The organism is Amycolatopsis sp. NPDC004378, from assembly GCF_053602455.1.
The window spans coordinates 111,118-165,663 of sequence record NZ_JBSGDR010000001.1; the positions used below are offsets into that span (position 1 = coordinate 111,118).

General features: G+C 72.2%; 58 protein-coding genes, 1 tRNA gene and 1 pseudogene (1 of these 60 only partly in view). 29 read left to right on the forward strand and 31 right to left on the reverse strand.

The window, feature by feature from the left end:
* Positions 1-123: 123 nt before the first annotated feature.
* On the reverse strand, positions 124-510 hold the full coding sequence (locus ACWEN0_RS00540; protein ID WP_451967611.1) for a hypothetical protein: 387 nt from the start codon (positions 508-510) through the stop codon (positions 124-126).
* Between the two features lie 314 nt (positions 511-824).
* Here ACWEN0_RS00540 and ACWEN0_RS00545 point away from each other — a divergent pair, with 314 nt between their 5' ends.
* A complete protein-coding gene (locus ACWEN0_RS00545) occupies positions 825-2,681 on the forward strand; it encodes an AMP-dependent synthetase/ligase (protein ID WP_451967613.1) in 1,857 nt (618 codons plus the stop codon).
* A gap of 64 nt (positions 2,682-2,745) precedes the next feature.
* On the opposite strand, the gene ACWEN0_RS00550 is transcribed toward ACWEN0_RS00545, so the two are convergent.
* Positions 2,746-3,645, reverse strand: coding sequence for an SDR family NAD(P)-dependent oxidoreductase (locus ACWEN0_RS00550; RefSeq protein WP_451967615.1), 900 nt, complete (start codon positions 3,643-3,645; stop codon positions 2,746-2,748).
* 352 nt (positions 3,646-3,997) lie between these two features.
* Between ACWEN0_RS00550 and ACWEN0_RS00555 the strand changes: the two genes are divergently transcribed.
* Both ACWEN0_RS00555 and ACWEN0_RS00560 read left to right on the forward strand, forming a co-directional pair.
* Positions 3,998-5,248 carry an MFS transporter gene (locus tag ACWEN0_RS00555; protein ID WP_451967617.1) on the forward strand — a complete coding sequence of 417 codons (1,251 nt, stop codon included), beginning with the start codon at positions 3,998-4,000 and terminating at the stop codon, positions 5,246-5,248.
* A 312-nt stretch (positions 5,249-5,560) separates the two neighbouring features.
* Entirely contained in the window at positions 5,561-6,991 is a 1,431-nt protein-coding gene (locus tag ACWEN0_RS00560) for a GGDEF domain-containing protein (protein ID WP_451967619.1), read from the forward strand.
* On the opposite strand, the gene ACWEN0_RS00565 is transcribed toward ACWEN0_RS00560, so the two are convergent.
* A complete protein-coding gene (locus ACWEN0_RS00565; protein WP_451967621.1) occupies positions 6,969-7,250 on the reverse strand; it encodes a hypothetical protein in 282 nt (93 codons plus the stop codon). The genes ACWEN0_RS00560 and ACWEN0_RS00565 overlap by 23 nt on opposite strands.
* Before the next feature lie 1,182 nt (positions 7,251-8,432).
* Between ACWEN0_RS00565 and ACWEN0_RS00570 the strand changes: the two genes are divergently transcribed.
* The 3 genes from ACWEN0_RS00570 to ACWEN0_RS00580 all read left to right on the forward strand — a co-directional run bounded on the left by ACWEN0_RS00570 (position 8,433) and on the right by ACWEN0_RS00580 (position 13,333).
* Complete coding sequence (locus ACWEN0_RS00570) at positions 8,433-10,589, forward strand: phospholipase A2 (protein ID WP_451967623.1); 2,157 nt, start codon at positions 8,433-8,435, stop codon at positions 10,587-10,589.
* A gap of 386 nt (positions 10,590-10,975) precedes the next feature.
* Positions 10,976-12,616: an LCP family protein gene (locus tag ACWEN0_RS00575; RefSeq protein WP_451967625.1), complete on the forward strand. Its 1,641-nt coding sequence runs from the start codon at positions 10,976-10,978 to the stop codon at positions 12,614-12,616.
* A 246-nt stretch (positions 12,617-12,862) separates the two neighbouring features.
* Positions 12,863-13,333, forward strand: coding sequence for a helix-turn-helix domain-containing protein (locus ACWEN0_RS00580; RefSeq protein ID WP_451967627.1), 471 nt, complete (start codon positions 12,863-12,865; stop codon positions 13,331-13,333).
* A gap of 57 nt (positions 13,334-13,390) precedes the next feature.
* On the opposite strand, the gene ACWEN0_RS00585 is transcribed toward ACWEN0_RS00580, so the two are convergent.
* The gene (locus tag ACWEN0_RS00585) at positions 13,391-14,848 is read right to left on the reverse strand and encodes a flavin-containing monooxygenase (protein ID WP_451967629.1); all 1,458 of its coding nucleotides are present in this window, start codon (positions 14,846-14,848) and stop codon (positions 13,391-13,393) included.
* 71 nt (positions 14,849-14,919) lie between these two features.
* Between ACWEN0_RS00585 and ACWEN0_RS00590 the strand changes: the two genes are divergently transcribed.
* Positions 14,920-15,519 (forward strand): TetR/AcrR family transcriptional regulator, encoded by a 600-nt coding sequence (locus tag ACWEN0_RS00590; protein WP_451967631.1) that lies wholly within the window; start codon positions 14,920-14,922, stop codon positions 15,517-15,519.
* Positions 15,520-15,724: 205 nt separating this feature from the next.
* Positions 15,725-16,150 carry a hypothetical protein gene (locus tag ACWEN0_RS00595; RefSeq protein ID WP_451969788.1) on the forward strand — a complete coding sequence of 142 codons (426 nt, stop codon included), beginning with the start codon at positions 15,725-15,727 and terminating at the stop codon, positions 16,148-16,150.
* A 3-nt stretch (positions 16,151-16,153) separates the two neighbouring features.
* Here ACWEN0_RS00595 and ACWEN0_RS00600 read toward each other — a convergent pair whose 3' ends face one another.
* A complete protein-coding gene (locus tag ACWEN0_RS00600) occupies positions 16,154-16,375 on the reverse strand; it encodes a DUF3618 domain-containing protein (RefSeq protein WP_451967632.1) in 222 nt (73 codons plus the stop codon).
* 99 nt (positions 16,376-16,474) lie between these two features.
* Here ACWEN0_RS00600 and ACWEN0_RS00605 point away from each other — a divergent pair.
* Positions 16,475-16,548 (forward strand) — tRNA-Leu (locus tag ACWEN0_RS00605).
* 600 nt (positions 16,549-17,148) lie between these two features.
* Here the strand turns inward: ACWEN0_RS00605 and ACWEN0_RS00610 are convergent.
* Positions 17,149-18,096 (reverse strand): saccharopine dehydrogenase NADP-binding domain-containing protein, encoded by a 948-nt coding sequence (locus ACWEN0_RS00610; RefSeq protein ID WP_451967634.1) that lies wholly within the window; start codon positions 18,094-18,096, stop codon positions 17,149-17,151.
* A 70-nt stretch (positions 18,097-18,166) separates the two neighbouring features.
* Between ACWEN0_RS00610 and ACWEN0_RS00615 the strand changes: the two genes are divergently transcribed.
* The gene (locus ACWEN0_RS00615; RefSeq protein ID WP_451967636.1) at positions 18,167-19,084 is read left to right on the forward strand and encodes a helix-turn-helix domain-containing protein; all 918 of its coding nucleotides are present in this window, start codon (positions 18,167-18,169) and stop codon (positions 19,082-19,084) included.
* An 8-nt stretch (positions 19,085-19,092) separates the two neighbouring features.
* The gene (locus ACWEN0_RS00620; protein ID WP_451967638.1) at positions 19,093-19,842 is read left to right on the forward strand and encodes an NAD(P)-binding domain-containing protein; all 750 of its coding nucleotides are present in this window, start codon (positions 19,093-19,095) and stop codon (positions 19,840-19,842) included.
* Here the strand turns inward: ACWEN0_RS00620 and ACWEN0_RS00625 are convergent.
* On the reverse strand, positions 19,836-20,918 hold the full coding sequence (locus ACWEN0_RS00625; protein ID WP_451967640.1) for an aldo/keto reductase: 1,083 nt from the start codon (positions 20,916-20,918) through the stop codon (positions 19,836-19,838). The genes ACWEN0_RS00620 and ACWEN0_RS00625 overlap by 7 nt on opposite strands.
* A 141-nt stretch (positions 20,919-21,059) precedes the next feature.
* Here ACWEN0_RS00625 and ACWEN0_RS00630 point away from each other — a divergent pair, with 141 nt between their 5' ends.
* The 5 genes from ACWEN0_RS00630 (at position 21,060) to bcp (ending at position 24,488) form a co-directional block, all read left to right on the forward strand.
* Positions 21,060-21,950 carry an AraC family transcriptional regulator N-terminal domain-containing protein gene (locus ACWEN0_RS00630; protein ID WP_451967642.1) on the forward strand — a complete coding sequence of 297 codons (891 nt, stop codon included), beginning with the start codon at positions 21,060-21,062 and terminating at the stop codon, positions 21,948-21,950.
* A gap of 118 nt (positions 21,951-22,068) precedes the next feature.
* The gene (locus ACWEN0_RS00635) at positions 22,069-22,950 is read left to right on the forward strand and encodes a hypothetical protein (RefSeq protein ID WP_451967644.1); all 882 of its coding nucleotides are present in this window, start codon (positions 22,069-22,071) and stop codon (positions 22,948-22,950) included.
* A 133-nt stretch (positions 22,951-23,083) separates the two neighbouring features.
* Entirely contained in the window at positions 23,084-23,266 is a 183-nt protein-coding gene (locus tag ACWEN0_RS00640) for a hypothetical protein (RefSeq protein WP_451967646.1), read from the forward strand.
* A 193-nt stretch (positions 23,267-23,459) separates the two neighbouring features.
* On the forward strand, positions 23,460-23,999 hold the full coding sequence (locus ACWEN0_RS00645) for a hypothetical protein (RefSeq protein ID WP_451967647.1): 540 nt from the start codon (positions 23,460-23,462) through the stop codon (positions 23,997-23,999).
* Between the two features lie 15 nt (positions 24,000-24,014).
* Positions 24,015-24,488 carry a thioredoxin-dependent thiol peroxidase gene (gene bcp / locus ACWEN0_RS00650; RefSeq protein WP_451967648.1) on the forward strand — a complete coding sequence of 158 codons (474 nt, stop codon included), beginning with the start codon at positions 24,015-24,017 and terminating at the stop codon, positions 24,486-24,488.
* Positions 24,489-24,583: 95 nt separating this feature from the next.
* Here bcp and rdgB read toward each other — a convergent pair whose 3' ends face one another.
* Complete coding sequence (gene rdgB, locus ACWEN0_RS00655; RefSeq protein ID WP_451967649.1) at positions 24,584-25,192, reverse strand: RdgB/HAM1 family non-canonical purine NTP pyrophosphatase; 609 nt, start codon at positions 25,190-25,192, stop codon at positions 24,584-24,586.
* Complete coding sequence (gene rph / locus ACWEN0_RS00660; RefSeq protein ID WP_364721812.1) at positions 25,189-25,965, reverse strand: ribonuclease PH; 777 nt, start codon at positions 25,963-25,965, stop codon at positions 25,189-25,191. Before rph ends, rdgB begins: the two co-directional genes overlap by 4 nt.
* 108 nt (positions 25,966-26,073) lie before the next feature.
* Between rph and ACWEN0_RS00665 the strand changes: the two are divergent.
* A pseudogene (locus tag ACWEN0_RS00665) lies at positions 26,074-26,889 on the forward strand (lysylphosphatidylglycerol synthase transmembrane domain-containing protein); the annotation flags it as partial.
* 87 nt (positions 26,890-26,976) lie between these two features.
* On the opposite strand, the gene ACWEN0_RS00670 reads toward ACWEN0_RS00665, so the two are convergent.
* From ACWEN0_RS00670 to ACWEN0_RS00680, 3 genes are read right to left on the reverse strand one after another with little or no spacing between them, the layout of a single operon-like run.
* On the reverse strand, positions 26,977-27,744 hold the full coding sequence (locus ACWEN0_RS00670; RefSeq protein WP_451967650.1) for an MBL fold metallo-hydrolase: 768 nt from the start codon (positions 27,742-27,744) through the stop codon (positions 26,977-26,979).
* A gap of 29 nt (positions 27,745-27,773) precedes the next feature.
* Positions 27,774-28,580, reverse strand: coding sequence for a glutamate racemase (murI, locus tag ACWEN0_RS00675; RefSeq protein ID WP_451967651.1), 807 nt, complete (start codon positions 28,578-28,580; stop codon positions 27,774-27,776).
* Entirely contained in the window at positions 28,577-29,227 is a 651-nt protein-coding gene (locus ACWEN0_RS00680) for a rhomboid family intramembrane serine protease (RefSeq protein WP_451967652.1), read from the reverse strand. The genes murI and ACWEN0_RS00680 overlap by 4 nt, the downstream gene beginning before the upstream one ends.
* A gap of 92 nt (positions 29,228-29,319) precedes the next feature.
* Here ACWEN0_RS00680 and ACWEN0_RS00685 point away from each other — a divergent pair, with 92 nt between their 5' ends.
* Positions 29,320-30,168 (forward strand): arylamine N-acetyltransferase family protein, encoded by an 849-nt coding sequence (locus ACWEN0_RS00685; RefSeq protein ID WP_451967653.1) that lies wholly within the window; start codon positions 29,320-29,322, stop codon positions 30,166-30,168.
* On the opposite strand, the gene ACWEN0_RS00690 is transcribed toward ACWEN0_RS00685, so the two are convergent.
* From ACWEN0_RS00690 to clpS, 7 genes are all read right to left on the reverse strand, one after another.
* A complete protein-coding gene (locus tag ACWEN0_RS00690) occupies positions 30,158-30,880 on the reverse strand; it encodes an aspartate/glutamate racemase family protein (protein WP_451967656.1) in 723 nt (240 codons plus the stop codon). The genes ACWEN0_RS00685 and ACWEN0_RS00690 overlap by 11 nt on opposite strands.
* Positions 30,881-31,088: 208 nt before the next feature.
* Positions 31,089-32,039 carry a PLP-dependent cysteine synthase family protein gene (locus ACWEN0_RS00695; RefSeq protein ID WP_451967658.1) on the reverse strand — a complete coding sequence of 317 codons (951 nt, stop codon included), beginning with the start codon at positions 32,037-32,039 and terminating at the stop codon, positions 31,089-31,091.
* 3 nt (positions 32,040-32,042) lie between these two features.
* Positions 32,043-32,315 carry a MoaD/ThiS family protein gene (locus tag ACWEN0_RS00700; RefSeq protein ID WP_176175260.1) on the reverse strand — a complete coding sequence of 91 codons (273 nt, stop codon included), beginning with the start codon at positions 32,313-32,315 and terminating at the stop codon, positions 32,043-32,045.
* 66 nt (positions 32,316-32,381) lie between these two features.
* Positions 32,382-32,789: a Mov34/MPN/PAD-1 family protein gene (locus ACWEN0_RS00705; RefSeq protein WP_400894106.1), complete on the reverse strand. Its 408-nt coding sequence runs from the start codon at positions 32,787-32,789 to the stop codon at positions 32,382-32,384.
* A 64-nt stretch (positions 32,790-32,853) separates the two neighbouring features.
* On the reverse strand, positions 32,854-33,861 hold the full coding sequence (locus ACWEN0_RS00710; RefSeq protein WP_451967660.1) for a P1 family peptidase: 1,008 nt from the start codon (positions 33,859-33,861) through the stop codon (positions 32,854-32,856).
* Complete coding sequence (locus ACWEN0_RS00715) at positions 33,858-34,415, reverse strand: DUF2017 domain-containing protein (RefSeq protein WP_451967662.1); 558 nt, start codon at positions 34,413-34,415, stop codon at positions 33,858-33,860. Before ACWEN0_RS00715 ends, ACWEN0_RS00710 begins: the two co-directional genes overlap by 4 nt.
* A complete protein-coding gene (gene clpS, locus ACWEN0_RS00720; RefSeq protein WP_451967664.1) occupies positions 34,412-34,711 on the reverse strand; it encodes an ATP-dependent Clp protease adapter ClpS in 300 nt (99 codons plus the stop codon). Before clpS ends, ACWEN0_RS00715 begins: the two co-directional genes overlap by 4 nt.
* 74 nt (positions 34,712-34,785) lie before the next feature.
* Between clpS and ACWEN0_RS00725 the strand changes: the two genes are divergently transcribed.
* Genes ACWEN0_RS00725 through ACWEN0_RS00735 form a run of 3 tightly spaced genes read left to right on the forward strand, consistent with a single transcriptional unit; the run spans position 34,786 to position 37,311 of the window.
* Positions 34,786-36,087: a nicotinate phosphoribosyltransferase gene (locus tag ACWEN0_RS00725; protein WP_451967666.1), complete on the forward strand. Its 1,302-nt coding sequence runs from the start codon at positions 34,786-34,788 to the stop codon at positions 36,085-36,087.
* 13 nt (positions 36,088-36,100) lie between these two features.
* Positions 36,101-36,670, forward strand: a complete 570-nt coding sequence (locus ACWEN0_RS00730; RefSeq protein WP_451967668.1) for an isochorismatase family protein — start codon at positions 36,101-36,103, stop codon at positions 36,668-36,670.
* Positions 36,667-37,311, forward strand: coding sequence for a bifunctional 4-hydroxy-2-oxoglutarate aldolase/2-dehydro-3-deoxy-phosphogluconate aldolase (locus ACWEN0_RS00735; RefSeq protein ID WP_451967669.1), 645 nt, complete (start codon positions 36,667-36,669; stop codon positions 37,309-37,311). The genes ACWEN0_RS00730 and ACWEN0_RS00735 overlap by 4 nt, the downstream gene beginning before the upstream one ends.
* Positions 37,312-37,313: 2 nt before the next feature.
* On the opposite strand, the gene ACWEN0_RS00740 is transcribed toward ACWEN0_RS00735, so the two are convergent.
* Entirely contained in the window at positions 37,314-37,931 is a 618-nt protein-coding gene (locus tag ACWEN0_RS00740) for a choice-of-anchor P family protein (protein ID WP_451969789.1), read from the reverse strand.
* Positions 37,932-38,139: 208 nt separating this feature from the next.
* Between ACWEN0_RS00740 and ACWEN0_RS00745 the strand changes: the two genes are divergently transcribed.
* The 3 genes from ACWEN0_RS00745 (at position 38,140) to ACWEN0_RS00755 (ending at position 41,303) form a co-directional block, all read left to right on the forward strand.
* Complete coding sequence (locus ACWEN0_RS00745) at positions 38,140-38,727, forward strand: biotin transporter BioY (protein ID WP_451967671.1); 588 nt, start codon at positions 38,140-38,142, stop codon at positions 38,725-38,727.
* Between the two features lie 127 nt (positions 38,728-38,854).
* Positions 38,855-40,903: an ATP-dependent DNA helicase gene (locus ACWEN0_RS00750; protein ID WP_451967673.1), complete on the forward strand. Its 2,049-nt coding sequence runs from the start codon at positions 38,855-38,857 to the stop codon at positions 40,901-40,903.
* Between the two features lie 58 nt (positions 40,904-40,961).
* Positions 40,962-41,303, forward strand: a complete 342-nt coding sequence (locus ACWEN0_RS00755; protein WP_451967675.1) for a hypothetical protein — start codon at positions 40,962-40,964, stop codon at positions 41,301-41,303.
* 242 nt (positions 41,304-41,545) lie between these two features.
* Here ACWEN0_RS00755 and ACWEN0_RS00760 read toward each other — a convergent pair whose 3' ends face one another.
* The 4 genes from ACWEN0_RS00760 to ctaD all read right to left on the reverse strand — a co-directional run bounded on the left by ACWEN0_RS00760 (position 41,546) and on the right by ctaD (position 45,875).
* Positions 41,546-41,947: an OsmC family protein gene (locus ACWEN0_RS00760; RefSeq protein WP_451967677.1), complete on the reverse strand. Its 402-nt coding sequence runs from the start codon at positions 41,945-41,947 to the stop codon at positions 41,546-41,548.
* A 16-nt stretch (positions 41,948-41,963) separates the two neighbouring features.
* A complete protein-coding gene (locus ACWEN0_RS00765; RefSeq protein WP_451967679.1) occupies positions 41,964-42,743 on the reverse strand; it encodes a peptidyl-tRNA hydrolase in 780 nt (259 codons plus the stop codon).
* Positions 42,740-43,969, reverse strand: coding sequence for a phosphoserine phosphatase SerB (serB, locus tag ACWEN0_RS00770; RefSeq protein ID WP_451967681.1), 1,230 nt, complete (start codon positions 43,967-43,969; stop codon positions 42,740-42,742). Before serB ends, ACWEN0_RS00765 begins: the two co-directional genes overlap by 4 nt.
* Positions 43,970-44,084: 115 nt before the next feature.
* Positions 44,085-45,875 (reverse strand): aa3-type cytochrome oxidase subunit I, encoded by a 1,791-nt coding sequence (ctaD, locus tag ACWEN0_RS00775; protein WP_451967683.1) that lies wholly within the window; start codon positions 45,873-45,875, stop codon positions 44,085-44,087.
* Positions 45,876-46,010: 135 nt separating this feature from the next.
* Between ctaD and ACWEN0_RS00780 the strand changes: the two genes are divergently transcribed.
* On the forward strand, positions 46,011-46,823 hold the full coding sequence (locus ACWEN0_RS00780; protein ID WP_451967685.1) for a phosphotransferase: 813 nt from the start codon (positions 46,011-46,013) through the stop codon (positions 46,821-46,823).
* Here the strand turns inward: ACWEN0_RS00780 and ACWEN0_RS00785 are convergent.
* Positions 46,811-47,572, reverse strand: a complete 762-nt coding sequence (locus ACWEN0_RS00785) for an alpha/beta fold hydrolase (RefSeq protein WP_451967687.1) — start codon at positions 47,570-47,572, stop codon at positions 46,811-46,813. The two genes, ACWEN0_RS00780 and ACWEN0_RS00785, sit on opposite strands and share 13 nt — an antisense overlap.
* On the opposite strand from ACWEN0_RS00785, the gene ACWEN0_RS00790 reads away from it, so the two are divergent.
* Positions 47,571-48,110, forward strand: coding sequence for a GNAT family N-acetyltransferase (locus ACWEN0_RS00790; RefSeq protein ID WP_451967689.1), 540 nt, complete (start codon positions 47,571-47,573; stop codon positions 48,108-48,110). The genes ACWEN0_RS00785 and ACWEN0_RS00790 overlap by 2 nt on opposite strands.
* Positions 48,111-48,144: 34 nt before the next feature.
* Here the strand turns inward: ACWEN0_RS00790 and ACWEN0_RS00795 are convergent, their stop codons facing one another.
* The 3 genes from ACWEN0_RS00795 to ACWEN0_RS00805 form a co-directional block, all read right to left on the reverse strand.
* Positions 48,145-48,450 (reverse strand): hypothetical protein, encoded by a 306-nt coding sequence (locus ACWEN0_RS00795; RefSeq protein WP_451967691.1) that lies wholly within the window; start codon positions 48,448-48,450, stop codon positions 48,145-48,147.
* 143 nt (positions 48,451-48,593) lie between these two features.
* Entirely contained in the window at positions 48,594-49,694 is a 1,101-nt protein-coding gene (locus ACWEN0_RS00800; protein ID WP_451967693.1) for an NAD/NADP octopine/nopaline dehydrogenase family protein, read from the reverse strand.
* Between the two features lie 68 nt (positions 49,695-49,762).
* Entirely contained in the window at positions 49,763-50,887 is a 1,125-nt protein-coding gene (locus ACWEN0_RS00805; protein WP_451967695.1) for an alkaline phosphatase family protein, read from the reverse strand.
* Between the two features lie 45 nt (positions 50,888-50,932).
* On the opposite strand from ACWEN0_RS00805, the gene ACWEN0_RS00810 reads away from it, so the two are divergent.
* Entirely contained in the window at positions 50,933-51,145 is a 213-nt protein-coding gene (locus tag ACWEN0_RS00810) for an FmdB family zinc ribbon protein (RefSeq protein ID WP_451967696.1), read from the forward strand.
* Here ACWEN0_RS00810 and ACWEN0_RS00815 read toward each other — a convergent pair.
* Positions 51,142-52,260 (reverse strand): trans-sulfuration enzyme family protein, encoded by a 1,119-nt coding sequence (locus ACWEN0_RS00815; protein WP_451967697.1) that lies wholly within the window; start codon positions 52,258-52,260, stop codon positions 51,142-51,144. The two genes, ACWEN0_RS00810 and ACWEN0_RS00815, sit on opposite strands and share 4 nt — an antisense overlap.
* Positions 52,261-52,319: 59 nt before the next feature.
* Between ACWEN0_RS00815 and ACWEN0_RS00820 the strand changes: the two genes are divergently transcribed.
* Positions 52,320-52,793 carry an Lrp/AsnC family transcriptional regulator gene (locus ACWEN0_RS00820; protein WP_451967698.1) on the forward strand — a complete coding sequence of 158 codons (474 nt, stop codon included), beginning with the start codon at positions 52,320-52,322 and terminating at the stop codon, positions 52,791-52,793.
* A gap of 41 nt (positions 52,794-52,834) precedes the next feature.
* On the opposite strand, the gene ACWEN0_RS00825 is transcribed toward ACWEN0_RS00820, so the two are convergent.
* Together ACWEN0_RS00825 and ACWEN0_RS00830 are read right to left on the reverse strand one after the other, a co-directional pair.
* Positions 52,835-53,359, reverse strand: a complete 525-nt coding sequence (locus tag ACWEN0_RS00825; RefSeq protein WP_451967699.1) for an adenylate kinase — start codon at positions 53,357-53,359, stop codon at positions 52,835-52,837.
* A complete protein-coding gene (locus ACWEN0_RS00830; RefSeq protein WP_451967700.1) occupies positions 53,343-53,807 on the reverse strand; it encodes an Lrp/AsnC family transcriptional regulator in 465 nt (154 codons plus the stop codon). The genes ACWEN0_RS00825 and ACWEN0_RS00830 overlap by 17 nt, the downstream gene beginning before the upstream one ends.
* A 93-nt stretch (positions 53,808-53,900) precedes the next feature.
* Here ACWEN0_RS00830 and ACWEN0_RS00835 point away from each other — a divergent pair, with 93 nt between their 5' ends.
* Positions 53,901-54,546, forward strand: the 5' portion of a protein-coding gene (locus ACWEN0_RS00835) for an LLM class flavin-dependent oxidoreductase (RefSeq protein ID WP_451967702.1). 194 nt of this gene lie beyond the right edge of the window; the window shows 646 of its 840 coding nt (coding positions 1-646); its start codon is at positions 53,901-53,903; its stop codon lies off the right edge, out of view.

Below are 54,546 nucleotides of genomic sequence, written 5' to 3' on the forward strand. Positions count from 1 at the left end.
GGAAATACCCGGAACGCGCGATCGGCACCACGGATTCCCCGGGCGCGTCAGCGGAATTCCACCCATTCCGCGAACGCACCCGTTCCGGCACTCACCGTGGCGCCGAAACCGGTTCCGCGCGCGTCAGCCCGGGAACTCGGCGGCGAGGGTGTTCCAGAACTCGAGCTCGTAGCTCTGGAACAGCCGCGCGTACAGGTGGGCTTCGCGTTCGTCGAGCCGGTGCGCGTCGATCCCGGCCCGGATCGCGGCCGGCGCTTGTTCTTCAATTTCCGGAACATCCGCGGCGAAGAAGTCGAAGGACGCGCACGCGTCGTCGGAGAAGCCGTGCGTCCGCATGCCCGCGGCAACGTCCCTGCAGTACCGGCCGAAGGCGGCGAAGTTGGCGAAGATGCCGGCCGCGGTCGCCGACGATTCGCCGTTCAGCGCGAGCCACGCGACGTACGCCGGCGCAAAGTCACCGCGCGGTCCGGCGGCGGTCCGTTGCGCCGCCCTGACCAGAACAAGGTTCAATCGCTGAGCGTGATCCGCTTCTCCTCCGCGGCGAGCGCGGCGAACACCGCGCGCGGTGCGCGGCCCGCGGTGATCAGCGGGACGAGCCGGTTGTCCTCGTCGCGAGGCGCGAGTTCGGCCTGGATCTTGTCGAGCAGGTCACTTCCATTGAACCGGAGTTCGCGCGCCCGCGCCCGTGTGCACTGTGGACGGTCGTGGGGAGCTGACGCCGGAAGCCCGTGTGAAGGGGAGGTTTGACCTGGCCGCGATTCTCTACCCACCCGGCGCCGCAGCCAATACAGTGTGGCTTTCCGCCGCTTTCGAGGAGGCCAGCGTTGACCACCCCGTCCGTCGCCGAGCAGACCGAAGGCCTGACGATCCCGAGGCTGCTGCACCGCAACGCGGCCGAGTACCCCGACCTGCCGGCGATCACGTCGCTCGACGTCGAAGGCCGGCCGACGCTGAGCTGGCTGGAGTTCCGCACCGCGATCGCCGAGGTGTCCCGCGGCCTGGCCGGGCTGGGGCTCACCAAGGGTGACCGGATGCTGATCATGGCGCCCGGCTGCCCGGACCACATCATCGCCGACCTCGCCGCGACGCACCTGTCCGCGATCCCCTGCACCGCCTACGCCACGCTCAGCCCGGACCAGATCCGGTTCGTCGCGCGGCACAGCGCGGCCCCGGTCGTCGTGCTCGGCGGCGAAACCGAGCTGGCGCGCTGGCGGCCGGTGCTCGACGACCTCCCGGCGCTGCGCCACGTCGTCGTGATGGACGAGGCCGCGATCCCGGACGGCGACGACCGCTTCCTTTCGCTGGCCGCACTGCGGGCACGCGGCGAGGAAGCGCTTGCCGCGGACCCCGAGGCGTTCGAACGGTCGTGGCAGGAGATCAAGCCGGACGACCCGCTGTCCATGATCTACACCTCCGGCACGACCGGCGACCCCAAGGGCGTCGTGCTCTCGCACCGCAACGCGATCCACCAGGCGTACGCGGTCACCGAGCTGCACCACCCGCCCATGCACGCGACGAACATCGCGTACCTGCCGCTCGCGCACATCGCCGAGCGGGAGCTGTCGATCTACCTGCCGATCGTCTGGGCCGGGCACGTGCACACGCTCGCCGACCCGACGGCGGTGGCCGGGGCGCTCGGCCAGGTGCACCCGCAGAGCTTCTTCGGCGTCCCGCGCGTGTGGGAGAAGATGGTCGCCGGGCTGAAGAACATGCTCGGCAGCGTCCCCGAGGACCGGCGGACCGCGCTGCTGCAGGCGAACGAACTGCTGCAGCAGGGGTACAAGCTGCGCAGCGCCGGGCAGGAGGTGCCGGCCGAGCTCGCGGAGAAGATCCGGCAGACCGACGAAGCCGCGCTCGCCCCGGTGCGCGCGCTGCTCGGCCTGGACAAGCTGCTCGTGGCGTCCAGCGGTGCCGCCGCGCTGCCGGTGGAGATCATCTACTTCCTCGCCGGGCTCGGCGTCGAGATCTGCGAGGTCTGGGGCCTGTCGGAGACGACCGGCGCGGCGACGTCGAACTCCGGCACGGACTTCCGGGCCGGCTCGGTGGGCAAGCCCCTCGAAGGCGTCGAGGTCAAGGTCGCCGAAGACGGCGAACTGCTGGTGCGCGGCCCGATCGTCTTCCTCGGCTACCTGCAGGAAGACGGCACGATCAAGGACGCCACGGACGCCGAGGGCTGGTACGCCACCGGCGACATCGGCACGATCGACGAAGACGGCTTCGTCACGATCACCGACCGCAAGAAGGAGCTGATCATCACCTCGAGCGGCAAGAACATCGCGCCGACGAGGATCGAGGGTCTCCTCAAGGAACACCCGCTGATCGGCCAGGCGGTCGCGATCGGCGACGACCGGCCGTACGTGACGGCGCTGATCGTCCTCGACGACGAGATCGCGCCCGGCTGGGCCGCGGCGAACGGCGTCGAAGCCACGCCGGAAGAGCTGGCGTCGCACCCGGCGGTCCGCGCCGAGCTGGAGCGCGCGGTCGAGTCCGCCAACAGCCGGCTGGCCCGGATCGAGCAGATCAAGCGCTACCACGTGCTGCCGAAGGCGTGGACGCCCGAGTCCGGCGAGCTGACCCCGACGCTCAAGCTCAAGCGCCGGATCATCAACGACCGCTACTCGACGGACATCGAGGCGCTCTACGCGGCGGTCCGCGACCCGGAGCCGGCCGCCGGCTCCTGAGCCTGCCGCGGCTGTCGTGAGTGGTCAGGGCGGTTGGAACCGCGCCTGACCACTCACGACCGGGTCAGGCGGTGCGCGGCGAGGTCGACTCCGTCCACTTGCGCAGCCGCGGCGGGACGCGCTTTTCCAGGCCGTAGTTCTCCAGGTGGGCGGAGAAGACCTCGTCGAACGCCTTCTGCACGGTCTCGGTGTCCCACACCGGGCGCTCGAGGATCGGCTGCTTGAGGAACGGCTGGCCCATGACGTGCAGCTGGGGGCCGTTGCACCGGATCATCTGGCCGGTGATGCCGTGCGAGCCCGCGCCGAGCAGGAAGAGCACGACCGGCGCGATCCGCGACGGCGTCCGGTCCGGCGGGCAGGCGCGCAGCGAGCGTTCGGACTTCCACACCATCCGGGTGTGCGCCAGCGGGCAGACGGCGTTGACGCGGATCCCGGCCTCCTCGAGGTCGAGGGCCCAGGAGTAGGTCAGCGACGCGACCGCGCCCTTGCTCGCCGCGTACACGCCCAGCTTGCGCTGCCCGAGCGAGGCGCCGGAGGAGATGTTGACGATCGAGCCGCCGGTGCCGGCGTCGACCATCGCCTTGATCGCGGCCAGCCCGGTGTTCACCACGCCCATGACGTTGACCTGGACCAGCTCGCGCGCCTGCTCGGCGTCGTCCTCCCAGGGCAGCGCCTCGTAGTTCAGGCCGGCGTTGTTCACCAGCCCGTCGATCCCGCCGAACTCCTTGACGCAGAGGTCGACGATCTCCTGCGCCTCGCCGGCCTCGGCCACGCTGTGCCCGCTGGCCACGGCGCGGCCGCCGTGCGCGCGGATGGTCTCGGCCGTCCGCTCGGCCAGTTCCGCGTCGATGTCGTTGACCACCACCGACCCGCCCGCGCGCGCGACGTGCACCGCGAACGCCTCGCCCAGGCCCCGGCCGGCACCGGTGACCACGACCGCCTTGCCCTGCAACAACCCGTCCATGTCATCTCCCCGCTCTGCGGCACGCCTGGCGGCGGCGCGGTCCGTCCACCCCGGCCGGCTCTGTGTCCAGTCTTGGCCCATCCGGCCCAACGGGGCATCGCCCCGACGACGAGCGGCCGCCGTCCTGCGCCGAGCGAATCCGGTTCGATCAGCCCGGAGGTACCCGCGAGCCGGTCACGGCCAATCACCACCACCCGTCGGTGGAGTAACCCGATCGGCTCCGAAGGGAGCAGTGGCCCGCGTTCCGGGGACGTCGGCGCGTAATCGGCGGCATACTGTTAGTGCTTCCGGCGGGTCCGCGGTGACTCCCCCGGATGGGGTCGTCACTGGCGAGGCACAATGCGGGCGATCCATGTTCACTCGATCGGGGGATGGTGGTTACGAGGTGACGACGCGCGCGACACCCCGGCTCCGGGCCGTCCTGGCCAACCGCGAGTTCCGCGCGCTGTGGTTCGCCGAAACGCAGTCGATGCTCGGCGACCAGCTGACCATCGTCGCGCTGGCCATCCTGATCTTCGACCGGACCGGGTCGCCGCTGCTCTCGGCCGTCGTCTACTCGCTGACGTTCCTGCCCGCGCTGGCCGGCGGGCTCGGGCTGTCCCAGCTCGCGGACCGCTTCCCCCGCCGCGCGGTGCTCGTGACCGGCTCGCTCGCGCAGGCCGTGCTGATCGGGCTGATGGCCGTCCCCGGGATGCCGATGGGCTGGCTGTTCGTCCTCTTCGTCTTCGCCCGGCTGGCGAACGCGCCGTGCAACGCGGCGCAGAACGCGCTGGGCCGCGAGATCTTCACCGACGACGACGTCTACCTGCAGAGCCAGGACCTGCGCGGGATCACGAACAACACCGCGATGCTGGCCGGCCTCGCCGCCGGCGGCCTGCTGGTGACCGGCATCGGCACGTCGTGGGCGCTGGCGATCGACGCGCTGACGTTCCTGGTCGCGGCCGGCGCCGTGCGGTGGATGGTGCTGCGCCGACCGGCCGCCGGGGACGGCGGCGCCCCCTGGTTCGGCGCCGTCCGGCAGGTTTTCGGCGACGAACGGCTGCGCGTCCTGCTCTACCTGTCGTGGCTGGTCGGCCTCGCGGTGATCCCGGAGGGGCTGGCGGCGCCGCTCGCCGCGCAGCTGGGCGCGGGCGACCAGGCGGTCGGCTGGCTGCTGGCCGCCGACCCGCTGGGCTTCGTCGCCGGGACGTTCCTGCTTTCGCGGTTCGTCTCGACGGAGCACCGCCGCCGCCTGCTGGGCGTGCTCGCGGCGTTGCCGCTGGCCGCGCTGGCGGCGTTCGCGCTCCGGCCGAACCTGGCGGTCGCGCTCGTCCTGCTCGCGCTGGCCGGGGCGACGGGCGCCTACGTCATCACGGTGTCGGCCACGTTCATCACGTGGGTGCCCAACGACATCCGGGGCAGCGCCGGCGGGCTCTACCGGACGGGGCTGCGGGTGGCCCAGGGCGTGGGCGTGGGGATCGGCGGTCTGGTCGCGCAGGGAATCGGGTCCGCGCACGCGACCATCGGGCTCGCGGGGGCGGTGGGACTGCTGCTGGCGGTGCCGGTCGCGGTGTCCTGGCGCCGGGTCGGCGGCGGCGCGGATCCGGAACCGCGGCGGTCATGAGCGGGTGCGGGGATCACCAGTCACGGTTGGCCATCGGGTGCCACCTCTCTGTCGGACCAAGATCACGAATGGCATTCGCGGGCGTCGCGGGCGACAATTCGCGGGTGGTTCAGAAGTCGCGGTTGCTCATGGGGCACCTCCATGCGGGGAGCGTCTCGCAGAACCTTTTGTGCCGCGTTCCCGGCAGTTACTCCGGGGACTCGGCGAGTCCGTTGCTGTGGGATGGTACCCGGCCGCGGAATGCGTGAACACTCCGCCAGGTACCGATGAGATTACTCAAGGGCGAGACTAGGCTGGAAAGGAGGTGACCAATTGCATCCAGGACCGGACGGCGACCCGGGCGCGGCGGACGGGCCCGAGCCGACGCGGGGCGAAACCGCGAAGGAACCGGGCGTGACCGCGGACGGGCCCGCGACCACTACCAGTGGTCCGCTCGCGACTGCCCGGATCCGCCACGCCTACCGGCCGCGCAACTGGGCGCTGTGGCGCCGCCGACCGGCCCAGGTCGCCTTCATGCTGACGGCCGAAGCCGTCGCGATCGCGATTCTCGTCGTCGCTTTCGCGCGTTCGCCGATTCCGTCGCGAAACGACTGGATCAATTTCGCCATTCTCGCCGCCGGGGCCACCGTTCACATTCAGCTGACGCAGCGCCAGGAAGAACGGCGGCGCGACCGGACGAAAACGGTCCTGATCGACCTCACGGCCGTCTGGACGTTTTCCGCCGCGATGATCCTGCCGGTCCCGCTGATACTTTTCGTCATCGCCGTGATCCGGTTGCAGCACTGGTTCATCGCGCGCCGGCCGGCCCACAACTTCATCTTTTCCTCGATCACGCACGGCCTCGCCGGCACGCTCGCGCACCTGACGTACGTGGCGCTCGGCCCGCACGTGCTGGGCCCACCGGACTGGGGCGGTTTCCTCACCGAGTTCGGCACGATCGTCGTCACCGGGGCCATCTACGAAGCCATCCAGATCGCGTACGTGGGCGGGGTCCTGATGCTGGGATCCCCCGCCGGGCGCACGGTTCGTAACGTGCTCGGCAGCGCGGCCGACAACATGCTCGAAGCGATCACCATCGGCCTCGGTGCGGTGACCGCGATCCTGCTCGCCGCCGTGCCGCCGATGGTGGCCGTGATGGCCGTGGTCACCGTGGTGTTCAATCGCCTCGCGGAACTCGACCAGCTCCAGAACGACGTCCGGACGGACCCGAAAACCGGGATTCTCAACATGCGCGGCTGGTCGGAGTCGGCCGAGCGCGCACTCGATCGCACCGCCCGATCGGGTGATCAACTGGCGCTGCTGATGGTCGATCTCGACCACTTCAAGTGGATTAACGACACCTATGGTCATCCGGCGGGCGACGACGTGCTCCGGACGGTTGCGCAAACCCTCGACGAAGTGACGAGACCGAGCGACTTGGTCGGCCGTTTCGGTGGTGAGGAATTCCTCATTCTGCTCCCGGACATCGACGAAGAGGCCACCTGGGACGCCGCCGAGCGGATACGTGTTGCCATTGCCAAGTTGCATATCGTGACAACGGACAAACGCGGCGACCCGGCCACGATCGCCGACCGCACGACGTCGATCGGCGTCGCGAGGCACCCCCGCCACGGCGACACGCTGGAGCGCCTGCTGCAGTCGGCGGACGCGGCGGTCTACCTGGCGAAGGAGAACGGCCGGGACCAGGTCTGCTTCGCCCCGGACACCCCGGGTCCGCCGCTCACGCCCCCAGCCGCACCGTGAGCGCGAGCTTCACGACCACCTCGGCCGACGTCCCCCGCGCGGCGGAGTCCAGCCGCAGCCGTTCACCGCGATAACCGGCCGACTCCAGCCGCAGCACGGCGGCCCCCGGCGCCGGCCGCGGATGGCACCAGTGCCGCACGACCCCGGTGCCGGCCGCGTCCTTGGCCAGGAGGAGGTACTCGTGCCCGAGGTCGTCGGTGACCCGCCCGAGGCCGTTCCACCACAGGGCCCGCAGGGTGAGGCCCAGGCCGTCCCGCACCAGATCGACGGGCGGATCGGCCCGGATGTCGACCCGGAACCCTCGAGCGCCGGCGCGGACTGAGCGGACCTCGAGGAAGCCACCGCCCGAGCCGCAAGCACTGCGACCACCCGCAGCGGTTGGCCGCGCGCCACGATCGGCGCCGACCGAACCGGCGCATGCCCGATGCGCACCAGCCCACCCGCAGCACGTGGCCGGCCGGCCGGCCAAGCCGCCGTCACCCCACCCGCCGCGGGCCGAAGGTCGACCTGCAAGGCCGCCATCCCCAGCCCCTCCGCAGCACAACCCGCCGTCACCCTGCCCGCCACAGGCCGAAGGTCGACCAGCCAAGCCACCACCCCCAGCCAACCCGCGGCACAGCGGTGGCTGACCAGCCCCGCCGCCATCCCCAGACCACCCGCAACACGTGGCCGGTCGACCAGCCAAGCCACCACCCCCAGCCAACCCACAGCAAGGTCCGCCCGCCCACGGGAGCAGGACCTCGCGCCCACCGTCACCGACCTCGGCGCGCGGCAGCAACGCCGCCACCGTCAGCTCCGCCGCCCGTCGCCCGTCCTCGGCGTCCACCGCGGCCGGTTCGCCGCGCAGCTCCGCGGCCAGGATCCGCGCCCCGGTCACCTCGGCCCACCCCAGCGCCGCCGAGCGCAGGCCCGGCTCGGCCAGCAACCGCGCCAGCGGGACGCCTCCCCGCCCGGTCCCGCTGAACCTCGCCGCCCGGACCAGCCGTGCCGCCTCCGGGCAGCGCACCTCCAAGCCGAACAATCCCGTCATCGCCCGGTCCAACGCCCGCAGTTGCGCGGCCAGCACCACCCGCCGCACCGGCCCGGGATGACGTCCCGCCAGCTCGCCGGGCCGGCACTCGCGCAACGCGCGGGCGAGCAGGCGCAGTTCGGGGGAACGGGGTGTACGCAGCGTCGCCCCGGGGGCGAGCCGGCGCAGGGCGCGCACCGTGCTCTCCACGGGTACGGCGGGCCGCGTGCCGCCGGGATCGGTCGAGCCCACTGCGCGCCCTCCTGGTCCGCCGCGCCCCCGCGCCCAGTGTCGCGGGCGCCGGACGGCCGCGGAACGTAAGAAGGGGCAGACCCGGGCGCCACCCGATCGGGCAGCTTAGGGGAAAGCCGCGGTGAACCGCGGGGGTTGTCCCCATGTCGGCCCCGCGACGGGACTGGCACTCTGGGACCCATGCCCGCCCCGACCGCGCCGCCTCGTGTCCGCCGACCCTGGTCGACGTCCGGCTGGCTGCTGCTGGTCGTGCTGGTGGTGTTCGCGTTCGGGCTGATCTCCTCGCGGCCGCCCGCCCCGCCGGACCAGGGCCCGCCCACCGGCGACGTCCTGGCCGCGCAGAACGCCATCGAGGCGCTCGTCCACCCCGGCCCCCGGCCCGACGCGCTCGCGTTGCTGCCCAAGGACTTCACCGCCCTCAGCGGCGTCACCCCGGGCGTCCTCACCGCGCGCGACGGCACCGTCCGCGCCGTGCACGTCGACGGCGGCTGCTCGACCCCGTGGGGCGACGACAACACGAAGTGGGACTACGCCGTGCCGTGCAAGTCCCACGACCTCGGCTACGACCTGCTGCGCTACGCCGACCGCAAGGGCCACCCGCTCGGCCCGGAAGTCCGCGAGGCCCTCGACAACCAGCTGTCCCACGACATGCACCACGCGTGCGACCTCAACCCGATGGGCTCGGCGGGCACGTGCCGGGTCGTCGCGTCGCTGTACTCGGCCGGCCTGGTCCTCAACTCGTGGCACCAGCGCTGGGGCCCGCCGGTCGGCGACCCGATCGGCCCGATGGTCGCCGGCGTGCTCGTGATCGGCCTGCTGCTGGTCGTCCGGCTGCGCGGCTGGCTGAAGGCCCGCCGCGAGCCCCGCCTGCCCGTGCCCGCCGACGTCCCGCCGTCGGTCACGCGGTGGGCCCTGCTCGGCGCCGGCGGCGTCGTCCTCCTGCTCGTCGGCGAGTCGGTCACGGCCCTCGCGCACTGGGCCGGGGCGGCCGAGACGGCGCTGTGGCCGCTGACGTGGCTCGCGCAGCTGGCTCCGCTGATCTTCTTCGCCGGCGGCCACGCCAACGCGGCCGGCTGGCGCACGGAACAGGCCGAGGGCGGCGGCTACCGCCATTACCTCGCCGAACGCGCCAGCCCGCTGCTGCGCCCGGCGCTGATCTTCGCCGTCGTCGCGCTGCTGACGCCGCTGGCGCTCGAACTCCTCGGCATCCCGGCGGGCACGACCGCGACCGTCATGCGGATCGCGCTGCACCCGTTGTGGCTGCTCGGGGTCTACCTGCTGACGATCGTCTGCGCGCCCCCGCTGCTGGCCCTGCACCGCCGGGCGCCGGTGAGCGCGGCCGCGGGACTGCTCGCGCTGGTCGTCGGCGGTGAGCTCGCCGCCGACGCGACCGGCTCGCCGTTGCCCCGCTTCGCCGCGACGTTCGCCCTCGCGCTCCTCGCCCAGCAGCTCGCCTTCGCGCACGCGGACGGTGTCCGCCTGTCACGACGTCTGCTCGCCGCAGCCGCCGCGACCGGGGTGGCGGGCCTCGTCGTGGCGAGCGTCCTGCGGGACGGGCCACCCGTCCTGCTCGGCAGCCCGGGCGCCCCGGCGGCGTTCTCGGCCCCGCCGTGGGGCGTGCTCCTGCTCGGCCTGGTGCAGCTGGGGGTGCTCGGGCTCCTGGCCGGCCCGCTGACGCGCCTGGCCGACCGGCCGGGCGTCGCCGCCGCGTGCCGGTTCGTGGTGCGCGCGCCGATGAGCCTCTACCTGGCGTTCCTGGCCGGGATGCTGCTGCTCGTGGCCGTCGTCCACCTGCCCGGCCGGATCGCGGACGGCCTGAGCTGGCTGGCCCGGCCGCGCACGCTGGTCGCCGTCGGGCTGCTCGCGGTGCCCGCCACCCTCGTGTTCTGGTGGTTCGAGCGGCACAGCCACGGCGCGCGGCGGCCGCGGGCGGCCGAGCTCCCCGGCCGCCGGGCGGTGCTGCTGACCAGGGCCGCGGCCGGGTTCGGCATCGGTTACGCGACGCTCGGCGTGTTCGGCTTCGCGCTGACCCGCTTCGGCGTGGTGGCCGCCGACGCCGACCTGCTGGGCCTGCGGCTCGACCCGATCCAGAGCCTGGTGCACCTGCTGCTCGGGGTGTTCCTGCTGCACACGATCCGCCTCGGCGCGGGCGCGGCGACCGGCACCTGGCTGGCCACGGCGCTGGCCTGCGTGCCTTCCCTGCTGTTCGCCGCCGACGGCGGAGGCACATCCGAACTCCTCGGCGTCACCCTCCACGCGGCGACCGCCGGGTTCGCACTGCTCGCGACCGCCGGCACCCTGCTGCCGGCCCGCCGCCCCGCCAACGCGACGTCCTGACCAGGCGCGACCGGCTCGCCCGCTCGCCCACGGCAGCCGCACGCCCCAACTCCCCGCCGCCCCGCCAACGCGACGCCCTGACCAGGCGCGACCAGCCCACCCGCTCGCCCACAGCAGCGGCACGCCCCAACTCCCCACCACCCCGCCAACGCGACGCCCTGACCACGCACGACCAGCCCACCCGCTCGCCCACAGCAGCGGCACGCCCCAACTCCCCGCCGCCCCGCCAACGCGGCGTCCTGACCAGGCGCGACCGGCTCGGGTGCGGGAAAATGGGTGGTGCGTGCCACAGTCGCGGGGGGATGTGTAACGCTACGGCAACCAGGTGAGGGCACCATGCGTCCCAACCCCAGGACCACCGATCGAAGCAGTGAGGAGCAGCCCGCGTGGATCACCCGCCTCGGAATGGGCAAGGCGGCCGCCGTCCTGTCCGGCCCGGGACGGACGAGCCAGGCCGGCGCACCCCACCGCCGCGCCGCCCGGCGCCCCGCCGTGAACCGGTGGACGCGCGCCGCGTGGCGCCGCCGCGCGGGCCGGCCCCGCGGGCCCGCCGCAACTCCTTCCGCGGCGCGAAGATCGCGCTGGCCGTCGTGTCGCTGCTGGTGATGGGCCTGACCGGGTACGCGTGGGCCGCCATGCAGGGCCTGGTCAACGGCCTGAACTACGCGAACGTGATCAGCGACGGCGGCGGGGGCGACAAGCCCGCCGACGGCGCCCGCGACATCCTGCTCGTCGGCCTCGACAGCCGCACCGACGCGCAGGGCAACCCGCTGCCGCGCGAGGTGCTCGACGAGCTGCGCGCCGGCGAGTCCGACGGCGAGCTCAACACGGACTCGCTGATCTTCGTGCACATCCCGAACGACGGCAGCAAGGCCGTCGCGATGTCGCTGCCGCGCGACTCCTACGTCGACATCCCCGGCTTCGGCAGGCACAAGATCAACTCGGCGTACGCGCGGGCGATGCTGCAGGCCCGCAAGGACCTGCAGAAACAGGGTGTCACCGACCCCAAGGACCTCGACGTCCAGGCCAACCAGGCCGGGGCCAAGGAGCTGATCCAGACGGTCGAGAAGCTCACCGGGTCGACCATCGACAACTACGCCGCGGTCAACCTGCTCGGCTTCAGCGACATCACCAAGGCCATCGGCGGCGTCGACGTCTGCCTGAAGAACAACGTCAAGGACGAGTACTCCGGGGCGAACTTCACCAAGGGCCAGCACACGATCTCCGGCGTCGAGGCGCTCGAGTTCGTCCGGCAGCGCCACGGCCTGCCCAACGGCGACCTCGACCGGGTCGTCCGGCAGCAGGTGTTCATGGCGGGCATGGCCCGCAAGGTGCTCTCGGCCGGCACGCTCACCAACCCGTCGAAGCTGAACGACCTGATCGACGCCATCAAGAAGTCGGTCGTGCTCAACCAGAACTGGGACATCCTCGGGTTCGCCCAGCAGATGAAGGGCCTGACCGGCGGCCAGCTCGAGTTCCGCACCATCCCGGTGAAGAACGTCGAGTACAAGACGCCCGAGGACGGCACCGCCATCCAGGTCGACCCCGCCGAGATCAAGCAGTTCGTGCAGAGCCTCGCCGGACCGCAGCAGGGCCAGCCTTCGCAGCCGTCCGCCCCGCAGGCCGACCCGGCGAACAAGGCGACCACGGTCGATGTCCGCAACGCCTCGGGCAAGACGGGCCTGGCCGCGAGCGTCGCCAAGACCCTCGAAGGCAAGGGCTTCACCTCCGGCGACACGGCGAACGCGACCGCGCGCAAGACCACGGTGATCTGGGTGCCCAAGGGCGCCAAGGACAAGGGCCAGGCCGTCGCTGACGCGCTCGGCGGCTCGCCCACGGTCCAGGAGGACAAGAGCGTGGCGGCCGGGCACGTGATGGTCTTCCTCGGCTCCGACTACGAGGGCACGGCTTCCGACGCGGGCGCCGGCTCCGGCGCGGCCGCGGGCCCGACTTCACAGGCCCCCGCACCGCCGCCCGCCGACGAAGACAAGCCGATCACCGCCGAAGGCGTTCCCTGCGTCAACTGACGTCCTACCAGCCCGTTCACCGGGAACGTCGGCGTTTCCAATGAAGCTGCAAAATGCAACTTGCACTCTCAGCTACCTGCCGTTAACCCGATCGGCCTAACTCGCGCAATCGGTATCAAAGACATGCCCGGAATCGCGTAAGGCCGGGGCTCCCGCGCACTTACATATCCGTGAGGGTGCACCTGCACGGGAAAACTTGTCACCACCGTGCGGGTGCCGCGGGAGAGCACGGCAGGGGACATTGATGTGCTGATCGACGCTGAGGAGTACCAGCGGATACTCGGGGACGAGCTCCGCAAGCTCCGGCGCAGCCGAGGGTGGACGCGCAAGGAGCTGAACCAGCACCTGCAGAGCGAGATTTCGCTGCAGACGCTGGCCACCTACGAATTGGGCACGAGACAGTGCTCCGTCGTGCGCCTGGTCGAACTGTGCGTCGCGATGGACGAGCTCCCCCAGGACCTGCTGGCCAAGGTGCACCGCCGCGTGTTCGTCGACGAGCCCGGCCGGGTCCGCGTCGACCTGCGCAAGCTCGTCGCCGACGCCCCCGCCGACCTGCTCCCGCTGCGCCGCTGGGCCGACGACCGGCTGCGCCAGGCCGGCGAGCACGGCGCCGCCGAGGTCGCCCTGGACCTGCCGGCCCTGGAGCGCATGGCCGAGCTGTGCGACCTGCCGACCGTCGACCTCATCGCCCACCTGCGCCGGTACGCCTCCCGCTGATCCCCCGCGGTCGTGAGTGTTCAGGACGGTTCCCACCGCCCTGAACACTCACGAGCGTCAGCCGACCAGGAAGTCCTCGCGGCGCACCTTGCGCGTGTCGAGCCAGTAGCGCCAGGTGAAGCCGGGCCAGATCGTCCGGTTGACGCCCTTGGCGTCCAGGTACCAGCTCTTGCAGCCCCCGCGCGTCCAGATGCCCTTCGCCAGCTTGCGCTGGATGGCGGCGTTGAACCGCTCCTGCACCTCGGGCTTCGGCTCGATGGCCTTCCCGCGGGCCAGCCGCAGCGCCTCGGCGACGTAGGAGATCTGGGCCTCGATCATGAAGACGACCGAGTTGTGCCCGAGGCCGGTGTTCGGGCCGAGCAGGAAGAACAGGTTCGGGAAGCCGGCGACGGTGATCCCGAGGTGCGTCCGCATCCCCTCGGTCGCCCACTCCTTGCCGAGGTTGCGCCCGTCGCGGCCGACGATCTCCAGGTCGTCGAAGGCGTCGGTGACGTGGAAGCCGGTGCCGTAGACGATCACGTCGGCCTCGTGCTCGACGCCCGCCGCGTCGACGACGCTGCGCTCCCGGACCTCCTTCACGCCCTCGGTGACGACGTCGACGTTGTCCCGCGCCAGCGCCGGGTAGTAGTCGTTGGAGATGAGCACGCGCTTGCAGCCCATGGTGTAGTCCGGGGTCACCTTGCGCCGCAGCGCCGGGTCGGTGATCGCGCGGTCGATGTTGCGCTTGGCCAGCCGCTGCCCGAGCTTCATCACCCAGGACTGGCCGTTGAAGCCGATCGCGCGCGCTTCGAGCATCCAGTACAGCAGGGTGCGGTAGGCGCGCTGGGCCGGCGGGAACGCCTTGAACAGCGTGCGGGCCCGCCCGGACATCTCGTGGTCGGCCTTCGGCATGATCCACGGCGGTGTGCGCTGGAACAGCGTCAGGTCTTCGACGTCCGGGGCGATCTTCGGCACGAACTGGACCGCGCTGGCGCCGGTGCCGATCACGGCGACCTTCTTGCCCTTCAGGTCGACGTCGTGGCGCCACCGCGCGGAGTGGTAGGCCGGACCTTCGAACTTCTCGATCCCGGGCAGCTCCGGGATCATCGGCAGGTGCAGCGCGCCGACCCCGGCGACCAGCGCGTTTCCGACGAACTCGTCGCCGCCCCTCGTGGCGACGTGCCATCGGTTCCCCTCGGCGTCCCAGCGGGCGCCGGTCATCTCCTGGCCGAAGCGGACGAACTTCCGCAGGTCGTACTTGTCGGCGACCTCGCGCATGTACCGCCAGATCTCCGGCTGCGGCGAGTACGCCCGCGACCAGCCCGGGTTCTGCTCGAAGGAGAAGGAGTACATGTGCGACGGGATGTCGCAGGCGCACCCGGGGTAGCTGTTGTCCCGCCAGGTGCCGCCTACGTCGTCCGCCTTCTCGAGGATGACGAAGTCGTCGCGGCCCTCCTTGCGCAGCTGGATCGCCATGCCGAGACCGGAGAACCCGGTCCCGACGATGACGACCCCGGTCTCCGTGCGGTTGCCCATCGCGCCTCCCGGTTACTGTTACCCGTCGTCCATCTTACTCGGAGTAGGTTACTAGCGGTAGAGTGTGACCCGTGACCACCGCGAAGCGCAAGCGCATGCCCCGGGCCGAGCGCGAACGACAGATGATCGAGGTCGCCGAAGAGGTCTTCTCAGCGCGCGGCTACGCGGCAGCGTCCATGGACGAGATCGCCGAGCTCGTGGGCGTCTCCAAACCGATGCTCTACGAGTACTTCAACTCGAAGGAAGGCCTGCTCCTGGCCTGCATCCGACAGTCCCGCGCGATACTGCGCGAGGTCACCGAGCAGGCGACCGTCGGCGCGGCCACCGCCGAGGACGCCCTGCGCCGCGGCCTCCTGGCCTTCTTCGTCTTCATCCGCGAGCGACGCCAGGCCTGGTCCCTGCTCCGGCACGAGATGGCCCTCATCGGCACCCCGGCCGCCGACGAGGTCGAGGAAACCCGGCGCCAGCAAACCGACCTCATCGCCGCCCTCATGAGCGGCCACTTCGACAGCGGCGACGAACTGCGCGCCGAAGCCGCCGCGGAATTCGTGGTCGGCGCGTGCGAACGCCTCGCGATCTGGTGCGAGCGACACGACGAAGTGAGCCCCGAGACCGCCACCGAATACGCCATGGACGTGCTGTGGAGCGGCCTCCAGCACCGTGCACGGTAAAATGCAAGTGCATTAGGCCATTCGGTCGTTACTCAGCGCTGTCGTGTCGTGTGACACAGAGTTGCTCTACGGTATCGAAGACACGGTAGAAAGTGTGCTGGACTTTTCGCAGCCGAGAGGGGGCGCAGACACCGCGTCATGACAACGCGGTAGCGGCGTCACGGTTGTGTAAAGCATGCTGAAGAGGGAGAGGGGCGTGAGGCAGATGGTGGAAGCGATCACGGCGACATACGTCCAGGAGGACGCCGACTGGGCGATCACGGTCAGCGGACGGGAGAAGGAGCTGACCGCCCGCGCACCCGGCATCATCGCCGCCCGCGACCGAGCCGACCAGCTGGTCGAGGAACTCGCCGGCGACACCAAGACCACAGTCGTGCACCTGCTCAACGGCAGCGCGTTCGAGTTCACCCAGGCCTACATGACAGCCCGGATGACCCTCCCCAAACTGCCCCCGCTCGAGATCCCGCCCCCCGGCAGCGTCCCGAAGCAGCAGACCACCGAGAAGACCCCGGACGCCACGGCCGACAAGAAGCCGGCCCTGCCGCCGAGCAAACAACTCCCCAAAGCCGTCGAGGAGCCCAAGCCGGCCCCCGAGACCGTCGAGAAAAAGGCCGAGCAAGCCCGCGCCTGACCCCTACTTGAGCAACTTCCGCACCAACAGGACCAGCACGAGCACACCCGCACCGATCAGCGGGTACTTCACCTTCGGGTCTTCCAGCTTGGCGCGCACACCGTCCTTCGCCGACTCCGCCAACTTCTTCGGGTCGGCCTTGACGGTCAGCTGATCGAGCGTCGACGCCAGGGCCGTCCTGGCCTGCTCGATCTCACGCTCGATCGTCTCGGGATCGCGAGCCACGTGTCCTCCTCGCCGCAGGGACTTCCACACCCCAACTTAGACGACCGCCCCACCGCCGCCCCACCGGCCACGCCGCACGCTACGCTTCCCACTACTGGAGGGCCCGTAGCCCAATTGGCAGAGGCACACGGTTTAGGTCCGTGCCAGTGAGAGTTCGAATCTCTCCGGGCCCACGTTTCTCCTTTGCTCCGCGCTTCGCGCTTCGCCGGATCACTTCGTCGTGTCTTCTGGGGGTGCAACCCCCAGACCCCGCCCGGCGGGCTTCGCCCCCGGACCCCCTCCCGGCGGGCTTCGCCCCCGGACCCCCACCCGGCGGGCTTCGCCCCCAGACCCCCACTCGGGCGGCTTCGCCCCCGAACCCCCACCGGGCGGCTCCGCCCCCAGACCCCCACCGGGCGGCTCCGCCCCCAGACCCCCACTCGGGCGGCTCCGCCCCCAGACCCCCACCGGGCGGCTCCGCCCCCAGCCCCCCTCCCGGCGGGCTACGCCCCCAGACCCCCACTCGGGCGGCTCCGCCCCCAGACCCCACCGGGCGGCTCCGCCCCCAGCCCCCCCCTCCCGGCGGGCTACGCCCCCGAACCCCTACTCGGGCGGCTCCACCTCCAAGCCCCTTCCCGGCGGGCTTCGCCCTCGAACCCCCACCCGGGCGGCTCCGCCCCAGACCCCCCACCCGGCGGGCTTCACCCCCGAACCCCCAACCGGCGGCTTCGCCCCCGAACCCCACCCGGGCGGCTTCGCCCCTGGAACCGTCGTGGTTGCCTTGTCCGGTCTGGTCACCTTGGGGCGATCGTGATGTGTGGCTCCAGTGCTTGCAGGAAGTCCGGTGCGTCGAAGATCTCTCCCGCCGGGGCCACGCCTTTTGTCTTCGTCCGGCCGGTCAGGATTCGCTCCGCCGCCTCCACCGCCAGTGGGGCGCTCACCGCGTAGATGTCCTGGCCCCGTGCGACGATTCGGCGTTCTTCGCTGCCCGCGCGCACCACGACGTCCACCACGAACGTTTCGGCCTCGGTGCGCGGGGCGGCCGTCGACAGCTGGTTGGCCGCGTTGAGCGTCATGTAGCTCGTGACCGTGGGGACCTTCAGGTGCCTGGGGATCGTCACGATGTCCGCCATCGAGAACTCCCCGAACACCCGGCGGGTGCCCAGGGGTTCCGGGAACGGCCAGTCCAGCGTCCGCAGGGCGTCGTCGCGGTACTCCAAGCGGCCGTCCGCGTAGCGGATGCGCTTGCCGCCGCGGCGGGCCCGGGACACCCTGCCCGCGGAGAGCGTTCCCGCCGTCGGCTGCCAGCCGCTCAGGCCGTACGCGACGTGGACCTCGTCCGCCTCCGGCCAGTCGCCCATGGCCGTCGTCGCCAGCAGGTCCGCCAAGCCGCCGAAGAACGCCATCGCCGGGACCACCACCGTGTCCACCGCCAGCTCGAAGGTGTCCAGGTTGGCTTCGATCTCCGCCGCCACGTCGACGTACGGGACGCCCGCGCGGGCCGCGGCCTCGATCAGCGGACGCGCCGTCACCGCGAACGGGCCCGCGCAGTTGATCACCGCCGCCACGCCTTCGAAGGCCCGGTCGAGGGCGGCCGGGTCGTCGACCGGTGCCGGGCGGCCGTTCGGGAGCTGGGCCGCGTCGCGGCCGGAAAGGACCGGGGTGAAGCCGCGGTCGCGCAGTTCCCCCACCACGAACCGGCCGGTGTGCCCGTAGGCGCCGTACACGAGTACCGAAGTCATGCCGCCATCCTCACGACGGTGCGGCCGCGGCGACAGTGTCCGGAACGCCTTGATGCGTACACTTTCGGACATGCACGACGTCGCCCTGGCCGCCACCGACGGGATGCTGTCGTTCGAGCTGACCATCGCCACCGAGGTGTTCGGCGACGACCCGCGGTACGCCTTCGCCGTCTGCGGCTCGGGGCCCGTGCGCGTCGGCCGGTTCCTGCTCGAGCCGGACGACGGGCTCGACCGGCTCGCCCGTGCGGGCACGGTGCTCGTGCCGGGCTGGGCGGACGTCGACGCGGACCCGCCGGCCGACCTGGTCGAGGCGGTGCAGGCGGCCTACGCACGCGGCGCGCGGGTCGCGTCGCTCTGCACGGGCGCGTTCGTGCTCGCCGCGGCCGGGCTGCTCGACGGCCTGCGCGCGACCACCCACTGGGCGCACACCGACGTCCTCGCCGCCCGCTACCCGCGGGTGACCGTGGACCCCGACGTGCTCTACGTCGACAACGGCCGGGTGCTGACCTCGGCCGGCAAGGCCGCCGCGATGGACCTGTGCCTGCACCTGGTGCGCGCCGACCACGGCTCCGCGGCCGCCAACGCGGTGGCCCGCCGCCTCGTCGTGCCGCCGCACCGGGCCGGCGGGCAGGCCCAGTACGTCGCCACGCCGGTCCCCGCCCGCGACGACCACCCGCTGGCCGCGCTGCTGCCGTGGATCACCGCACGGCTCGACCGGCCCCTGACCGTCGAGGACCTGGCCCGGCAGGCGAACCTGAGCACCCGCCACCTCACCCGCCACTTCCGCTCGGCGACGGGCACGACGCCGTTGCAATGGCTGCTGACCCAGCGGATCCGCCGGGCGCAGGAACTGCTGGAGCACACGGATTCCGGTGTGGACACGATCGCGGCGGCGGTCGGCATGGGCACGGCGGCGACGCTGCGGCGCCACTTCAACCGCACGGTCGGCGTGCCCCCGGACACCTACCGCCGGACGTTCCGCGGTTAGGGTTCGCCATGCAGACGTACGGATTCGTGGGGACCGGCGAACTCACCGCCGCCATCGTCGAAGGCCTCGGCACCGAGGCGTCCGTGGTCCTTTCCCCGCGCAACCACGACATCGCGCACGATCTGGCCGCCCGCTTCCCGAACGTGCGGGTCTGCGGCGGCAACCAGGAGGTGCTCGACAGCGCCACGACGGTCGTCCTCGCCGTGCGGCCGCAGGTCGTCCGGGAAGTGCTGGCCGGGCTCGTCTTCCGGCCGGAGCACGTCGTAATGAGCGCGGTCGCCGCCGTCACCGTCACCCAGGTGCGCGACTGGGTTTCACCGGCCGGGCGGGTCGTCCGGTGCATCCCGCTGCCGACGGCCAGCCGGCGCGCGAGCCGCACCGCCATGTACCCGGACGACGCCGACGCCAGGGCCCTCTTCGAAACCGTCGGCGACGTCGTCGTCCCCGCGGACGAGACGGCGCTCGCCACCTTCAGCGCCGCCACCGCCACCTTCGCCGCGCACCTCGACCAGCTCGCCACGATCGCGGGCTGGATGGCCGAGCACGGCGTCGCCCCCGAGGACGCGAACGCCTACATCGCCCACGTCTTCGGCGAACTCGGCCACACCTTGGCCGCGCACCGGGGCACCCTCGGCGAACTGGCGCGCAAGCACGAGACTCCGGGCGGGATCAACGAGCAGTTCCGGACGGCCGTGCGCGACCCCGCCCGTGTGCGCCACGCCCTCGGCGACGTCCTCGCCCGCGTGAAAGGTCAGTAGCGGACGTCGCTCCGCAGCAGCGGCGGGTACACAGTGGACGGTTCGCCGTCGACCGTCGCGCCCGCGAACTGCAGCATCGCGCGCTGGGCGCCGTGCATCGGAGCCGGATAGTCCAGCGTGGGCGCGGAAACCTCGTCCAGCACCGCGAGCTGCGCGGGCGTGAGCGTGACCTCCAGGGCCGCGAGGTTGCCGGTCAGGTGTTCCAGCCGCCGCGCGCCGACGATCGGGACCACCGTTCCGCGCCGGGCCCGCAGCCACGCCAGGGCCACCGTCGCCGACGTCGTCCCCAGCTCGGCCGCGACCGACGCCACGGCGTCGATCACCGCGTACTCGGCATCGGTCGGGCCGCCGACGTAAGCCGCGCGGGCGGAGTCGGAAACCCCGGCGCCACGCCGGTACTTGCCCGACAGGAAGCCGTTCTTGAGCGGGCTCCACGGCGTCAGCGCGAGGCCCTGGTCGAGCGCGAACGGCGCCAGTTCGCCTTCGACCGTCCGCGCCAGCAGCGAGTACTCGACCTGCAGCGCGATCAACGGCGTCCAGCCGCGCAGGAGTGCCGTCGTCTGCGCCTGCGCGGTGACCCACGCCGGGGTGTTCGAGAAGCCGACGTAGCGGATCTTGCCCGCCCGGACCAGGTCGTCGAGGGTCCGCATGGTCTCCTCGACCGGCGTGTGGCGGTCCCAGTTGTGCAGCCAGTAGAGGTCGAGGTGGTCGGTGCGCAGCCGCCGCAGGGACTCGTGGAGCTGGGCGATGATCGACGCGCGGCCGGCGCCGCCGCCGTTGGGGTCGCCCGGGAACATGTTGCCGAAGAACTTCGACGCGAGCACGACGTGGTCGCGCCGGCCCGGTTGCGCGGCGAAGAAGTCGCCGAGGATCTTCTCCGAATGGCCGTTGGTGTAGAAGTTGGCCGTGTCGACGAAGTTGCCGCCTCGGTCGAGGTAGGTCGCGAGGATCTTCTCGGACTCCTCGACGCTGCAGCCGGCGCCGCCCGGGTCTTCGCCGAAGGTCATCGCGCCGAGCGCGAACGGGCTGACGCGGAGCCCGGACCGGCCGAGGGTGACGTACTGGTCGAGTGTCATGAACCGCTCCTCTGGTGTCGTTTTGACCAACACCAGAGAACCGCATCCACCCAGCTCAACGGTAGACTGATCGACGTCAGTTCTTGCACGATCCGCGCAATCATGGTTGCCTGAGGCGCGTCGTGGTGCTTCTCTTGAGAGGTGCTGACCGAGCTTCGCGACCTCGTCGCCGCCCACGCGCGCGCCGACCTGCGCACCCCGATCCCGGGCCTGCTGCTGTCCGAAGTGGACACCAGCGAACCGGACTATTCGCTGACCGAGCCGCTGCTGGTCGTGCTGGCCCAGGGCGGCAAGCGGCTCCTGCTCGGCGAGCAGGTCCACGAGTACCGGGCCGGGCAGTACCTGCTGGTCAGCACGGACCTGCCGGTGACCGGCCATTTCCTCGGTGCGACGCCGGAGACGCCGGCCCTGGGCATGGGCCTCGCGCTGCGCCCGGCGGCCATCGCCCCGCTGCTGCTCGAAACCCCGCCCGGCCGCTGGTCGCGCACGCCACCGGCGTCGCCGATCGCGACCGGCGACGCCGGTCCGGAGCTGCTCGACGCGGCCGTCCGGCTGCTCCGGCTGCTCGACCACCCGGCGGACGCGCCGGTGCTGGCCCCGCTGGTCGAGCGCGAAATCCTGTGGCGCCTGCTGACCGGCCCGCACGGTGACCTGGTCCGCCAGATCGGCCTGGCCGACAGCGGCCTCGCGCACGTCGGGCGCGCGATCCGCTGGATCCGCGAGAACTACGCGGAGCCGATGCGGATCGAAGAGCTCGCCAAGCTGACCGGGATGAGCCCGTCGGCGTTCCACCGGCACTTCCGCGGGGTGACGGCCCTGAGCCCGCTGCAGTTCCAGAAGCGCATCCGCCTGCAGGAAGCCCGTTCGCTGCTCCTGGCCGGCGCGGCGGACATCGCGGGCGTGGGCCACCTGGTCGGCTACGACAGCCCCTCCCAGTTCAACCGCGAGTACCGCCGCCTGTTCGGAGCCCCACCGGGCCAGGACGCGGCCCGCCTCCGCGCGGCGGCCGCTCCGGGACCGCGGCTGCCTTGAGGTCCGATCCGGTCGGGACCGCCCGAGTCCGACCAACCCGCGCAGCCACCTGCGACCCCGGCGGCCCGAGGTCCGATCCGTTCAAGACCGCCGCGCTCGCCAGTGCGAGGCTGACCGCATGGCTGTGAACCTTTCCGCGGCAGCGTCCTTCATGGCGACGCACGCCCGGCTCCTCGACCGACGCCGCTTCGAGTTGCTCCGCGGCGAAACGACCGCCGACGCCGTACTGGCCGCCGTCGACGGTTACCGCAATCCCGACGGGGGCTACGGCTGGGGCCTCGAGCCCGACCTGCGGGCGCCCGAGAGCCAGCCCGGCGGAGCCCTCCACGCCTTCGAAGTGTTCGAAGAAATCGGCACCTCCCCGCACTCCGCGCCCCTGTGCGACTGGCTCGCGTCCGTCTCCACCCCGGACGGCGGGCTGCCGTTCGCCCTGCCGGTGGCGGACCCGGCGGGGTGCGCGCCCTTCTGGGCCCAAGCCGACCCGGAGCGGGCCACGCTGCAGAGCACGGCGTTCGCGGCCGGCGTCGCCTTGCGCGTCGCCCGCCACGACCAGGCAGTGCGGGAACACCCGTGGCTCGCGGCGGCGACGCAGTACTGCTTCCGCGAAATCCGCGCCATCGCCGAGGCGCCGCACGCGATCGAGCTGTCGTTCGCGGTCGGCATGGTGGACGCGGCCCACGACTTCCACCCGGAGGCGGCCGAACTCCTGGACCGGCTGGCGCCGTACGTCTCACCCGAAGGACTGGTCCCCGTAGCCGGCGGCTCCGAAGGCGAAACGTTGCGCGCACTGGACTTCGCGCCCCTGCCGGACCGTCCGGCCCGCGCGCTGTTCAAGGCCGAGGTGATCGACGCGGAGCTGCGGCGCCTGGCGGACGAGCAGCAGGACGACGGCGGCTGGCGGGTCGACTTCGCGAGCTACTCGCCCGCGGCGGAGCTCGAATGGCGCGGCTACGCGACCGTCCGCGCGGTCTCGATCCTGCAGCGCAACGGAGTCGTCTGAGCTTCTACACCACCGCCGCCGGGCTTCACTCGGCCGTGGACTCTCGGGTCACCGACAGTCACTGGCACGCGGCTTCCGGTGTGCGCGGCCGAACCCGTACTGTGACGGGGAAGCCGGTGCCCGGAGGTGGAGGATGTCGTCGCGCAACCCGTTGAGCTGGTTCGCCCGGTGGGCCGACTGGTTCGAGGAACGCGGCGTGTACGTGCCCGGCGAGGAGAGCCGCGCCGTTGATCCGGTCCGGGATTTCGGCTGGCTGATGGCCTCCTGGGTGGCCGGGGTGGCGATCTTCATCCTGCTGTTCGCGCTCGCGGTTTAAGTGGCATGTCGGTGGTGATTGTCACCACCCGTGCCGTTCCGGTCACGGATTGGCCACGGGGCGGCACCAGGTGCGCGACAACCCCCGGTGGCGCCTCGTAACCGAGCGGGATCACGGCCAGAGTGGAGCGGGTTCGCCCGGCACGCCCCCGATGCCGAACGGCACCCCCGACCCGCCGACTGGAGTACCCGCGATGGCGCTCGCGCGCACGTGCAAGATCATGTTCACCACAGGACTGCTTTCCCTGGCGGTGGCGTGCGGGGTCCCCGCGGCTCAGGACGGCACCGCCGCGCTCGGCGCGGGCGGTGGCCAGGCGGGCGCCAGCGCGGCGCAGGCGGGCAACGACCTCAAGTTCGGCGCGGACCACCGGTTCGCCAGCGGGGTCACCATCTCGGTCGGCTCGCCCAAGTCCTTCACGCCCAGTGCTTCGGCGTACCCGCACAGCCCGCGCGGCGCGGCCTTCGACGTCGAGCTGACGAACGACGGCGCGACGACGTACAAGCTCTCGGGTCTCACCGTGACGGCCACCACGGCGGGCGCGCCGGTCAAGCAGGTCGCGGACACCACCCAGGGCTTCACGGGCATCGCGGACGCGGGCAAGGACGTCCTGCCGGGCCGCTCGGTGCACGTCACGCTGGCCTTCGCGGTGCCGCAGGAGCCGACCCAGCTGCGGCTGCAGATCCGCCAGAGTGCTGCAGATGCCGCTGTCGCCACCTATTGCGGGCCCGCCTGACGTTAGGCTCGGAGCATGACCGAGCGACTCTCCCCGGGTGACGACGCCCCCGACTTCACCCTGCCCGACAGCGAGGGCAAGGACGTCTCCCTGCGCGACTTCCGCGGCCAGTCCGTGGTCGTGTACTTCTACCCGGCCGCGAGCACGCCGGGCTGCACCAAGCAGGCCTGCGACTTCCGCGACAACCTCTCGGAGCTCAACGACGCCGGCTACCAGGTCATCGGCATCTCGCCGGACAAGCAGGCGAAGCTCGCGAAGTTCGTTGCGAACGAGAAGCTGACCTTCCCGCTGCTGGGCGACCCGGAGAAGACCGTCCTGAACGAGTGGGGCGTGTACGGCGAGAAGAAGAACTACGGCAAGACCTACATGGGCGTCATCCGCTCGACGTTCGTGGTCGACCCGGAGGGCAAGATCGCCCACGCCTTCTACAACGTCCGCGCGAGCGGCCACGTGGCGAAGCTGACCCGCGACCTCGGCCTGGCTTCCTGATCACCGGCTGACCACTCGCCCACCGCGCACGGTCCCAGCACGCAGCAAGCCGCGGAGGTCACATCTCCTCAATGTGGCCTCCGCAGACTTGAGCTTCAGCCTTCGGCGAGTTCCCGCAGCGCCGGGAGCAGGGCCCGCAACGCCAGGCCCCGGTGGGACTGGGCGTCCTTTTCGGACGGCTCCATCTCCGCCGACGTCCGCGACTCGCCGTCCGGGACGAAGATCGGGTCGTACCCGAAGCCGTTCGTGCCCCGCCGCTCGCGCACCAGGGATCCGCGCCACTCGCCGCGGACCACGGTCTCCTCGCCGGAAGCCAGGACCAACGCGGCCGCGCAGACGAACTGCGCCCCGCGCCGCTCGTCCGGCACGTCGCCGAGCTGGGCGAGCACGAGGTCCAGGTTCGCCTCGTCGTCGCCGTGCTTGCCCGACCAGCGGGCCGACAGCACGCCCGGCATGCCGTTCAACGCGTCGACCGCGATGCCCGAGTCGTCGGCGATCGCCGGAAGACCCGTGGCCGCGACGGCGTCCCGGGCCTTGGCGACCGCGTTGCCCTCGAAGTCCGGCGCCGTCTCGGGCTCCTCCGGGAACGGCGGGACGTCGGCGAGGCCGAGCACCTCGATGCCGGAAATCCCTTCGGCGTCGAGAATGCGCCGCAGCTCGCCCAGCTTCTTCGCGTTGCGCGTGGCCAGAAGCAGCTCCGTCACTTCGAGCCCTTCTTCTTGTCCGGACGCGGCTCCGGCAGCTCGCCGGGGTACGGCAGCGCCAGGGCCTCGTTCTGCAGCCGGGTCAGCTCTTCGCAGCCCGCCAGGGCCATGTCCAGCATGGTGTCCAAAGTGGACCGGGCGAAGGTCGCGCCCTCGCCGGTGCCCTGGACCTCGATCAGCGTGCCCGCGTCCGTGGCCACCACGTTCATGTCGACCTCGGCGCGCGAGTCCTCCTCGTACGGCAGGTCGAGCCGCACGCGGCCGTCGACCACGCCGACGCTCACCGCGGCCACCGACGACGACAGCGGCTGCGGGTCGTTGAGCCGGTTCGCCGCGCCCAGCCACGTGATCGCGTCGGCCAGCGCGACGTAGCCGCCGGTCACCGCGGCCGTGCGGGTGCCGCCGTCGGCCTGGATGACGTCGCAGTCGATGACGATCGTGTTCTCGCCCAGCGCCGCCAGGTCGATGCAGGCACGCAGCGAACGCCCGATCAGCCGTGAGATCTCGTGCGTGCGACCGCCGATCCGGCCCTTGACCGACTCGCGGTCACCGCGGGTGTTGGTCGCGGACGGCAGCATCGCGTATTCGGCGGTCACCCAGCCGAGGCCGGACCCGGCCCGCCAGCGCGGCACGCCTTCGGTGACGCTCGCCGCGCACAGCACCCGCGTGTTGCCGAATTCGATCAGCACGGACCCCGCCGGCCACTGCTGGAACCCCCGGGTGATCTTGATGTCCCGGAGCTGGTCGTCGTTCCTGCCATCTTTTCGAGCCACGGGAGCACTCTAGGACCGCCCGCACCCGGCCCTCGCACCGCGTCGGGCCCCGTGCAATTCATCACACGTTGACTTCCGGGCCGCGCCGGGCGCAAAATTCATCACATGATGAATGGGATCGGGTGGGCGCTGAAGGCGCTGGGTACCGCGGCCGTGGGCGCGATCGCCGTCCTGACGCTGCGCGACAAGCTGCCCGCTCCCGCCGACGTCCTCGCCGCCCTGCGCACGGCCGACGCCCGGTGGCTGGTCGCCGGCGCGGCCGCCGAGTTCGCCTCGATGGCGATGTTCGCCCGGCAGCAACGCCGCCTGCTCATCGCGTTCGGCGTCCGGCTGCCCCGGCACCGCGCGCTCGCGCTGTCCTACAGCCGCTCCGCCCTCTCGATCAGCCTCCCCGCGGGCTCGGCGGTGTCGGCCGCCTACGCCTTCCGCCAGTTCCGCGCGGGCGGCGCCGACCGCGCCGCCGCGACGTCGGTCATGGTGCTCTCCGGCTTGCTGTCCTTCGCCGGGCTGGCACTCCTGTACGGCACCGGCGGGCTGCTGCGCCTCGGCGTCGGCCCCGCCGTGGGCGCCCTGGTCGCGACCGGGCTCGTCGCCTGGTTGGTGGTGCGCCGTCCCGCGCGGCCGCCGAAGGTCCACAAGGGACGCGCGGCGCCGCTGTTCGACGCCCTCGCGACGGCCCGCGACGTCGCCCCGCGGCACTGGACGCTCGCCCTCGCCGCGGCCGCCGCGAACTGGCTCACCGACCTGCTCTGCCTGTCCGCCGCGGCTCGCGCGTTCGACCTGCCCCTCACCGTCGCGCAGCTCGCCGGCGTCTACCTCACCGTGCAGGTGGTCCGGCAGATCCCGCTCACGCCCGGCGGCATCGGCGTGATCGAAGCGAGCCTGCTCGCCGGCCTCGTTTCGGCGGGCGCCGCGCACCCGGCCGCGGCCGCCGCCGTGCTCGCCTACCGGCTGCTGTCCTGCTGGCTGGTCCTGCCGCTCGGCCTGGCCGGCTGGCTGGTGCTGCGCCGCTCACACGTCGTAGACGGCGCCCTGCTTGACGACCTCGGCCCCCGGGAACTCGGCGGAAGCCTCGGCGAGAACCGCGCCGGCGTCGGTCCACGGCGCGATGTGCGTGAGCAGCAGCCGGCCGACACCGGCGTCGCGCGCCAGCTCGCCCGCCTGCTTCCCCGACAGGTGCACCCCGGCCGGGCGCTCCGCCGAGTCCGTCCAGGACGCCTCCGCGAGCAGCAGGTCGACGCCGTCGGCGAGCTCGTTCAGCGCCCGGCACGGCCCGGTGTCGCCGGTGAACGCCAGGATCCGGCCGCCGTAGGCGATGCGCAGGCCGTACGCCGGGGTCGGGTGGTCGACCTCGACCGCGACGACGTCGAACGGCCCGATCCGGAACGGCTCGGCCCGCAGCGGGTGGAAGTCGTAGACGTCGGTGAGGTCCGTGGTGGCCCGCTCGGTCTCGTTGGGCGCGTACGCGTTCGCCAGCCGCAGGGGCGCGTCGTGCGGCGCGTACAGCGGCAGCAGGCGCGGACGCGCCGGGTACGGCGGCGCCGGGTGGTAGCGCCGCAGGACGGTGAGCGCGCTGACGTCGGCGCAGTGGTCCGGGTGCAGGTGCGTGAGCACCAGCGCGTCCAGGTCGAACGGGTCGGCCACGGCCTGCAACTGCGCCAGCGTGCCGTTGCCGAGCTCGAGACCGAGCAGGAAGCCCTCGGCCTCGACCAGGTAGCCGGACGCGGCGGTGTTCGGCCCGGGGATGCTGCCGGAGCACCCGAGGATGGTCAGTCGCACTTCGACACCCTAAGCGCCCGGCGCGCCGATCACGCGGTGGTGGGAGCGAGGACACCCGGGGCGAACCCCATGAACCGCGCCGCCAGCCGGGTGAACGGCTCGGCCGAGCCGGTGGCGAGGAACTCGTGCCGCGGCGGCTCCTGCCGGGCCGACAGCAGATCCCGCTCGGTGAGCACCCGGACGACGTCCTTGGCCGTCTCCTCCGCGCTCGAAACCAGGGTGACCTCCTGGCCCATCACGATCTGGAGCACGCCCTGCAGCAGCGGGTAGTGCGTGCAGCCGAGCACGAGCGTGTCGACCTCGGCGTCGAGCAGCGGCTCCAGGTAGCCCTGCGCGAGTCCGAGGACCTGCCGCCCGGTCGTGATGCCACGCTCGACGAAGTCGACGAACCGCGGGCAGGCGACGCTGGTGAGCGTGATCCCCGGCGCCGCGGCGAACGCGTCCTCGTAGGCGCGCGACCGCACGGTGCCCTCGGTGCCGATCACGCCGACCCGGCCGGAGTGCGTGGCCACGACGGCGCGGCGCGCGGCGGGCAGGACGACCTCGATCACCGGCACGTCGTAGCGCTCCCGCGCGTCGCGCAGGCAGGCCGCGGACGCCGTGTTGCACGCGATGACGAGAGCCTTCACGCCGCTCTCGACGATCTCGTCGAGAGCCTCGAGCGCGTAGCGGCGGGCGGTGGCGATCGGGAGCGGGCCGTACGGGTTGCGCGCCGTGTCGCCGACGTAGCGGAGCTGTTCGGCGGGCAGTTGCTCGAGCAGCGCCCTCGCGACGGTCAGCCCGCCGACGCCGGAATCGAACACGCCGATCGGGGCATCAGCGGGCGAAGACGTCACCCGTCGAGGTTACCCGGGGCCGCGGGCACCGGTTTCCGCGACTTGCCCGTGCGGCTGGTCAGCCACGCCGCGAGGACACCGGCCAGCGCGCCGAAGACGTGCCCCTGCCAGGAAACGCCGGGGTTGCCCGGCAGCAGCCCGGCCAGCATGCCGCTCCACACGCCGAGCAGCACCACCGCGACCAGGATCTGCCCGGCCGCGCGGTTGAAGATGCCGCGCACCAGCAGGTAGGCGAGCCAGCCGAAGGCCAGTCCGGAGGCGCCGACGGTGACCGTGTTCGCCGGCCCGATCAGCCAGACCCCGAGCCCGGACACCACCCAGATGATGGCCGTGACCAGGGCGAACCGGCCGATCCCGGCGGCCATGGCGAGGAAGGAGAACAGCAGCACCGGCACGGTGTTCGCGAACAGGTGCGACCAGCCCGTGTGCAGCAGCGGCGCGAACAGCACCCCGTCGAGCCCCGACAGCTCCCGCGAATGGATGCCGCCCTGGTCGAGGTCGCCGGGCAGGATCACGTCCGCCAGCTCGACCAGGTAGAGCAGCAGGGTGAACGAGAGCGCGACGATGGCGGCCGCCCGCGGTCTCGGCGGCAGCACGCGCTTGGCCGCATCGGTTTCCGGGGCCGGGTTCACGGGCAAAGTGCTCACGTCCTCGACGCTACGTCGCGATCAGCGGGTCCGCCTCGGGTGAATTCCCTGATCCGGGGTTTTTGTCGGTGGTCGCCGCTAGCGTCTGTGGCATGGGGAACTTCGACGTCACCGGATACCTCGGGCGGCTCGGCCTCGGCGCCGAGCCGCCCGGTCTCGACGCCCTTCGGCGGCTGCACGCGGCGCACGTCGAGCGCGTGCCGTACGAGGCGCTGGAGGTCCAGCTCGAGCGCCCGACACCGCTGGAGCCGTCGGCCTCGCTCGCGCGGATCCTGCGCGGCCGCGGCGGGTACTGCTACCACCTGAACGGCGCGTTTTCGGAGCTGCTGCACGCACTCGGCTACCGGGTCACGCGCCACCTCGGCGGGGTGCAGGGCAGCGCGGCCGACGCGCCGAACATCGACCGGAACCACCTGGCCCTGACCGTCACCGGGCTGCCCGAAGACCCGTCGGCGAGCTGGCTGGTCGACGCCGGGCTGGGCGACGGCATCCACGAGCCGCTCCCCCTCCGGGAAGGCGCGTACACGCAGGGCCCGCACACCTACCGGCTCCGGCCGTCGGGGGTGGCGCCCGGCGGCTGGCGGTTCGACCACGACCCGTCGGGCAGCTTCGCCGGCTTCGACTTCGCACCCGGCGAAGCGGAGATGAGCGACTTCGCGGCGAAGCACGCCTGGCTGTCGAGCGCGCCGGAGTCCGGGTTCGTCCGGGTGTGCGTGCTGCAACGGCGGGACGCGACGGGCGTCGACACCCTGCGGGCGCTGACCCTGAACCGCCACGGCGCGAAGGAGCTCGTCGAGTCCCCGGACGGCTGGTGGTCGGCCGCGGGGGACGTCTTCGGCATCACCCCGGACCTGTTCACGGCCGACGAGCGCGAGCGGCTGTGGCGCAAGGTCGTGGCGCAGCACGAGACCCACGCGGGAGGGCCGGTGATCAGCGTGTGACCGGGCCCGGTGGCAGTGGCGCCTTGCCCAGGGCGTGGTCGACGGCGGCTTCGGCGTGCAGGCGCGTCGTGGGGAACGTCGGCACGGGCGAGTCCTCCGGGCCGACGAGCAGCTCGATCTCGGTGCACCCGTAGATCACGCCTTCGGCACCCGCCTCGACCAGCCGGGCGATCACCTCGCGGTAGGCCTGCCGCGAGGTGTCCTCGACGACGCCGAGCACCAGCTCGTCGTAGATGACGCGGTGCACGAGGTCGCGGTCTTCGGCGCCCGGCACGAGCACGTCGAGGCCGTGCGCGGCGAGCCGGTCGCGGTAGAACGGCTGACCCATGGTGAACCCGGTGCCCAGCAGCCCGACCCGGCGGACCCCGGCGGCCTTGATGGCGGCGGCGGTCGCGTCGGCGAGGTGCAGCAGCGGGATGCCGAGGCCGTCGGTCAGCTCGTCGGCGACCTTGTGCATGGTGTTGGTGCAGAGCACGACGAAGTCGGCCCCGGCCGCTTCCAAGGCGCGGGCGGCGCGGTTCAGCTCGGCGCCGGCGTCGGCCCAGCGGTCTTCGGCCTGCATGGCCTCGATCGCGGCGAAGTCGACGGAGTAGAGCACCGTCCGTGCCGAGTGGAACCCGCCGAGCACGGCTTTCACCCGTTCGTTGACGAGCCGGTAGTACTCCAGCGAAGATTCCCAGCTCATCCCGCCGAGCAGCCCGATGACCTTCATGCCGTTCAGCATGCCCGAACCGCGCCCGGCTTTCGCCGGGCGTGGTCGAAGAGGCATCACCCGTGACTGAAGAGGCATCACGCGTGATCCGGCGGGCATCGGCGTGATGCCCGCTCAATCACGCGTGATGCCCTCCTGATCACGTGTGATGCCCCGTTGCGCACGTCGGCCGTTCGAAAAGGGCCGGTGCTGCGGAAGGCCGGGTGGCTCAGGCCCAGAGCTGCCCGTCGAGCCGCTCGGCGGCCTCGTCGAGCGACCCCGCGTAGGCCCCGGTCGAGAGGTACTTCCACCCGGCGTCGGCGACGACGAACGCCACGTCCGCCGGTTCGCCTCGAGCGGCGGCCTTCTCGGCGACGGCCAACGCCGCGTGCAGCACCGCGCCCGTCGAGATGCCCGCGAAGATGCCTTCGTGCTCCAGCAGCTCACGCGTGCGCCGCAGCGCGTCGTACGCGCCGACCGAGTACCGGCCGTTGAGCACCGACGCGTCGTACAGCTCCGGGACGAACCCCTCGTCGAGGTTGCGCAGGCCGTACACCAGCTCGCCGTAGCGCGGTTCGGCCGCGATGACCTGGACGTCCGGCTTCGCCTCGTGCAGGTACCGCCCGACGCCGACCAGCGTGCCGGTGGTGCCGAGGCCGCCGACGAAGTGCGTCAGCGTCGGCAGGTCCTTGAGCAGCTCGGGCCCGGTGCCGCGGTAGTGCGCGTCGGCGTTGGCCGGGTTGCCGTACTGGTAGAGCATGACCCACTCGGGGTTCGCCTCGGCCAGCTCCTTCGCCCGCCGGACGGCCTCGTTCGAGCCGCCCGCGGCCGGGGAGAAGACGATCCGCGCGCCGTACGCCTGCAGCAGCTGCTTGCGCTCGGTCGAGGTGTTCTCCGGCATGACGCAGACCAGCCCGTAGCCCTTGAGCTTGGCGGCCATGGCCAGCGAGATGCCGGTGTTGCCGGACGTCGGCTCCAGGATCGTGGAGCCGCGCCGCAGCTTGCCGTCGCGCTCGGCGGCTTCGATCATGGCCAGCGCGGGGCGGTCCTTGATCGAGCCGGTCGGGTTGCGGTCCTCCAGCTTCGCCCAGAGGCGCACGTCGTGCGTGGGCGAGAGCCGGGGCAGCCCGACCAGCGGGGTGCCGCCGAGCGCGTCGAGCAGGGACTCGAAGCGAGCCATCGATCAGCCACCGGCCACGGCGGGCAGGATGGTCAGGGTGTCGCCGTCCTTGACCTCGGCCTCGAGTCCGCCGGCGAAGCGCACGTCCTCGTCGTTGACGTAGACGTTGATGAAGCGGTGCAGCTTCTCCTCCTTCACCAGGCGCGCCTTGAGGCCGGCGTGCCGGGACTCGACGTCGTCGATGACCTCGAGGACGGTCGCGCCCTTCGCCTCGACGGACTTCTCGCCGCCGGTGTGGGTGCGCAGGATCGTCGGGATGGAGACGGTCACGGCCATGGGTTCTTACCTCCGGTGGTTTCCTAGACGCAGACGCCTTCGGCGCGCGGTTTGTTCCGACGGGACTCAGTCGACGATCTCGACCGGCTCCTCGGTGATCTCGGCGTCCACGATCCGGTACGACCGGAACTCGTGCACTTCGGGGTCGCGGGTGGAGACGAGCACGTAGTGCGCGTCCGGCTCGGCCGCGATGTTCGCGTCGGTCCGCGACGGGTAGGCCTCGGTCGCCGTGTGCGAGTGGTAGATCACCACGGGCACCTCGTCGTTCGCGTCCATCTCGCGGTAGAGCTTCAGCAGGTCACCGGAGTCGAACTCGTAGAACGTCGGCGACCGGGCGGCGTTCAGCATGGGGATGAACCGCTCGGGCGAGTCGCTGCCTTCGGGCCCGGCGATCACCCCGCACGCCTCGTCGGGGTGGTCACGGCGGGCGTGGGCGACGATCTCGTCGACGAGTTCACGGCGGATCCGGAGCACACCGACATCTTAGGTGGTGGACACAAGCTGTCCAGATGATGAGATATTGCGCTCACCAGGGCAATCACGACATGCCGATGCCGCCCGCCCGCTGGCCGAAAGCCTCCGGCCAGACGTCGCGGTAGGCCGGCACCCCGCCCGCGGCGGTCGCGGCCAGCAGGCCGTGCACCATCGCCCGCGCGAACACCCGCGCCGCCGCCGAGCACAGGGCGTCCAGTCCGGCCGCGCGCGCCGCCGGGCCGAACGGGCCGCTCGCCTCCGGCAGCTCGCGCGCACCGGTGGCCAGCGCGAAGACCGTGTCGCCGTCGAACATCGTGTGCGCCGGGCGCACGGCCCGCGCCAGCCCGTCCTGCGCCGCGACCGCGATGCGGCGCGCCTCGGCCTTCGACAGGGCCGCGTCGACCGCGACCACGCCGATCGTCGTGTTGAGGTCCGTGGCGCGGGACGGCAGGTCCGCGGGCCGCGAAGGCCAGGTCACGCCGAAGTCGCCGTGGTCGGCCGCGTACGCGCGCCCGGTCGTCAGGTCCACGGCCTCGCCCGCCGCGTTGACCGCCGCGATCGCGCCGACCGTGTACTCGCCGACGACCTCGCTCGCGGACCCGATCCCGCCCTTGAGCGAGCCGACGGCCGCCCCCGCGCCCGCCCCGGCCGTGCCCTGCGCGAAAGACTCCGAAGCCGCTTCGCAGGCCGCATAGCCGAAAGACGCGTCGGGCCGGTTGCCCCAGTCACTCCGCGGCAGGTCGAACAGCACCGCCGCCGGCACGATCGGCACGACCTCGTGCGGCTGCGTGCCGACCGGAAAGCCCAGGTTGCGCTCGGACAGCCACTTCATCACGCCGTCGGCCGCGGCGAGCCCGTACGCCGAGCCGCCCGACAGGCAGACGGCGTTGACCCGCTGCACCAGGTTCTCCGGCTCCAGCAGGTTCGTCTCGCGCGTGCCGGGCGCGCCGCCGCGCTGGTCGACCGCGCCGACCGCCCCCTCGGGCACCAGGACCACCGTCGTCCCGGTCGCCCAGCCGTCGCCCACCCGCTCGTGGTGCCCGACCAGGACGCCGGGGACGTCGGTGATCATCCCGTCAGCGCCTGGATCAGCGTCTCCTGCACCCAGGTCAGCCAGTGGTAGACGCCCAGGTGCGGCGCCCGCGGGTCGTCCTCGGGCAGCTCGTCGGGCATGTCCTCGGTGACGTCGAGCGCGGTGCCGAGCGCCAGCCGGACGTCGTTGAGCGCGCCGAGCCAAGCGTCGGCCTGCTCTTCGGTCAGGCGGACGTGCCCGCCGTCGCGCGGCAGCGTGTCGAGCACGATCTTGGCCACGCCGACCTTGATGTCCAGCAGCTCCGGCTCGTGCAGCGAGCGCATCGCCGCGGCCGAGTCCAGGTCGTCGCGCGTCGGGTTGTCCGGGTCGAGCTTGTGGAAGTCCGGCAGCAGCCGGGAAAGCACCGGGTCGTCCGGGGACTCGGTGGGCCCGGTCCGGATGCCGGTCAGCTCGGCGAGCTCGTCCTGCGGCGCCTCTTCGGCGCGCGCGGTGAGCATGTCCTCGAGCTGGCTGACCAGTCCGCGCAGCACCGCGGCTTCCTGCTGCTCGAAGCCGGCGTGGATCACCGCGCCCTTGCGCCGCCAACCGTTCACGAGGTCTGCTCCATGGTGGCCCAGAGGCCCGCCGCGTGGAGTTTCGCCACGTCCGTCTCCACCTTCTCCTTGGTGCCGGACGAGACGATCGCCTTGCCCTTGTGGTGCACGTCCAGCATGAGCTTGGTGGCCTGGTCGCGGCCGTACCCGAAGAGCTTCTGGAAGACGTACGTCACGTACGACATGAGGTTGACCGGGTCGTTCCAGACCACGGTCCGCCAGGGTGTGTCCGACTCGGCGACCTCGGCACCGGCCGGCTCGACCTGTGTCTGCTCGGCTGCGACAGGCAAGGACATGCACCCCATGGTGTCACGGCCGTGACGGGGTACGCCGCGCCAGGTCCGGCCATGTGGGTGAATAGGCTGACCCCATGGGTTCACCGGAGCCGGCCACGGCCAGCACTGCGCTGCTCACCGACCACTACGAGCTGACCATGCTGGGCAGCGCGCTCGCCGACGGGACGCACGCGCGGCCCTGCGTGTTCGAGGTGTTCGCCCGGCGCCTGCCGGACGGGCGGCGCTACGGCGTCGTCGCGGGCACCGCCCGGGTGCTCGACGCGATCGCGGACTTCCGCTTCACCGACGCCGAACTGGCGCAGCTGGAGGCCACCGCGGTCGTCGACGACGCGACGCTGTCCTGGCTGGCCGACTACGAGTTCTCGGGCGACGTCGACGGCTACGCCGAGGGCGAGCTGTACTTCCCGGGCTCGCCGATCCTCACCGTCTCCGGCTCGTTCGCCGAGTGCGTGCTGCTGGAGACGCTGGTGCTGTCGATCCTCAACCACGACAGCGCGATCGCGTCCGCCGCGGCCCGGATGTCGGGCGCCGCGCACGGCCGGCCGATCATCGAGATGGGCGGGCGCCGCACGCACGAGTACGCCGCCGTCGCGGCCGCGCGCGCCGCCTACCTGGCCGGCTTCGCGACGACGTCCAACCTCGAGGCCGGCCGCCGCTACGGCATCCCGACCCGCGGCACCGTCGCGCACGCCTTCATGCTGCTGCACGACAGCGAGGAGGCGGCCTTCCGCGCCCAGGTCGAGAAGATGGGCCCGGACACGACGCTGCTGGTCGACACCTACGACATCACCGCCGGCATCGAAACCGCCGTCCGCGTCGCCGGGCCCGAGCTCGGCGCGATCCGGATCGACTCCGGCGACGTCGGCCCGCTCGCCCGCCGCGCCCGCGAGCAGCTGGACTCCCTCGGTGCCAAGGACACCCGGATCGTCGTGTCCGGCGACCTGGACGAGCACGCCATCGCGGCGCTGCGCGCGGAGCCCGTGGACGCGTACGGCGTCGGGACATCGGTGGTCACCGGGTCCGGCGCGCCGACCGCCGGGATGGTCTACAAGCTGGTCGAGGTGGACGGCAAGCCGGTCGCCAAGCGCAGCGCCCACAAGGAGTCGCGCGGCGGGCGGAAGTCCGCGCTGCGGCGCCACCGCGGCACCGGCACGGCGGTCGAAGAGGTCGTCTGGACCACGGCGGGCCAGGCGCCCGAGCCGGACGCCGGTGACCGGCCGCTGCAGATCCCGCTGATCCGTGCTGGCCGCGCGGAGGCGGACCTGCCTACGCTCGACGACGCGAGGCAGCGGCTGCGCCGCGGCCTGGTCAGCCTGCCGTGGGAGGGCCTCAAGCTTTCGCACGGCGAGCCGGCCATCCCGACGCTGTTCTTCTAGGAGGAGTCCGACCATGGGAACCGCGCTGATCGTGGTGGACGTGCAGAACGACTTCTGCGAAGGCGGCTCGCTGGCCGTCGCGGGGGGTGCCGCGGCGGCGGCGACGATCTCCGCGCTGAGCACGTCCGGCGGCTACTCGCACGTGGTGGCCACCCGTGACCACCACATCGACCCGGGCGCCCACTTCAGCGACACCCCGGACTTCAAGGAGAGCTGGCCACCGCACTGCGTGGCGGGCACGCCGGGGGCGTCGTTCCACCCGGCTCTCGACGTCGTCCCGATCGTCGAGGTCTTCTCCAAGGGCGAGTACAGCGCGGCCTACTCGGGCTTCGAGGGCGCTTCCCGGGGCGGGCAGTCCCTGGAGTCCTGGCTGCGCGAACACGACGTGACCGACGTCGACGTCGTCGGCATCGCCACGGACTACTGCGTGCGGGCGACGGCGCTGGACGCGGCCCGCGCCGGGTTCGGCGTGCGGGTCCTGCTCGACCACACGGCCGGGATCGCCCAGGCGTCGGTCGAGAGCACCTTGCGGGACTTCGCCGAGGCGGGCGTCGCGCACACCGGAACGGCGCACGTCGCGTGAAGGACCTCCAGGCCGCACTGGCCGAACACCGGCTGGTCGCGATCCTGCGCGCGACGGATTCGGCCCGCTTCGCCGACGCCGCGATGGTGCTGCACGCGGCGGGCATCCGGCTGCTCGAAGCCACGCTGACGACGCCGGGCGCGCCCGCGGCGATCACGGCGCTGCGGCTGGCCCTCGGCGACGACGCGCTGATCGGCGCGGGCAGCGTCCGCGAAGCGTCCGATGTGGACATCGCGGTCGACGCCGGCGCGGCGTACCTGATCACACCGACGGTGAACCCGGCGGTGCTGGAGCGCGCGGCGGAGCTGGACACGCCGGTGGTCTGCGGCGCGCTGACGCCCACGGAGATCGACCAGGCCTGGCGCCTCGGCGCCGCGGCGGTGAAGGTGTTCCCGATCGCCGCCGTCGGCGGGGTGGCGTACCTGCGCGCGGTGCGGGCCCCGCTGCCGGACGTTCCGCTGGTCCCGACCGGCGGCGTCCACCTCGCCGACGTCGAGGGCTACCTGCGCTCGGGCGCGATCGCGGTCGCGGCGGCGACCCCGCTGCTGGGCGACGCGCTCTCCTCGGGCGGCAGCCTCCCGGACCTGGCGGCGCGGGCGGGCGAGTTCGTCGCGGCCGCCGCCCGCTTCGCCACCGCCTGAGCCTATTTCTTGCCGAACGGGTCGCAGGCGGCCGTGCCCAGGTAGATGTCGCCGCTCGCCGGGCCGCCCTGCGGGAACAGCTCGATGTGCACGGCGTGCGTCACGAGGCTGCCGTCCGGCGGCTGGGGCGTCACGGTTTCGTTGAGGACCACCGTCGCCAGCGCCGTGCCCGCGGCGCCGCCGGGGATGACGATCCGGTCGTTCGGCGGGATCTGCGCGGGCACCGTGATCCCCTCGACCGTCCCGATCGAGACCTCGCCGCCGCTGCCGGTCGCGCTCGTGGCGCACTTCGCCGAAAAAGTGCGCACGGTGATCACCGGACCGCCGAAGCGCTTGAGCACGGTGGCTTCGAACCGGTGCCCGGAGGCTTCCGCGATCGCCACGGCGTCCGAGCGCCCGCACCCGCTCTCGCCGACGCCGAACTTCGCGATCTCGCCGGTCGCCCCGCCCGCCGTCCGCGCGCTGTAGGGCCCGTCGGCCGTGCATTTCGCCAGTTCACCGGTGACGACGTGCTCGTTGTCGATGGTCACGTCCACCGAGCCGGAAGACGCCCATCCGGTGGACGTCACCGGCGCCGCGGCCCCCAGGAGCGGTGCCGCCAGCGTCGTCACCGCCAGCAACCGGAATGTCCTCTTCCTGGCGTTTCGCATGCCGCGTCCTCCACGGTCGCCGTGACAGTTCGTAGTTACCCACTTCGTCATCGGCAGGCCCGGCGCCGGCCCTGATCGGGTCCACCCGGTCGAGTGGCCGGTGAGGAAGGCAACTTCCGGGGTTTTCGACGGGGTAACGAGCGTTAACCTCGATCGTCTGCTCACCCAGGGAGGTTTCGTGTCTTCGCTGTCCATCGCCGGCAAGCGGCCCGTGCTGGCCGACCTCGTCCCCGGCTCGCTCGTCCGGGACATCGCGCTGGTCGCCGGCGGTGCCGTGCTCACCGGCGCCGCCGCGCAGCTGACCATCCCGGTGCCGGGCAGCCCGGTGCCGATGACCGGCCAGACGTTCGCCGCGCTGCTCGTCGGCGCGTCGCTCGGCATGTCGCGCGGTGCCGCGTCGATGCTCGTGTACCTGCTCGTCGGCGCCGCGGGCGTGCCGTGGTTCCAGCACGGCACCGCGGGCCTGTCCGGCGCCAGTGCCGGCTACATCGTCGGGTTCGTCTTCGCCGGCGCGCTGGTCGGCGCGCTCGCCGGCCGCGGCGGCGACCGGACGCCGGTGCGCACCGCGGGCACCATGGTGCTCGGCAACCTCGTGATCTACGCGTTCGGCGTGCCGTGGCTGATGGCGTCGACCGGCTTCGACCTCCCGACCGCGTTCGCCAAGGGCGTCACGCCGTTCCTGGTCGGCGACGCGATCAAGATCGTCGTGGCCGCCGGGCTGCTGCCGCTGACTTGGAAGCTCGTCTCGGGCCGTACGCAGGACTGATGCTCTCATCGGGCCGGGGGCTCCGGGTGGCGGAGCCCCCGGCCAGGGGCGCAGGTGATCCGGCGCGAGTGGCCCGTTCGCGCCGGATCACCGATCCTGTCGGCGGTGGCGGCTAATGTGTGTCGCTGTGCCCGCCCGAACTGATTTCCCCGGCGTCCTCGAACTCCTCACCCACGCGGTGGAGTCCGTCGGGGGTGCCGAACGCCCAGGGCAGGTCGAGATGGCCCAGGCCGTCGGCCGCGCCATCCGCACCGGCGAGCACCTCGCCGTCCAGGCCGGCACGGGCACCGGCAAGTCGTTGGCCTACCTCGTGCCCGCGATCCGCCACGCCGTCGAGAAAGAGGCCACGGTCGTCGTCTCGACGGCGACGATCGCCCTGCAGCGCCAGCTCGTCGACCGCGACCTCCCGCGCCTCGCGAAGGCGCTGAAGAAGCCTCTCGGCCGTGAACCGACCTTCGCGATCCTCAAGGGCCGTCGCAACTACATGTGCTTGCACCGCCTGGATTCCGGCGCGCCGGACGAGCCGGAGGACGCCCAGCTCTTCGACCCGTTCGCGGTGTCGCGCCTCGGCAAGGAGGTCACGCGGCTGCGGGAGTGGGCCTCGGACACCGAAACCGGCGACCGCGACGAGCTCGTCCCCGGCGTCTCCGACCAGGCGTGGCGCCAGGTGTCGGTGACGGCGAAGGAATGTCTCGGCGCGTCGCGCTGCCCGATCGGCACCGACTGCTTCGCCGAGCGCGCCCGCGCCGAGGCCGGCCGCGCCGACGTCATCATCACCAACCACGCGCTGCTGGCCATCGACGCCCTGCAGGGCTACCAGGTCCTGCCGGACCACGACGTCGTGATCATCGACGAGGCGCACGACCTCGTCGACCGCGTCACCTCGGTCGCCACCGGCGAGCTGACGAGCGCGATGTGCGCGTCCGCGGCCCGCCGCTGCGGCAAGCTGATCGACGCCGACGTCGCCGACGGCCTGCTGGAAGCGGGCGACGGGCTGGCGCTGATCGTCGACGACCTGCCCGCGGGCCGGCTGGACGAGCTGCCGCGGCCGCTGAAGGGCGCGATCCCGGCGGTCCGCGACGCCGCGCACGCGTGCATCACGGCCCTGGGCTCGGACCGCAAGGAGGACGTCGAGGGCGCCACCGCGCGCAAGCTGGCGCGCTCCCTGCTCGACGAGGTGCACGACACCGCGGTCCGGCTGCTGGAGGCGTTCGACGACGACCAGGCGCACCAGCGCGACGTCGTCTGGCTCTCCGGTGACAAGTACGCGTCGAACCCGCGGCCGCCGGCGTTGAAAGTGGCGCCGCTCGGCGTCGCCGGGCTGCTGCGCGAACGCGTCTTCAACCAGCACACGACGATCCTGACGTCGGCGACGCTGACCCTGGGCGGCACGTTCGACACCATGGCGCGCCAGTGGGGGCTCCCGCCCGCCGCGGCCCGCGTCGAGCAGGCGCCGGGCGCGGCGACGGAGAAGGAGGCGCCGTCGGACGAGTCGGGCCCGAAGTGGACCGGCCTCGACGTCGGCTCGCCGTTCGACCACAAGCGCAACGGCATCCTCTACCTGGCCAAGCACCTGCCGCCGCCGGGCCGCGACGGCCTCGCGACGTCCACAATGGACGAACTGGCCGAGCTGATCGAGGCCGCGGGCGGGCGCACGCTGGGCCTGTTCTCGTCGATGCGGGCGGCCAAGCAGGCCGCCGAGGAGATGCGCGAACGGCTCGACTTCCCGATCCTGTGCCAGGGCGAGGACGCGACCTCGCTGCTGGTCCAGAAGTTCTCCGAAGACGTCCGCACGTGCCTGTTCGGCACGCTGTCGCTGTGGCAGGGCGTCGACGTCCCCGGGCCGTCGCTGCAGCTCGTGGTGGTCGACCGGATCCCGTTCCCGCGCCCGGACGACCCGGTGTCCTCGGCCCGCCAGCGCGCGGTGGAAGCCCGCGGCGGCAACGGGTTCCTCACCGTGGCGGCCACGCACGCGGCGCTGCTGCTGGCGCAGGGCACCGGCCGGCTGCACCGGTCGGTCACCGACCGCGGCGTGGTGGCGGTGCTGGATTCACGGCTGGCGAACGCCCGCTACGGCGGTTTCCTGCGCGCGTCCCTGCCGCCGTTCTGGCCGACGATGGACCCGAAGGTGGCACGCGACGCCCTGCGGCGCCTGGACGCAGCCGCGCCCGCGTGACGCGGTCCACGGCGTCGCCGGGTACGGTGAACCCACCCACGCAGCAAGGGAGCACCGGTTGACCCAGGATTCGTCCAGCGCACAGTCCCGGACCGTCAGTGTCGACGACACAGGCGTGCGGCGGCGGCTCGCGGACGGCAGCGAAGAGGCCGTCACGTGGTCCGAACTGTCGTCGGTGATGGTCAGAGTCATCCCCGACGGCCCCTGGAACGAAGACGTCTTCTTCATGCTGGTGGGCACGGACGGCAAGGGCACGGCGGTCCCGAGCGGCGACCCGGCGGCCGACGCGCTGATCGAGCGCCTGCAGTCCCTGCCGGGCTTCGACAACGAGAAGTTCATCGAAGCCATGACGACGGACGCCGACCAGGCCTACGTCGTCTGGGAATCGACGACGAACTGAGGTGCGCTGTCCGGTCTGCGGCGCGGAAGACGCGCTGAGCCCACTGGGCGAACTCGACCCGACGGAAGGTTACCTGCGCGTCCGCTTCAAGCGGCCGGGCTTCCTCGAGCCGCGTCCGACCTTCTTCGTGCGCGAGAGCCGCGTCTGCCGGTCCTGCGGCGCCGTAGTGCCGTTCCTCGGCCAAGACCAGCGGGAGAAGCTCGCCGAGGAGTGGGACACCCTGATCCCAGTTGCTCCCGACGCTAGGCCGGGAACTCCTCCGTCACCGGAATCCCCTTCTTGAGCGTCCGGCTCACCGTGCACAGCCGCTCGATGGCCCGATCCACGGCACCGGCCAGCGCTTCCCGCTGATCCGCCGCCAAAGTCGACACGTCGACGTCGAAAGCGACGTGCACGGCGTCCAGCTCCGAAGCACCCTCACGACGATCCGCCGTGACGGTGACGCGGAACTTCGCGTCTTCGCCCACCCGCCGGGTGATCAGCTCTTCGGCCGTCACCGCGCTGCAGCCCGCGGCCGCGATCTGCAGCAGCTCGGCGGGCGAGAACGCCCCTTCGGCGCCGGTGCGGCCCAGCCGCACCTCCGCGCCCCGCTCGTTGCGCCCGACGAACGCATGCCGGCCTTCGCGCTGAACTTCGAGTCCCATGCCCGCTCCAACCGGGTCAGGAAGCCGGTTGTTCCGGCTCCCACTGGGCAAGAACCGTGAGGGTGCCGGGGTCGACTTCGGTGAACCCGGCGTCCCGCACGGCGACGACGCCGTCGCGCCGCCACGCGCCCTCCGGGTCGTCGCCCGGGTGTAGTTCCTTCCACCGCGCCTCGCTAGCCGTGCGCACGGCGGTCCGGTAGCCCCGCTCCGCCCACGCCGCGCGCTGCCCGTCGTCCAGCAGCGCGGCGAGGATCATCGTGGCGTGCCCGACCTGCGCGGCCGCCTTGCCGACGGTCATCGGCACGTGCGGGTTCAGCAGGAGCAGCGGAACGCCTTCCGGCGGCGGCCCCGGCTCGTCCGGCGGCAGCTCGCTGCCCGAGATCTGTAGCCGCGAGACCTCCTTGGGCGCCTCGGCGACCAAGCCCGGCACGAGGGCGCGCGCCTCGGCGCCGTCGATCTCCACGGTGATGCCCGGCAGGTCCTGGACGGCCGCCCAGTGCGCGCCCCGCGCCCGCCGCGCGACCTTGCGGATCCGGTTGTCGAGCCACGCGTGCATCGGCTCGGCCCACTCGCCGCCGGGCTCGGCGCGCTCGTCGAGGCAGACGGCCAGCGCGGCAGCCGCCGCGGCCTCCAGCAGGGGCGTGCGGCCGGGTGGGTCGGCCCGTTCGATGCGCAGGATCACCGGCATCGCCCGGACTTCCCCGGGAAGCTCGTCGGAGGTGTCCGACGTGTCTTCGGCCGGGAGCCCCAGCCAGTAGGCGTAGCGGGCGCCCAGGGGGTCGAGAACGCTGCTCACGGACGCATCAGCTCGAGCCCGTCGGCGGCGTCGGCGGCCTCGACCTCGCCGCGGGTCAGGCCGAGCACGAACAGCACGGCGTCGAGGTACGGGTGCGAAAGCGCGGTGTCGGCCACCTCGCGCAGCGCGGGCTTGGCGTTGAACGCGACGCCCATGCCCGCCGCCGAGAGCATGTCGATGTCGTTGGCGCCGTCGCCGACCGCGACGCACTGCTCCAGCGGGATGTCGTACTCGCCGGCGAAGCGGCGAAGCACCTTCGCCTTGCCCGCACGGTCGACGACCTCGCCGACGACCCGGCCGGTGAGCTTGCCGTCGACGATCTCCAGCTCGTTCGCCGCCGCGAAGTCGAGGCCGAGCTCCTCCACCAGGCCGCCGATGACCTGTGTGAACCCGCCGGACACCACGCCGGTCTTGAAGCCCATCCGCTTGAGCGTGCGGATCGTCGTGCGGGCGCCCGGGGTCAGCTCGATCGTCGCGGCGACCTCGTCGATGGCCGTCGCGGGCAGGCCCTCCAGCAGCGCGACGCGCCGCTCCAGCGACTCGCTGAAGTTCAGCTCGCCGCGCATGGCCGCCTCGGTGATCTCGCGGATCTCCGGCTCGACGCCGGCGTGCGCGCCCAGCATCTCGATGACCTCGCCCTGGATGAGCGTCGAGTCGACGTCGAAGACGACCAGCCGCTTCGCGCGGCGCGTGATCCCGGCCCGTTCGACGGCGATGTCGACGCCGACCTCGACGGCCGCGTCGGCCAGTTCCGACCGCAGCGCGGCGTCGGCCTCGGGGGTGTCCCGGTCGACCGAGACGTACAGCTCCAGCCCGGTCACGGGGTAGTCGGCGACGCTGCGGATCGCGTCGATGTTGGCGCCGAGCGACGCCAGCCGGCGCGCGACCTCCGAGAAGCCCCGCGCGGTGACCGGGCGGCCGAGCACCACCAGCACGTGCGTCGAGTCGCGGCGGCCCAGCGCGAACGGGTCCTCGCCGATGGCCGAGCCGATCTTGACCTCGACCTCCATGCCGACGGACGCCATCGCCTGCTCGACGTACTCCTGCAGGCCCTCCGGGTCGCGGTACACCCCGGCGAGCACGCCCAGCACGAGCTGCCCGCGGATGACGACCTGCTCGACGTCGAGCACGTCGACGTCGTGGCGGGTCAGCACGGCGAACAGCACGGACGAGACACCCGGCTTGTCGGGGCCGGTCGTCGTGATCAGGACGGGGGTCTGGGTCACTGGTCATCCCTCGTTCGGCAACGCTGCACGATCAGTCTGCCGGTCCGGCCTCGGACATAAATAGAGCGCGTGCCCGGCTTCACAAAAGCCGGGCACGCGCTCACTCGATCAGGTGCTACTTGTCGTCGCCCTGCTCGCTCGCGTTGTCCTTGGAGTGGTCTCCCGGGATCACCGCTTCGGTGAGCAGCTGCGACGGGGTCGCGTGGCTGTTGACCTTCTGCTTCCCGAAGAAGCCGATCTCGCCTTCGTTGTGGATGCGCTCGATCATGTGCGGGTAGTGCAGCTCGAACGCGGGCCGCTCGGAGCGGATCCGGGGCAGCTCGGTGAAGTTGTGCCGCGGCGGCGGCGAGGACGTCGCCCACTCGAGCGAGTTGCCGTAGCCCCACGGGTCGTCCACCGTGACGATCTCGCCGTACCGGTAGCTCTTGAAGACGTTCCAGATGAACGGCAGCGTCGAGGCGCCGAGGATGTACGCGCCGATCGTGGAGATCGTGTTCAGCGTCGTGAAGCCGTCACTGGACAGGTAGTCCGCGTACCGGCGCGGCATGCCCTCGGCACCCAGCCAGTGCTGGACGAGGAACGTGCCGTGGAAGCCGATGAACGTGGTCCAGAAGTGCCACTTGCCGAGCTTCTCGTCCATCATCCGGCCCGTGATCTTCGGGAACCAGAAGTAGATGCCGGCGAAGGTGGCGAACACGATCGTGCCGTAGAGCACGTAGTGGAAGTGCGCGACGACGAAGTAGCTGTCCGACACGTGGAAGTCGATCGCCGGCGCGGCCAGCATGATGCCGGTCAGGCCGCCGAAGAGGAACGTGACGATGAAGCCCATCGAGAAGATCATCGGCGTCTCGAAGGACAGCTGGCCCTTCCACATCGTGCCGATCCAGTTGAAGAACTTGATGCCGGTCGGGACGGCGATCAGGAACGTCATGAAGGAGAAGAACGGCAGCAGCACGGCGCCGGTGGCGTACATGTGGTGCGCCCACACCGCGACCGACAGGGCCGCGATCGCCAGCGTCGCCCAGACCAGGCTCTTGTAGCCGAACAGCGGCTTGCGGCTGAAGACCGGGAAGATCTCCGAGACGATGCCGAAGAACGGTAGCGCGACGATGTACACCTCTGGGTGACCGAAGAACCAGAACAGGTGCTGCCAGAGGATCACCCCGCCGTTTTCGGGGTCGAACACGTGCGCCCCGAGGTGCCGGTCCGCCAGCAGGCCCATCAGGGCCGCGGTCAGGATCGGGAAGGCGAGCAGGATCAGGATCGACGTCACCAGGATGTTCCAGGTGAAGATCGGCATCCGGTACATCGTCATGCCCGGCGCGCGCAGGCAGACCACCGTGGTGACCATGTTGACCGCGCCGAGGATGGTGCCGAGACCGGAGACCACCAGGCCGGAGATCCACAGGTCCGCGCCGACGCCCGGCGAGTGGATCGCGTCCGACAGCGGGGTGTAGGCGAACCAGCCGAAGTCGGCGGCGCCACCCGGGGTCAGGAAGCCGGACAGCACGATCAGGCCGCCGAAGAGGTACAGCCAGTACGAGAACGCGTTCAACCGCGGGAACGCGACGTCCGGCGAGCCGATCTGCAGCGGGAGCACGAAGTTCGCGAAGCCGAAGAGGATCGGGGTCGCGTACAGCAGCAGCATCACCGTGCCGTGCATGGTGAACAGCTGGTTGTACTGCTCCTGCGACAGGAACTGCTGCCCGGGCCGCGCCAGCTCGGTGCGGATGAGCATGGCCATCGCGCCGCCCGCCATGAAAAAGGCGAACGACGTGACCAGGTACATGATCCCGATCTGCTTGTGGTCCGTCGTGCGGAACAACCGCAGCAGGTACGAACCCTTGACCGACTCGCGCGCGGGATACGGGCGCGTCGCGATCGGCTTGGGGGCTACGGCCGTCACTCCTGCCTCCAACACTGAAACCTTGTGGTGGTCATCGTCCGGCCGCCGGGGTCGGGAACACCCGGTCCGACGGCTCACTGGGGATCGTAGCCCTCGCTACCGACAGTCGCGCGCACCGGCTGGCAAGATCGGGCCGTGACCGACGAATACACGCGGACCGCGGTGCGTGCGGCACGGACCGTGGCCGCCCGGCTGGGCCTGCCCGGTCACGAGCCCGAGGTGCTCCACGAGCGCTCGAACGTGCTGGTGAGGCTGGGTCCGCTGGTCGCGCGGGTGCCCGCGACGATCCGGCTCGCCCGGCCCGGCGCGGCCTGGCAGGAACGCGATCTGGCCGTGTCGGGGTTTCTCACGGAACGTGGTGTGCGCGTCGTCTCACCCACCACGGATCCCCCGGCCGGACCGCATTTCGCCGAAGGTCTGCCGGTCACTCTCTGGCACCACACCCCGCACGATCCGGACCACCGGTACGCACCGGACGCCGTCGCGCGCTCACTCGCCGAAGTGCACGCGGCGTTGCGGGAGTACCCGGGCGAACTGCCCCGCCGCGGCCCGCTCGACGACCTCGAGCGCATCTTCGACCGCCACCCCCTCGACCCCCGCCTGCGCGCCGAGGCGGCCCGGCTCGGCGCGCTGCTGCCCGGCGTCGCCGTGCAGCCGCTGCACGGCGACGCGCACCCCGGCAACCTGATCGCCACCCTCGCCGGGCCGTGCTGGCTGGACTTCGAGGACACCTGGTGCGGCCCGCTGGCCTGGGACCTCGCGATCCTCGCCCGGCAAGGGGGCCCCGAGCACCTCGCCGCGTACCCGGGCGAAGTGGACGAAGAGTCCCTTCGCGTATGTACGCGGCTACGGGAGCTGTACTCGGTCGTGTGGCAGCACGTCATCGCCATCCGGTTCCCGCACCGGCTCCCCGGCGCCCGGTCGGCGCTCGCCGCCTACTTCTCGTGAGTCGCGGGGTACCAGGAGAGAATCGCTTCGACGACGCCCGCCGGGTCCTCCAGCGGGGTCAGGTGGCCGACGCCGGGGAGCACCACGAGCGTCGCGCCGTCCAGTGCCTCGACCATCTCGCTCGCCGCCGCCACCGGGGTGATCGGGTCTTCTTCGCCGACGATGACCAGGGCCGGGACCTTCGCGTCGCGCAGGAGGTCGAGGGAGTCCGGCCGGGTCCGCAGCGCCAGCGCCGTCCACGAAATCCCGGCGGGCGGCTGCGACTCGATGATTTCCCGGACCGTCTCGACGACGTCAGGACGGTCCGAACGGGTCCCTTCGGCCAGCAGGTTCGGCAGGTTCGCCTCGGCGAGCCAGCCGGTGATGCCCTCTTCGTCGACGCGCTTCGCGACGTCCAGCCGGCTCTGCGCGGCCTCGGGGGTGTCGGGCGTGGCCTTGGTGTCGACGAGCACGAGCCCGCCGACCCGCTCCGGCGCCAGCCGCAGGACGGCCATCGCGAGGTAGCCGCCCATCGAGCAGCCGCCGAGCACGACGCGGTCCAGGTCCAGGCGGTCGAGCAGGGCGACGACGTCGCGCGCGGCGTCCTCGAGGCTCGGCTCGCGGTCGGACTCCGGCAGCGGCGAGCGGCCGAGCCCGCGCTGGTCCGGCGTGATCACCCGAAGGTGTGAAGACAGGGGTTCGCGCACCGCGTTCCACATGCGGGCGTCCAGGGGAAAGGCGTGGAGGAGGACCAGCGGCAGTTCGGTCATGCGGGCCATTTTGTCGGACCCCCGCGCTAGCTTCGCCGACGTGTTCACCGACATCGAAACCGACCGGCTCCTGCTGCGTCCGCCCCGCGAGGCGGACCGGCAGGCGATGGTCGACATCCACACCGACCCGCGCACCAACCGCTTCCACCCCGACCCGCCCGACGTCCGGCGCGCGTCGGAGATGTTCTCGGAGTGGCTGGCGCACTGGGCCGAGCACGGCTTCGGCTACCCCGCGGTGCTCGAACGCGGCGGCAGCGAGGTGATCGGCATGTGCGGCGTGCGGGTGCGGGAGTTCCACGGCGAGAAGGTGCTCAACCTCGGCTACCGGTTCCGGCCGTCGGCGTGGGGCAAGGGGTACGCGGTCGAAGCGGGGCTGGCGATCCTGGCGTGGTGCGCCCGGGACCTGCCGGCGCTGCCGGTGCTGGCGAGCATCAGCGTCGCGAACAAGCCGTCGCTGCGGGTGGCCGAGCGGCTCGGCTTCACCGAGTACACGGAGGAGGAGTACGACGGCGCGTTCTCGCGGCACTACCGGCGCTGAGCCGGGCGATCTTTGACAACTCCAGAGTGAACCTTCACCAGCGGCGGCTGGGCCGGCGGCGGGCCCTGGCCTCCCAGCAGGCGCGGTGCCAGTGCCGCCGGTCGGCGACGGACCCGGTCTCGTCGGCGGGCCAGACGACGACGTGCGGCGTGCCCGGCCGGATCTCGTGGTCGCAGCCGGGGCAGCGGTAGACCTTGCCGGCCTGCGAGCCCGGCACGGTCCGCACGAGCCAGTCCCCGTCGCTCCCGGACTCGGCCCGCGCCCAGCCGGTCGCGGCGCCGAGGTCGCGTTCGGGCGGCCCGCCATCCCCACGGCGGCCGGGACGATTACGTCGAGGCACGCCCAAACCGTAACCGCCCCGCACCACAGCGTCGCACCCCGCGTGTCGCCCCTCCAATCACGCGTGATGCCTCCCCAATCACACGTGATGCCTCCCTGGACACGAGTGATGCCCGTCCCAGCACGCGTGATGCCCGTCGAGGCTCAGGCCGCGCGGCCTGCCACCCGGTCGCCCGCCCGCAGCCGGCGCAGGATCCCGTCATGGCCGAGCCCTTCCCAGCCGAGACGGGCCAGCGTCCGGCCGGTCCGGCGGAAGTCCTCGCCCCCGAGCACGGACATGATCGTGATCGCGGCGTCGACCATCGGCGTGGCGACCCCGGCACCCCGCGCGAGGGCCTGCAGCGGCACGAGCGTCGAGCGGATGTCCTCGGTCAGGAACCGGTGGTCGAGGCTGGTCGGCGCGGCGATGGTCCGGTACGGCTCCACGGTCCGCAACGCGTCGAGCAGCGTCGTGGCCGGGCAGCCGTAGTAGCGGTCGAGGACCTCGGTCATGGGCAGCAACCGGGCGTCGTACGCCCGCGCGACGGCGGCGAACTCGGCTTCGGTGCGCTCCAGCAACGCGACCGTGCGGTGGGAGACGCCTTCGACGTAGAAGAGCAACTCCTCGGCGCGGTCGATGGTACCGAGGTTGGCCAGCGCGATCGGCACGTGCGCGACCGCGCCGAAGTCGTGCAGGCCGCGCTCGACCGGGTTGCCCGCGACCTCCAGCATCGGGAACCACTCGCGCAGCAGCCCGGCGTGCCGTCCGACGGCGGCCGGGTCGCTGCCGGAGATCAGGTTCCAGCCCTTGGTGCCGAGCACGGTCACGCCACCGGTCCCGGACGGCCGCGCGGCGAACAGCGCGTCGGTCTCGACGACGTCGACCGCCGGGGCCCCGGCGGCGGCGAGCGCGTGCGCGAATTCGACGCTCCCGCACAGCTTTCCGGAGAACAGCACCACCACCTGGCCCGGGCGCAGGTGCGGCGCGAGCCGGACGGCGACCTCCGGGTAGGCGGTGGTCACGGTGGCCACCAGCACCACGGCCCGCCCGGCCAGCGACGCCGGATCCGCGGTCACCTCCCGCAGCGGGAAGCGTCCGTCGAGCACCCCGTGCGCGACGATCTCCCGGCGACGCGCGATCTCCGCCACGGCCCCGAGATCCCGCGTGCAGAGGTGCACGGGCAACCCCCGCGAGGCGAGGTACGCCGAGACGGCCCGGCCCTCACCCCCGGCCCCGACGACGCCGATCCCGTCCAGCCCGCTCATTCCGCCCACTCCCGTCACTCGGGTACGCAGTGGACAGGTCGGTGCTCCGGCCGGGAAAGTTCCCGCGGTCACCCCTGGGCGAGCGCCAGCGGCACGAGCTGTTCGGCGGTCGTGAGCGAGCCGTGCTGCCCGACCAGGGACGTCTCCACGGCCTCGGCGAGCCCGCGCACCATCCCGAACCGCCCCCGGGCCGCGGCGACGACGTCGCCGATGCGCGGCCGCACCCGGTCGCTGACGGCAGGCCCGAACCACCCCTCGGCGACGGCCTCCTCCCGCGAGCGCACCCACGCGCGGTCGCCGAGCACGGAACGCCAGGCCGCCAGGACGTCCGCGGCCGCGCCCGGCTCGGTGTACACGTGCCGGGCCCGCACCTCACCGCCGAACGTCCGGACCCCCGAGAGCAGCTCGGGGACGTCTTCGAGGTCGAGCTTGTCCTCGATGGTGACCATCCCGTGGTCGGCCACCACCGCGAGCAGCGCGCCGGCGGGCAGACCGTCCACAAGGGACTCGACGAGCCGGTCGACCTGCCGCAGCTGCATCCGCCACGCGGCCGAACCTGGGCCGTAGACGTGCCCGAGCAGGTCGAGTTCGCTGTGGTAGGCGTAGCAGAACGCCCGGCCTTCGAGCACCGACAACGTCCGCGCGGCGAGGTCGCCGAGCGCGTGCACCCCGGCGTAGCGCGCGCCGCCCTGGGTGGCCAGGGTCAGGGCCGTGTCGCGGAACTTGGCGGAAGACACCACCGCGGCGTCGATGCCCGCCGCGGTGGCGCGCTCGAACGTCGTCTGCAGCGGCTGGACCTCGCGGGGCGGGAGGGCGCCTCGCAGGTCGCTGCCGTCTTCGTGGCTGCACCAGCGCAACGCGTTCAGCACGCCCGTGCCGGGCATTTCGAACGTGTAGCCGACCATGCCGTGCTCCCCGGACGCGAGCCCGGTCCCGATCGCCGCCACGCCGGCGGCCGTCGTGGCCGGGAAGCCCACGCGCAGCGACTCGCGGGCCAGCTCGGTCAGCACCGGCGCGTCCGCGGCGTGCTCGGCGAGGAGCTCCCAGCCCAGCCCGTCGACGAGCAGCACGCCGGCACTGCGCGCCTCCGGCAGTGTCAGCGTGTTCGCGCACCCCGGCACGCCCAGCGCGGCGAGGAGGGAGGGGACGACCTGGCCGAGGTGCGGGACATCGGCGAGTGAAGGCGGCAGCACGCGCCCAGCTTCCCATCCACCCGGCCGTCCGGCGATAATCGCGGCATGCCGACCTACGCCTACCGCTGCCGCGAGTGCACCGAGACGTTCGAACTCCTGCGCCCGATGAGCGAATCCAGTGCGCCGGCGGCCTGCCCGGAGGGCCACCGCGACACCGTCAAGCTGCTCACCACGGTCGCCTTGACCGGGGCCGCGAGCGGACCCGCGGTCCCGGCCGGTGGCGGCGGTGGCTGCTGTGGCGGCGGCTGCTGCGGCTAAAGGGCCTTCAGCGCCTGCTCGAGGTCGGCCCAAAGGTCCTCGACGTCCTCGAGCCCGGCGGAGAGCCGGATCAGCTGGTCGGACACGCCCGCGTCGTGGCGGTCGCCGGCGTCGACGATCCGGTGGCTGATCGACCCCGGGTGCTGGATCAGCGTGTCGACGCTGCCGAGGCTGACGGCCGGCGTGATCAGCCGGACCGCGCCGATCAGGGCGTGCGGGTCGCCTTCGACCTCGAAGGCCACCAGCGGCCCGCCGAGGCGCGGGTAGTGGACGGCCGTCACCGACGGGTGGTCCGCGAGCCGTGAAGCCAGCGTCGAGGCGGTCGCCGACGCGGCGTTGACGCGCAGCGGCAGCGTGGAAAGCCCGCGCAGCAACAGGTACCCGGCGAGCGGGTGCAGGACGCCGCCGGTGGCGAAGCGGATCTGGCGCAGCCGGGCGGCTTCCTCGGCGTCGCAGGCGACGATCCCGCCCATGACGTCGCCGTGGCCGCCGAGGAACTTCGTCGCGCTGTGCAGCACGATCCGCGCGCCGTGGCGGCCCGGGCGCTGGAGCACCGGCGTCGCGAACGTGTTGTCCACGGCCAGGGGCACGTCACCGCACGCCCGGGCCAGCTCGGCGACGTCGACCTCGGCGAGGGTCGGGTTGGCCGGCGTCTCGACGAACACCAGCCCGGTGTCGGGCCGCAGGGCGGCGGCGACGGCGTCCGGCGCGGCCCAGGTGACCTCGGTGCCGAGCAGCCCCGACTCGAGCAGGTGGTCGCTGCACCCGTAGAGCGGGCGGACCGCGACGACGTGCCGTTTCCCTTGCGCCACCGCGGAAAGCAGGCACGCCGAGACGGCGGCCATGCCACTGGCGAACGCGACGCCGTGCTCGAACCCTTCGAGCTCGGCGAGCGCCCGTTCGAACCGCTCGACGGTCGGGTTGCCCACCCGGCCGTAGATCGGCGGGCCGTCGAGCTCACCGCCGGCGGCGAAGTCGTCGATCCGGGCGGCTTCGGCGGCGCTGTCACGAGAGGGGTAGGTCGTCGACAGGTCGAGCGGCGCGGCGTGCACGCCGAGGTCCGTGAGGTCGTCACGGCCGGCGTGGACGGCGCGGGTGCGCAGCGAGGAAGTCATACCCGGCATCGTCGGGCTTTCGCCGGATCGGGGGCAACAGTCTCGGATATCATTCGACGATGCCCGATTCCGTCGAACTGAGTCCGGTCGATCTCGAGATTCTGCGCCTGCTGCAGAACGATGCCCGGATCACGAACAAGGACCTGGCCGCCGCGGTCGGCCTGGCGCCTTCGACGTGTCTGGACCGCGTCGCCCGGCTGCGGGACACGGGCGTGATCACCGGGCAGCACGCGTCCGTCGACGCGGCGAAGCTGGGGCGGCCGCTGGAGGCGTTCCTGTTCGTCCAGGTCCGCCCACACCGGCGGCCGCTGGTCGACCCGTTCGTCGAGCACCTGCTGTCCCTGCCGGAAGTGCGCGCGGTCTACCACCTGACCGGGCCGGACGACTTCCTCGCGCACGTCGCGACCAGCTCGGCCGGCGAGCTGCAACGGCTGGTCCTCGACGAACTCACCGCCCGGGACGAAGTCGCCCGCGTGCACACGAACCTCGTCTTCCAGCACTGGAGCGGCGGCCCACTGCTCCCGCCGGCCTGATCTCCCGGCCTGATCTCCCAGCCTGATCTCACAGCCTGATGTCACAGCGTTGCGAGCCAGCGGTGGGTCTCGCGCACGGAGGTCAACCGGACGACGGCAGGCCCCGGCGGTTCGGCGGCCCAGGTCCGGATCGTCGCCCGCTTCCGCGCGAACGACGTGAAGTGCCAGCGGATGATCGAGTCCGCGGAGAACATCTGGCGGAACGACTCCACGTTGCCGTTGCAGATGCGCTCACGCGTCAGCGAGCGCACGGCCGTCCGGCGGACCAGGCGGCCCAGCGAAAGCCAGCGCGGGTAGTCGAGGCCCACGATCAGCTGTGCGCGGGGCAGGACGACGTCCCGCCACCGGGTGTACGCGGCGTCGAGGACCCAGCGGTCCCCCGCGCAGACCTCGGCGATGCGGCGGCGCTGCTCCTCGTCGGGCACCTGGACCCAGCCCGGCAGCCAGGTGAGGTCGTCGGCCGAGACGTACGGCAGACCGGTGTGGCGGGCGATGCGGGCGGCGAGCGTCGACTTGCCCGAGCCCGTCACGCCGTAGACGACGATGCGGTCAGGCGTCGAGGTCACGGGCGGGCTCCCGCGGTCCGCGGTAGGGCAGGGTCTGGCTGTAGACGACGTTGGTCGTCGTGCTGCCGAACTGGGCCAGCTCGTCCATGGTGCGCTCGAGGTGCGCCATCGACGCGGCGGCGACCTTGAGCGTGTAGCAGTCGTCGCCCGTGGTGCGCAGGCATTCCAGGACCTCGAGGCGCTCGCCCAGCAGCTTGTGCAGCGCCTCGTGCCGGCTGCCGGGGTACTTGAGCCGGACGACGGCGAGCACCGGGTAGCCGACCTTGCCGAGGTCGACGTCCGCGCGGTAGCCGGTGATCACGCCCGTGGCCTCGAGCCGCCGGAGCCGTTCGGTGGCCGCGGACGCGCTGAGGTTCACGCGGCGGCCCAGCTCGGTGAGCGGCAGCCGGGCGTCCTGCTGGAGCTCGACGAGGATGGCCCAGTCCGTCGGGTCGAGGCTCTCGGTCATTCGGCGAATATACCGCGAGATCCACGGCTCCAGCGCCCGAACGCCGTGATCATTCCCTTCCGATCACGGCTTTGACCTCGATAGCCTTTCCCGGTGAAGATCGGCGTGAACGTCCCCAACTTCGGCCCCGGCACGGACCCCGGCGTCCTGCGCGACTGGGCGCGGACCGTGGAGGGCCTCGGCTTCGACCTGCTGATGGTGTCCGACCACGTGGCGGTCACGCCCGACGTCGCCGGCCAGTACCCGGCGCCGTTCTACGAGCCGTTCACGACGCTGTCCTGGCTGGCCGGCGTCACGAGCCGGGTGCGGCTGGGCACCACGGTGCTGGTGGTGCCGTACCGGCACCCGCTGCTGGTCGCGCGGATGGCGGCGAACCTCGACGCGCTCAGCGGCGGCCGGCTGGTGCTCGGCGCCGGCATCGGCTGGGCGAAGCAGGAGTTCGCCGCGCTCGGCGTGCCGTTCGAGCAGCGCGGGAAGCTCACCGGCGAATACCTCCGCGCGATCCGCGCGGCCTGGGCCGACCACGACGACTACCGCGCCGGCCCGATCCCGCTCTGGCTCGGCGGGCACAGCGACGCCGGGCTGCGCCGCGCGGTGGAGCTCGGCGACGCCTGGCACCCGCTGCAGATGACCATGCGCGGGTTCCGGGACGGCTTGGCGCGGCTGAAAACCCTGGCCGGCGACCGGCCCGTGCCGGCCTTCGCGCCGCGGATCCTCTTGCGGGTCACCGAAACCCCGG

Excerpts from the sequence above, each read along its gene's own strand:
- clpS (WP_451967664.1), bottom strand. The coding sequence starts at position 34,711 with ATGTCCTTGCCTGTCGCAGCCGAGCAGACACAGGTCGAGCCGGCCGGT.
- ACWEN0_RS00800 (WP_451967693.1), bottom strand. The coding sequence starts at position 49,694 with ATGAGCGGGCTGGACGGGATCGGCGTCGTCGGGGCCGGGGGTGAGGGC.
- ACWEN0_RS00820 (WP_451967698.1), top strand. The coding sequence starts at position 52,320 with ATGCCCGATTCCGTCGAACTGAGTCCGGTCGATCTCGAGATTCTGCGC.
- ACWEN0_RS00730 (WP_451967668.1), top strand. The coding sequence starts at position 36,101 with ATGGGAACCGCGCTGATCGTGGTGGACGTGCAGAACGACTTCTGCGAA.
- ACWEN0_RS00625 (WP_451967640.1), bottom strand. The coding sequence starts at position 20,918 with ATGACACTCGACCAGTACGTCACCCTCGGCCGGTCCGGGCTCCGCGTC.
- ACWEN0_RS00555 (WP_451967617.1), top strand. The coding sequence starts at position 3,998 with ATGTTCACTCGATCGGGGGATGGTGGTTACGAGGTGACGACGCGCGCG.
- ACWEN0_RS00635 (WP_451967644.1), top strand. The coding sequence starts at position 22,069 with ATGGCTGTGAACCTTTCCGCGGCAGCGTCCTTCATGGCGACGCACGCC.
- ACWEN0_RS00695 (WP_451967658.1), bottom strand. The coding sequence starts at position 32,039 with ATGGCTCGCTTCGAGTCCCTGCTCGACGCGCTCGGCGGCACCCCGCTG.
- ACWEN0_RS00760 (WP_451967677.1), bottom strand. The coding sequence starts at position 41,947 with ATGGGACTCGAAGTTCAGCGCGAAGGCCGGCATGCGTTCGTCGGGCGC.
- ACWEN0_RS00585 (WP_451967629.1), bottom strand. The coding sequence starts at position 14,848 with ATGGGCAACCGCACGGAGACCGGGGTCGTCATCGTCGGGACCGGGTTC.
- ACWEN0_RS00790 (WP_451967689.1), top strand. The coding sequence starts at position 47,571 with ATGCGGGCCATTTTGTCGGACCCCCGCGCTAGCTTCGCCGACGTGTTC.
- ACWEN0_RS00690 (WP_451967656.1), bottom strand. The coding sequence starts at position 30,880 with ATGAAGGTCATCGGGCTGCTCGGCGGGATGAGCTGGGAATCTTCGCTG.
- ACWEN0_RS00615 (WP_451967636.1), top strand. The coding sequence starts at position 18,167 with ATGCACGACGTCGCCCTGGCCGCCACCGACGGGATGCTGTCGTTCGAG.
- bcp (WP_451967648.1), top strand. The coding sequence starts at position 24,015 with ATGACCGAGCGACTCTCCCCGGGTGACGACGCCCCCGACTTCACCCTG.
- ACWEN0_RS00700 (WP_176175260.1), bottom strand. The coding sequence starts at position 32,315 with ATGGCCGTGACCGTCTCCATCCCGACGATCCTGCGCACCCACACCGGC.
- ACWEN0_RS00595 (WP_451969788.1), top strand. The coding sequence starts at position 15,725 with ATGGTGGAAGCGATCACGGCGACATACGTCCAGGAGGACGCCGACTGG.
- ACWEN0_RS00640 (WP_451967646.1), top strand. The coding sequence starts at position 23,084 with ATGTCGTCGCGCAACCCGTTGAGCTGGTTCGCCCGGTGGGCCGACTGG.
- ACWEN0_RS00725 (WP_451967666.1), top strand. The coding sequence starts at position 34,786 with ATGGGTTCACCGGAGCCGGCCACGGCCAGCACTGCGCTGCTCACCGAC.
- ACWEN0_RS00815 (WP_451967697.1), bottom strand. The coding sequence starts at position 52,260 with ATGACTTCCTCGCTGCGCACCCGCGCCGTCCACGCCGGCCGTGACGAC.
- ACWEN0_RS00550 (WP_451967615.1), bottom strand. The coding sequence starts at position 3,645 with ATGGACGGGTTGTTGCAGGGCAAGGCGGTCGTGGTCACCGGTGCCGGC.
- ACWEN0_RS00620 (WP_451967638.1), top strand. The coding sequence starts at position 19,093 with ATGCAGACGTACGGATTCGTGGGGACCGGCGAACTCACCGCCGCCATC.
- ACWEN0_RS00685 (WP_451967653.1), top strand. The coding sequence starts at position 29,320 with ATGGGGAACTTCGACGTCACCGGATACCTCGGGCGGCTCGGCCTCGGC.
- ACWEN0_RS00610 (WP_451967634.1), bottom strand. The coding sequence starts at position 18,096 with ATGACTTCGGTACTCGTGTACGGCGCCTACGGGCACACCGGCCGGTTC.
- ACWEN0_RS00785 (WP_451967687.1), bottom strand. The coding sequence starts at position 47,572 with ATGACCGAACTGCCGCTGGTCCTCCTCCACGCCTTTCCCCTGGACGCC.
- ACWEN0_RS00645 (WP_451967647.1), top strand. The coding sequence starts at position 23,460 with ATGGCGCTCGCGCGCACGTGCAAGATCATGTTCACCACAGGACTGCTT.
- ACWEN0_RS00830 (WP_451967700.1), bottom strand. The coding sequence starts at position 53,807 with ATGACCGAGAGCCTCGACCCGACGGACTGGGCCATCCTCGTCGAGCTC.
- ACWEN0_RS00570 (WP_451967623.1), top strand. The coding sequence starts at position 8,433 with ATGCCCGCCCCGACCGCGCCGCCTCGTGTCCGCCGACCCTGGTCGACG.
- ACWEN0_RS00810 (WP_451967696.1), top strand. The coding sequence starts at position 50,933 with ATGCCGACCTACGCCTACCGCTGCCGCGAGTGCACCGAGACGTTCGAA.
- ACWEN0_RS00710 (WP_451967660.1), bottom strand. The coding sequence starts at position 33,861 with ATGATCACCGACGTCCCCGGCGTCCTGGTCGGGCACCACGAGCGGGTG.